Below are 56,117 nucleotides of genomic sequence, written 5' to 3' on the forward strand. Positions count from 1 at the left end.
CTGCCGCGCGAGGCCATCGCCGTGCTCAAGCGTTTCCTGTCGATATCGGGTAATCCCGATGACGCCGTCGCGGAGCTGCGCGCGCTCACCAATGATGCAAAGCTCGATCTCAGTGCTGCGATCGACCAGTTCGAAAGCCGGGTCGGCTTCATGGCCGCGCGCGGCATCGATGTGAAGGGGACGCGCTTTTCGACCGCGTTCGGACGCGGGCTCGACTACTACACCGGCTTCGAATTCGAGCTGCATCACCGCGGCAACGGCGCCGAGCCGCTGGTTGCCGGCGGCCGCTATGACGGGCTGATGACTCAACTTGGATCGGCCGAGCCGATTCCGGCGGTCGGTTTCTCGGTCTGGGTGGATGCGCTGACCCGGATCGGCCGCAAGGTGGGAGCTTAAGTCATGAGCGCGCCATTCGTTCTGGCCGTTCCTTCCAAGGGCCGCCTTCAGGAAAACACCGAGGCCTTCTTCGCCCGCGCCGGGCTGAAGCTGTCGAAGGCGGGCGGCGCACGCGACTATCGCGGCACGCTCGCGGGCCTCGACAATGTCGAGGTGGCCTATCTCTCGGCGAGCGAGATCGCCTCGCAACTGTCCCGCGGCTCGGCGCATCTCGGCGTCACGGGCGAGGATCTGGTGCGCGAGACCATCGCGGACGCCGACAAGCGCGTCTCCCTGATCGAAGGCCTCGGCTTCGGCTATGCCGACGTCGTCGTCGCGGTGCCGCAGGCGTGGATCGACGTCCGCACCATGGCCGACCTCGACGACGTCACCACCGGCTTCCGCGAGCAGCATCACATGCGGATGCGGGTCGCGACCAAGTTCATCAACCTCACCCGCGCCTTCTTCCAGAATCAAGGCATCACCGATTACCGCATCGTCGAAAGCACGGGCGCAACCGAAGGCGCGCCGGCCGCCGGCAGCGCCGAGTTGATCGTCGACATCACCACGACCGGGGCGACCCTCGCCGCCAACGGATTGCGGGTGCTCGACGACGGCGTGATCCTGCGCAGCCAGGCCAATCTGGTCGCCTCAAGGGACGCCGATTGGTCGCCGCAGGCCCGGGAGACCGCGCGAATCATCCTCGATCACATCGCGGCGCGGGCGCGGGCCAACAAATACCGCGAAGTCCGCACCCGCTTCCGCCAGTGCGACGCGGCCATGCTCACCGAGGCTCACGAGCGCTTCGGCGTCGAAGCCCCGTTCGGCGGGCCGACCTCCTCGGGCATGCTCACGCTGCACTGCCCGCCGGGCCAGCTCTATGCACTCGCGAGCTTCCTGCGCGCGCATGGCGCCGAGACCGTCTCGGTGGTTTCGCTGGATTACGTGTTCGACCGGGACAACCCGCTGTTCGCCATGCTCGAGGCGTTCCTGCGGCAGTGAGCCCAAAGTTTGTTGAGCAATTCCGTTCAGCGTAGCGACAGCAAACGGCAGCTACCATATGCTGTCGAGATGACCTTGAACGCCTCTGGAACCTTGATCGATGACGTTGGGCTCTGACGTTTCCGGCATGACGACCACCGCGGCAAGCGCCGCCGTGAAGGGACTGTCGATTGTCGTCCCCGTCTACAACGAAGCGGCGGGCCTCGCCGCCTTGCACCAGCGCATTTGCGATCTCGCAAAGACCTTGCGGCAGCGCTATCGCTTGTCTTGCGAGGTCGTCTATGTCGACGACGGCAGCGCGGACGCGACGCTGTCGATCGCCCGCTCGCTGCCGGCCGACGCGGTCGACGTCCAGGTGGTGTCGTTGTCGCGGAATTTCGGCAAGGAGGCCGCGCTGATGGCCGGCCTCGACCATGCCCGGCTCGGCGCGGTGCTGTTCATGGATGGCGACGGCCAGCATCCGCCGTCGCTGGTCGAGCGACTGGTGCGGCACTGGATCGAGGACGGCTACGACGTCGTCTATACCGCCAAGGCGCATCGCGACAACGAGCCGTTCCTGCGTCGGCTCGCCGGGCGCGGCTTCTATGCGCTGATCAATTGGGGCGCGCGCCAGAAGATTCCCGAAGACGCCGGCGATTTCCGCCTGCTGTCGCCCCGCGCGGTCGCAGCACTGAGGCAGCTGCCGGAGCGCAACCGCTTCTTCAAGGGCCTCGCGAGCTGGATCGGCTTCCGCCAGATCCGCGTCGACTACGAGCCCGCGCCGCGCACCCATGGCGTGACAACCTTCAGCGCCGCGCGTCTGCTCGGTCTTTCGATCGAAGGCGTGACCTCGTTCTCGGTGGCGCCGCTGCGCTTCGCCAGCCTGCTTGGCGTGATCCTCGCCGGCGGAGCGTTCCTGTTCGGTCTGTCCATCCTCTGGGAGGTCTTGACCACCGGCAAGCAGGTGCCCGGCTATCCCTCACTCGTGATCGGCCTGATGACGATCGGCGGCGTGCAGCTCATCATGATCGGCATCGTCGGCGAATATATCGGCAAGATCCTGTCCGAGCTGAAGGCGCGCCCGATCTACTTCGTCGCCGAGCACAGTGAAAAGCATTTCGAGTCCGACAAGGCCCAGGACGCTTCAAGCCTGGACACCTCGAACAGGACGGCGGCCGAATGAGCGCGGCCGCGCCGCCGCGGCGGATCTGGCTCTGCGCCGACGATTACGGCATCAGCCCGGGCGTCAATCGCGCCATCCGCGACCTGATCGGACGCTGCCGTCTCAACGCCACCTCGGTGATGATGGTGGGACCTGTGGTCGAGCGCAGCGAGATCGAGGCGCTCCAGGCGGCGGCGCAAGCGAGCCCGCGCTGCGCGATCGGATTGCACGTGACATTGTCGGCACCGTTCCGGCCGCTCACCATGCATTTCCGCCCGCTCGACGGCGACATGTTTCTCCCGTTTCCGAAGCTGCTGCGCGCGGGTCTTGCGCGAAGGCTCGACCGCGAGTTCTTTCGCAACGAGGTCAAGGCGCAGCTGGCAGCCTTCGCGAAAGCGTTCGGGCGCGCGCCTGACTTCGTCGACGGCCATCAGCATGTGCAGCTCTACCCGCAGGTGCGCGACGGCTTTGTCGATGCAGTTGCCGAAGCCGCGCCAAAAGCCTGGGTGCGCCAGGGCGGCCGCGACCTGCCGCTGATGCAGCGGCTGGCCTCACCGAAAGCCATGGTGCTCGATATCCTCAGCGCGCAATTCCGCCGCCGTGCCGGCCGCGCGGGCCTAAGCTACAATCCCGGCTTCGCCGGCGCCTATGATTTCACGCAGGCGGCCGATTTCGGTGCGCTGATGCGGCAATTCCTCGAAGGCCTGCCGGACGGGGGCCTCGTGATGTGCCATCCCGGCTTCGTCGACGACATCCTCACCGGGCTCGACCCGATGACGGATGTCCGCGAGCGCGAGCACGCCTATCTCGCCGGCGATGCCTTCGCGCGCCTGCTGACGGACAGCAGCGTCACGCTGGGGTGAAACCGGCCAAAGTCTGCGAGAAAGCCGCCCGCGAGGCAGCTTGTCGCATACCGAAATTTAATCCAGCCGGCACTGTTGGGGCCACATTGGAACCCTACATCTGCCTCGCGCTTGTTTTGCGCGAGGGAGACTGACCATGACGCCGCAGGAACGCCAGCTCGTCGACGAGCTTTTCGACCGGCTTTCGAAACTGGAAAATGCACCGCGCGATCCCGACGCGATCGCCGCGATCTCCGACGGCCTGCGCAAGGCGCCCGGCGCGATCTATGCGCTGGTGCAGACCGTGCTGTTGCAGGACGAGGCGCTGAAGCGTGCTCACAATCGCATCCAGGAGCTGGAGGCGGGGCAAGCGCCCGAGCAGGCGCAGTCCGGCGGCTTCCTGGACACCATGCGCGACACGCTGTTCGGCGGGGGTCCGTCGCGCGGCTCGGTTCCGAACGTACCGCCACGTGACTCGCGGCCGGTCTGGAACAGCGGCCAGGCGATGCAGCAGACCCAGCCCGGTTACGGCCAGCCGCCTTATGGGCAGGCTTACGGTCAAGGACCAAATCAGGGTCCAGGGCAAGGCTATGGCGCGCCGCCGGTCGGCGGTGGCGGCGGCTCGTTCCTCGGCACGGCGGCGGCAGCCGCGGCCGGCGTCGTCGGCGGCTCGCTGCTGCTGTCCAGCATCCGCGGCATGATGGGCGGATCGCATCAGCAGGCCTTCGGCGACACCAATGCCCTGGGCGACCGCAGCGCTGGTGGAAGTCCCTGGAGCGGCAGCGATCAGTCCGGCGGCTCACTCGCGCGCGATGCCGGCCTCGACGACATCGGCTCGAACCGCGACCGCGGTGATGCGTCCCGCCAGGGCTTCGCCGACCACGCTTCGAACGACGACCAGAATTACAACGATCAGAACGACAATGACGACAATGTCGACCTCGCCGACGACAGCGATTTCGGCGGCGGCGACGATGGCGGCAGCGATTACGCCTGACGCTATTTATCCTTGCTCCAAACGAGAACGGCCGCCGATGAGGCGGCCGTTTTTGGTTCCGAGCAATATGCGCCTACATCACCACGACCTTGGTGCCGACGTTGACGCGGCCATAGAGGTCGATGACGTCTTCGTTGCGCATGCGGATGCAGCCCGAGGAGACGTTGGTGCCGATGGTCCAGGGCTCGTTGGAGCCGTGGATACGGTAGAGCGTCGAACCGAGATACATCGCGCGCGCGCCGAGCGGATTTTCCGGGCCGCCTTCCATGTGCCTGGGCAGGTCGGGGCGGCGCGCGATCATTTCCGCCGGCGGGGTCCAGGCCGGCCATTCGCGCTTGGCCGTGATCGACTTCACGCCGGACCAGGTGAAGCCGGGACGCCCGACGCCGATGCCGTAGCGCATCGCCCGGCCGTTGCCCTCGACGAGGTAGAGGAATTTGTTCGGCGTATCGACCACGATCGTGCCTGCGCTTTCGTTGCCGCTATAGTCAACGAGTTGTTTCTCGAATCTCGGGTCGAACTGACGCTGCCGCGGATCGACCGCCTCCTGCTGGAGACCTGCGCCCTGCATCTGCGGCTCGCCCATCGGCGGCAGGCGGCGCTGGTCATAATAACCTGGCTGCTGCTGATACATCGGCTGCTGCGGAGCGTAGGCCGGACCGCGACCGGGCCCGTCGCCGAATATGAACTCGATGAAGCCGCCGCCCATGTTTGAATTGGAGGCGACCCGAACCGGCGCAGGCGGCATCTGCGGCTGGTAGAGCACCGCGGGCGGATCGTTCGGCACGCTATTGTCGAAAGCGCTGGCGCTGTTGGCGCCCGCAATGAAGGTGCAAGCGCTGCCAAGCAGCGCGACAGACATTTTCTTGAACATCGACGTACTCTGTACTGTTTCGTCTAGATCACATGCGCCGTGGCGAGGTGATGGCTGATCCGCTCCCGCGACGTGGTCAATAAAGAGCAAAAGCCGTTTTGTTTGGTAAACGGAAACGCCATTTCGATTCACCACGTCGTCGGCAGCGGTGCTATTTGGCGATCAGCGTTTATTTTCGATGAACGCCGCGCACGCATGGTTAATCGCCCGTTTGCAAGCCGTCGCGCACAACCGCACGACAGTTCCGGCTGTGAACTTCGTGTTAAATCGCTTCTGCCTACAAAGACGCGTGAGTGAGGTGGGGGGAGTTCTTGATGGCTATTCACCGCAAACGTTTTCGTGTCGAAGAGGCTATTGTCGGCGAGATGCCAAGCCCCGAAATGATTGAGGAGGCTGCGCCGATGCATAGCGAGATCATGGCCGAGTTGCGTGCGATCCGTGCACAGATGGCGAAGGGCACCGCGCCCTTGTCCGGCAGCGCCGCCATGGCCGCGATCGACGCCTCCACCGCCCACGAGCTCTCCGAAGCCCGTACCATGCTCGATACTTACCGGGCGCAGATCGAGCAGTGCGAGAAGCTGAAGGTCGAGCTCGACCTCATCCACGACGCCATCGACCGTACCAAGCGCGAGATCGCGACACTGCATGGCAAGAGCTTCGACGGCGGCGAAATGGCCAAGGTCAATGGCGAGCTCGGCGCAGTCGTCGGCGGCACCGAACAGGCGACCCAGCAGATCCTCGAAGCCGCCGAGTCGATCGACCAGGCGGCCAGCGCGATGGCCAAGGTGCAATCGGCCGATCAGCAGAAGCGGCTCGCCGACGATATCCAGGAACGCGTCATCTCGATCTTCGAAGCCTGCAACTTCCAGGACCTGACCGGCCAGCGCATCAGCAAGGTCATGACCACGATGAAGTTCATCGAGCAGCACATCAACTCCATGATGGAAATCTGGGGCGGCGTCGACGCGATCAAGTCCCACGTCGTGCCGCAGGTCGACACCCGCAGCGACGACGACAAGCTTCTCAACGGCCCGAAGCTCGCCGGCGACGTCGGCCACGCCTCGCAGGACGACATCGACGCGCTGTTCGACTGAGCGGACGCGACACTCTGAAAAACAAAACGCCGGCGCAAGCCGGCGTTTTTTTCGTCATTGCGAGCGAAGCGAAGCAATCCAGCCTGTGTCCGCGGAGGCAGCCTGGATTGCTTCGTCGCTTCGCTCCTCGCAATGACGAGTTGGCTAGGCCGGCGCTCTGATCACGCCCTCGGCGCGCAGCGGACGTAGACCATGTTGCCGTAGCGGGTGGCGGCGTCCTTGTCGATGAAGCGGGTGATGAGAACGCGACCGTCGAAGGAGACGATCTCGCGGTCCTGGTCGCCGGGCGTCGGACCCGCCGGCCCGATATAGTTCTTGCCGCTGGGCGAACCCTTCAGCCGCAGCTCCTGCGGTGTTGCCTGGTCCGCCAGATGCATGATCACGCCGCCGGAGGAGCCGGCGGTGATCACGTAAGGATTTTTGCATTGGGCCCGGGCGGCAGCCTCGGTGCGGGCTCGGTCGGCCGGGTTCTGGAACGAGGCGAGGCCCCAGCGCCCGACGATCTCGTCGGCGCGGATCGACGCGGGCATTTCCGGGCCGGTGCCGGGCTCGGCCTCGGGCGGCGGTGAGGACGAAGAAAAGGACGGCAGGCTCATGCCGCCGCCGCAGGCACCAAGCAGCAGCGCCAGGCAAGAAGCCGCCGCCAGATTGGCGACCGTGCGCGCGTGAGCTGAACTGATCATGGCATTCCCCCGGACAAAACCATGGCCGCACCCCTTACGCAGCCAAGCGCAAAACCGCTGCCGGAGCAATGACGTCCTTTAATACGCCGGCGCCCCGAACAAGTTTCCAATGTCACCATCCTATATCCGTCTCACCAATCGCTTAACCACCTTTGCTTGACAGGATCGCGGCCAAGCCATATTCCCGGACGCACCATTAGCACTCTGAAAGATGGATTGCTAACGCGCGCCGATCGATCCTCGGGGAGGGTGGACGGAAGCGCCGCCCGCCCACTGCCTCTCCTTCCGAAGCGAGCCTCCAAAGGGAAACGTCATGACTAAATCCAAATTTCGTCCGCTGCATGACCGTGTCGTGGTCAAACGTATCGACGCCGAGTCAAAGACCAAGGGCGGCATCATCATTCCGGACACGGCCAAGGAAAAGCCGTCCCAGGGCGAAGTCGTCGCCGTCGGCCCCGGTGGCCGCGACGAGGCCGGCAAGCTGATCCCGATCGACCTCAAGGTCGGCGACCGTGTGCTGTTTGGCAAGTGGTCGGGCACCGAGGTCAAGATCGACAACGATGAGCTCCTGATCATGAAGGAGTCGGACATCATGGGCGTGATGGCCTAAGGCCAGACGCCTGAACGGCCGCTGAATGCATGCCCGGGTCACTCGATCCGGGCATGCATCATTCTGCCGGGTTCGATCGCGGACCCCGGGATGAGGCGACCCAATAAGCAAGACACATCACGAAAGAAGAGGAATTGCAGACCATGGCTGCCAAAGACGTCAAGTTTTCCGGAGACGCGCGCGATCGCATGCTGCGCGGCGTCGATATTCTCGCCAACGCCGTCAAGGTGACGCTCGGCCCGAAGGGCCGCAACGTGCTCATCGAGAAGTCGTTCGGCGCGCCCCGCATCACCAAGGACGGCGTCACCGTCGCCAAGGAGATCGAGCTCGAGGACAAGTTCGAGAACATGGGCGCCCAGATGGTGCGTGAGGTCGCCTCCAAGACCAACGACCTCGCCGGCGACGGCACCACCACCGCGACCGTGCTGGCCCAGTCCATCGTGCGCGAAGGCGCCAAGTCGGTTGCCGCCGGCATGAACCCGATGGACCTCAAGCGCGGCATCGACATCGCGGTCGCGGCCGTCGTCAAGGACATCGAGAAGCGCGCCAAGCCGGTCGCCGCCTCCTCCGAGGTCGCTCAGGTCGGCACCATCTCGGCCAACGGCGATGCCGCCATCGGCAAGATGATCGCGCAGGCGATGCAGAAGGTCGGCAACGAGGGCGTCATCACCGTCGAGGAGAACAAGTCGCTCGACACCGAGGTGGACATCGTCGAGGGCATGAAGTTCGACCGCGGCTATCTCAGCCCCTACTTCGTCACCAACCCCGAGAAGATGACGGCCGAGCTCGAGGACGCCTACATCCTCCTGCACGAGAAGAAGCTGTCCGGCCTGCAGGCCATGCTGCCGGTGCTTGAAGCCGTGGTGCAGTCGGGCAAGCCGCTCGTCATCATCGCTGAAGACGTCGAGGGCGAGGCGCTGGCCACCCTGGTCGTCAACCGCCTCCGTGGCGGCCTGAAGGTCGCCGCCGTCAAGGCGCCGGGCTTCGGCGACCGCCGCAAGGCCATGCTCGAGGACCTCGCGATCCTCACCGGCGGCCAGCTGATCTCCGAAGACCTCGGCATGAAGCTCGAGAACGTCACGGTGAAGATGCTTGGGCGCGCGGGCAAGGTGGTGATCGACAAGGAGAACACCACGATTGTCAAGGGCGCCGGCAAGAAGCCGGAGATCGAGGCCCGCGTCGGCCAGATCAAGGCCCAGATCGAGGAGACCACCTCGGACTACGATCGTGAGAAGCTCCAGGAGCGGCTCGCCAAGCTCGCAGGCGGCGTCGCGGTAATCCGCGTCGGCGGCGCCACCGAGATCGAGGTCAAGGAGAAGAAGGACCGCGTCGAGGACGCGCTCAACGCCACCCGCGCCGCGGTGCAGGAAGGCATCGTCCCCGGCGGCGGCGTCGCGCTGCTCCGCGCCAAGAAGGCGGTTGGCCGTCTGACCAACGCCAATGCCGACGTCCAGGCCGGCATCAACATCGTGCTGAAGGCGCTGGAAGCCCCGATCCGCCAGATCTCCGAGAACGCGGGCGTGGAAGGCTCGATCGTCGTCGGCAAGATCCTGGAGAACAAATCGGAGACCTTCGGCTTCGACGCCCAGACCGAGGAGTATGTCGACATGGTCGAGAAGGGCATCATCGACCCCGCCAAGGTGGTGCGCACCGCGCTCCAGGACGCCGCGTCGATCGCCGGCCTGCTGGTGACCACCGAGGCCATGGTCGCGGAGTCACCGAAGAAGGAAGCCGCCCCCGGCATGCCGGCCGGTGGCGGCATGGGCGGCTTCTAAGCCCATCCGCGCCTGACAGTAGTTGCGAAGGCCGCCTCCGGGCGGCCTTCTTTTTTGCCGATCATGGCCCGAGCTTTCCAATTCAACCGGCGGCCAAAACCCACTACGGTGACGCCCGATTCGAATTGTTTGGGCATGATCTCATCGGAAAACCGCTGCACACTTTTCCGGATCATGCCCCATTGCCCCGGGGATTTCGTCGATGCGCCCGCTTCTGTTTTGCTCCACGGCCGTTCTGGCGGCTCTGCTTGCAGTTTCGCCTGAGGTCGCATCGGCCCAGATGAAGCTGGCGCCCAAGGCCACGGCGTCGGGCGGCGCCGAGACGCGCTATTTCACCTCGATCGACGGGCTGATGGACGGCAATGCCGACGTGATCCTGAAGGAGACACGCCAGGGCAAGACCGTCACCGCGGCCGTGCTCGACGTCTGTTATCCCGTCGCGAAGAATTCCGACCGCAAGGACCGCTTCATCGTCAATCTCCAGGTCGCGGGCCAGAACCTGACGGGTACGACTCAGAGCCTCGGCGCGAAGGCGCCGGTCACCGTCAAGCTGCTGCGCAAACAGGCCGGAGACACGTTCGAATTCCGCGGCCAGATCAGCATTGGCCAGGCCGTCACCGAGGTCACCTCGCCCGACAATTCCGATCTCAGCGAGAAGGAATTCCTCGACAACCAGACCTCCGACGACGGCATCACGCCGCAGCCGAAGGATTTCACCGACGTCTCACCGGAAGCGATCGCGGTCAAGGTCAAGGTGGATGCCGCGACCGAGTTCCTGAAGAGCCTGAAGGGCCAGGACGTCGAGGTGACGCTGGCGAGCCTCACCGTCGGCTGCGACGCGCTGCGCGCGGGCGAGCAGACCATCAACATGTCGGTCGATCCGGAGCGCGCCGGCACGCTGCTGGCAAAATTCAAGGCGATGCCCGGTGTCACTGCCGCGGGCTGGACCGCGGGCATGATCGAGATGGACCGCACCATCCGCATTCCCGCCGCCGACTGGCGCGACGGCGACAAGATCAACCGCGACAAGCTCGCGGCCGCGGTGGCTGGCGTGCTGAGCAGGACGCTCGCGGCAAAGCCGGTCTCGCAGAGCTTCAACCCGGCGACCGGCAAGCTCAAGCTGGTGTTCAAGCGGCCGAACCTGGATTTTCCCGCGCTCGAGCTCACCGACACGATCGAGGTTGCGGGTCTCGTCTCGCCCGACAAGCCCGGCACGACCGACAAGCTCATGCTCTGGGTCGGGAGTCCCGCGACCACGACCACTGACGAGAGCAGCGGCGCCAAGCTCAATCTCTCGGACGAAGCGACCGCCGACGAGGAAGGCGATCAGCCCGATGACAACGGTTCGGTCGAGGCGCTCGCCAAGGAACTGAAAGGCCAGCGCTGGGACGCCGACAAGTCGGTGTGGAAGTGACGTAACCCGCACATCAACTCTCGGTCGTCGCCCCGCTTGACCGGGCGACCCAGTACTCCGAGACGATTTTGATGCATCGAGAAGCTGCGGCGTACTGGATTCCCCGCTTGCCGCCTACGCTAAAGCTTCGGCGCCCCTGGACCTCAACCCCGGCGAAGCCTTGGCGTAGCCGGGTCGCGGGGAATGACAGCGGTGGCTAATTGCCGTTGACGCGGAAGCGCAGCGGCTTGGGGCCGACGAGCGTGAGCACGTCGCCCTGGCGCTTCCAGGTCTCGACGCTGCCGAGGGCCGCAACGAGATCGTCGTCGGCCTGCGCTCGCGCCGGCGGGCAGGAGCGGTCCTGGATCTGGCCGGGGACGAAGATCACGGTGTTGCCGGCAACCGAGAATTGGCCCTTGCCGCCCTTGCACCAGAGCTCCAGCACGACCTCGCCATTGTCGCCGATCTCGATGTTCGGAATCCGCTTCGAGCCCGGCTGCGGCAGCGCCTCCAGCGTCATCTCGGTGCCGAACGGAAAACCGTCCTCCGCACGCGCAAGCGTGGACATCGCGAGCATTGCAACCGCCGCACACACCGTCTGCCTGAACGAAACCATGAGACCTCTCGACCGACTTGATTTGCGGCACCTTCTATAAGACAGCGGCGCCGTTGAGAAGGTTCGCCCGTGCGCCACGCGAAAATCCCCGCGAGGACCAACCTCGCGGGGATTTGGGTTGAAGCGGGGCGTGGCCTGCTACTTCAGCACCATCGCCGTGAACGGCCAGACATAGGCCTGCAACGTCACGAACACGCCGACCAACGAGGCCAGCACGATCGAGTGCCAGAACACGAAGCGCAGGATCGTGCCTTCGTGCCCGTACCAATTCGTCGCGGTGGACGCGACCACGATCGACTGGGCGTCGATCATCTTGCCCATCACGCCGCCGGACGAGTTCGCCGCAGCCATCAGGATCGGCGACAGACCAAGCTGCTCGGAGGTGATCTTCTGAAGATTTCCGAACAGAACGTTGGAAGCGGTATCCGATCCCGTTAGCGCCACGCCCAACCAGCCGAGCAGTGTGCCGAAGAAGGGATAGAGCACGCCTGTTGCAGCAAAGGCGAGGCCGAGCGTCGCGTCCACGCCGGAGAGCCGCGTTAGCGTGCCGATCGCAAGCATCGCCGAGATCGTGATCAGCGAGATCGCGCAAAGCCGGATGGTGCGCCCGTATTCCGTCAAGAGCCGGCCAGGACCGACGCCCATCAGGAAGCCTGAGATGATCGCCGCAATCAGCATGCCCGTGCCGGTGAACGAGAGATAGGTGAAGCCGAACACCGCGCTCTCTTTCGTCGGCCCCGGCGCGACCGGCGGCATCTTGTTGATCATCTGATGCAGCTCGGGAACGGGGTAGTTCCAGGTAAAGATCGAGTTCGCCCAAGTCTTGAATCCACCATTGCCCCAGATCAGCATCACGATACAGACGATGATCCACGGCAGCAGCGCGCTGAACAGCTCGCTCTGCGTCAGCGGCGTCTTGTCCATCGGTTTTGCGGCGGCCATGGTGGCGGCCGATTCATCGCGGCCGCGCAGCGCAGGGGACAGCCAGAGCTGCCTCGGCTGCCAGACCTTCAGGAACAGGATCAGCGCGCCCATCGAGATCAGCGATGCGCCGATGTCGACGATCCAGGGATTGATGAAGTTCGAGATCACGAATTGCGGGACCGCGAATGACACGCCGGTGACCAGGATCGCCGGCCAGACATCCTTCATGCCCTTCCAGCCCGCGAACGCCCACACCACCCAGAACGGCACGATCAGCGAGAAGAACGGCAATTGCCGGCCGACCATCGCGCCGAGGATGTAGGGATCAAGCCCGGTGACCGAGGCAAGGCCCTGGATCGGCGTGCCCAGCGCCCCATAGGCGACCGGCGCGGTGTTGGCGATCAGCGACAGGCCGCTTGCTGCAAGCGGCGAGAAGCCGAGGCCGATCAGGACGGCGCCCGTGATCGCGACCGGCGTGCCGAAGCCCGAGGCACCTTCGAAGAAGGCGCCGAACGAGAATGCTATCAGCAGCAATTGCAGCCGCCGGTCCTCGGTGACGCCGCCGACCGCGCGCTTGAGCAATTCGAAGCGTCCGGTGCTCACCGTCACTTGGTAGAGGAAGATGACGTTGAGAACGATCCAGCCGATCGGGAAGAACCCGGTGACGATGCCCAGCACCGAGGCGCGGATCGACATGTTCGCGGGCATGGTGAAGACGAAGATCGTGATCAAATTGGCCACGATCACGGCGATGACCGCCGCGATATGAGCCTGGACGCGGCCGCTCGCGATCAGGACCAGCAATGTGACGACAGGGACTGCCGCCGCGATCGTCGACAGCACGGGGCTGTGCAACGGGTCATAAACTTGATTCCACATGGTCTTCCTCCCCCACGCATGTGTGCTGCAGGCGGCCCGCGTGGACAGCCGATCCTGCTTGGCGTTGAAGCGATAACCCCCGAGCCAGACGCGAATTCCTCGCGAATGCAGCGGTTCCCGTCCGCTCACAAGCTCGCGAAATCCCGAAGGCCCCCGCCCCGCGCCGTTGAGCCCATGCTAGGGTTGCAAGCTGCGACAAGCCAACGCAAATTGCAGGCCTTGCGACTTTAGTCTAAGCGCGCCGATTTCCGCCGTCGTCCCAAGTCTTTGGCCCCTGGCAGTTGTGCACATCCCCTCAGGAGACTCAGCTCTGTGAAGAACATCAGCGCCACGCTCGCGATCGTCTGGCGAATCGCCGCCCCATATTTCCGGTCGGAGGACAAATGGGCCGGCCGCGGTCTGCTGGCCGCTGTCATCGCGATGGAGCTGGCGCTGGTCGCGATCGACGTCCTGGTCAATCAATGGCAGAACCGGTTCTACAGCTCACTGCAGGCAAGTGACTGGGATAGTTTCGTCAGGGAGATCTGGATCTTCATTGGCCTCGCCTCCGCCTTCATCGCGCTGGCGGTCTACAAGCTGTACCTGAATCAGTGGCTCCAGATCCGCTGGCGGCAATGGCTGACCCGGCACTATCTGGGCGAATGGCTGCAAGGCGCCACCCACTACCGCATGCAGCTCAAGGGCGATGCGGCCGACAACCCGGACCAGCGCATCACCGAGGACGTCAAGAACTTCGTCGAGCAGACCCTGACTATCGGGCTCGGCCTGCTCTCGTCGATCGTGACGCTGTTCTCGTTCGTGATCATCCTCTGGGGGCTTTCCAACGCTGCGCCGTTGCACCTGTTCGGCGCCGATCTCATGATCCCCGGCTATCTGTGCTGGGGCGCGCTGGTCTACGCGATCTTCGGCACTGCGTTGACGCACTGGATCGGCGCTCCGCTGGTCAATCTCAATTTCGAGCAGCAGCGCTTCGAGGCCGACTTCCGCTTCAACCTCGTCCGCGTTCGCGAGAATTCCGAGCAGATCGCGCTACTCAAGGGCGAAGGCGCCGAGCGCGGCCGGCTGCTGGAGCGCTTCGGCTTCGTGATTGGTAATTGGTACGCCATCATGAGCCGCACCAAGCGCCTCACCGCGTTCACCGCGAGCTATCAGCAGGCCGCCGTGATCTTTCCCTACGTGCTGGTGGCGCCGGCCTTCTTCGCCAAGAAGATCCAGCTTGGCGACATGATGCAGACCGCCTCCGCCTTCTCGAGCGTACAAGGCGCACTGTCCTTCTTCGTCACGGCGTACCGGTCGCTGGCGGAATGGCGCTCGATCGTCGCGCGCCTCGACGGCTTCGAGATGTCGGTCGATGCGGCCGCGAATTTGCCGCCGCACGAGCCTGCGATTGCCCTCAAGGTCGCCGGCGGCAATCGCAATATCGCCCTCGAACAGCTCTGCGTGAACCTGCCGAGCGGCACGCCGCTGGTCGCCGCCGACGCCTTCTCCGTCCAGACGCCGGAGCGCGTGCTGGTGACCGGACCGTCGGGCTCCGGCAAGTCGACGCTATTCCGGGCCATCGCCGGCATCTGGCCGTTCGGCACCGGCAGCATCTTCGTCCCGGAAAAGGCGAAGCTGATGATGCTGCCCCAGCGTCCCTATTTCCCGGTCGGTGTGCTGCGCGACGCGGTGGTTTATCCGGCCGCGCCGGGCGCATTCGAAACCTCCCGTGTCAGGGACGCGCTGATCGCCGTGGGGCTGCCCGACCTCGCCGAACGGCTCGAGGAGGACGGTCATTGGAACCGGATGCTGTCGCTGGGCGAGCAGCAGCGCCTCGGGCTCGCCCGCGCGCTGCTGCACGCCCCGGACTACCTGTTCCTGGATGAGGCCACGGCCTCGCTGGACGAACCGTCCGAGGCCCGCCTGTACCGGCTGCTGGCGGAGAAGCTGCCGCAGGCCACCCTCGTCTCCATCGGCCACCGCTCGACGCTGGAAGCCTTCCATACCCGCAAGGTGACGATGGTGAAGCACGGCGCGATCCACGTCCTCGGTGACGGTGGTGTGCCGGTCGAGAAGGAGCCCAGCGCGGCACGCTGAGACGGCTCGACCGAGCCCTGAGGCTATTATGGCCCTTCGTTGCGGCCCTCCTTCGAGACGCCCGCCTTTGGCGGGCCCTCAGGATGAGGTCTGTCCTCGCGGTGAAATCTTTGACCCCTCATGGTGAGGAGCCCGCCGGAGGCGGGCGTCTCGAACCATGCAGGGCCCCGGCCCGGCGCCCCAAAGTCCCAAAGCAAAAGGGCGGCAGGTTTGCCCTGCCGCCCTTCATAAAGTCGCTTCGGGAAGAAGCTTACTTCAGGTTGCTCATCGCCGTCAGGTCGAACGACAGCTTGGCAATGCCGGCCGCGCCGCACCAGTTGGAGCCAGCGCCGCCCGGATTGATCGCGGTGACGTTGGTGGTACCGGTGGCATTGAAGGCGCTGGTGAAGGCGTTGCAATCACCCTTGTTCAGGTCGGTGTCGGAGTAACGCAGGTCCAGCGTGAACACCTTGTAGGTGAAGCCGATGCCGATGTTCCAGGTGTTGTAGTCCTTGTACGGGATACCGTTGGCGAAAACGGTGCCCACGCCGGTGCCGTAGAAGGCGTCCGAAGTACCGAACCACTGCCGGCCGAACTCACCCGACACGTACATGCCCATGCCGGAGGGACCGAAGGCCGTGCTGGGCGCCGTGTACTTGGCGGTCAACGAAGCGTAGTTGCCCCAGGCACCCGAGTTCAGGAAGTTCGGCGAGTAGTACTCGGTCGCGCCGACCGTGAAGCTGTCGTTGATGGTGTAGTTCACCTTGCCGTAGACTTCGACGAAGCTGACGTCCTTCTTCATGACGTTGCCGTCGGCGAGGAAGATCGTGGTCGTGCTGACGCCGCAGACGTTGCCGCCGGGAATGCCGCCGGTGAGCACGTTGTCGGCGCAGCTGCCGCCCGGATACAGGTAGCCCCAGACACCGATGTCGAAGGCGAAGGCGCCGAAGGTCGGGCGGATACCGCCGTAGATATCGACTTCAGCAGCGGCGCGATTGGCGAAGGAGATGCTCTCCGCGGACACGCCGACGTAGAGCTGGAGGTCCTTGTTGACGTTGTAGCGCGGCTCGAAATAGGCCGCGACCGACGGCTTGTGGTTCGACTGCGTGACGCCGCGGAAGATGTAGTCGCTCATGATGGCGCCGCCGAAGGCGATATCCCAGGGGTCAAACGCGACGACCGGCGGGGCCTTCAGCGCCTTCACTCGCATGTCTGCCGCGAAAGCCGAGCCCGTCACCATTGCCAGCGCCGTTGCCAACAAAGCCACTTTTTTCATTTCGATCCCCATCACCAGTTCTAAGACCCCAGCCGATCCCGGAAGCCCCCGGAACGCTCGACCTGATTGAAAATTTCGTAACTGCGGCAATTTGGATGGAGTGACGTAAACCGTGAAGCAAAAAACACGGGCATCTGCCGACTTTTTGGGCGTTCTGACGATTCTACGGAAGGTTGTCAGCCTGTGTGTCTTCTTGATCACATTATTTGCATGCCAAAGTGCACTGGGGGGCCCGGGTTAGTACGGGCCCCGCGGTACCGTGCTGCCCGCGCCACGAATCAGGCTGCTTCCGGACAAGACCATCCCGCGCGCGCCGTCGCGCCGATGCAAAAAGGCCGCAGCATCGCTGCGGCCTTCCTGTTGTCGATCATGGTCGTCGGATTGGATCCAGCGCTTTGCCTAACCTTGGGCCTAACCTTGTCCTTCGGCCGGCGTCGTGTCCGCAGAAGACGAAGGCATCGCCCAGCTTGTCTCGGCGGCGGGCTCGGGAGCCGGAGCTGCCGGTGTTGACGGCTTCGGCGCGGGAGCTGCCTTCGCCTTCTTCGGCGCCGCTTTCTTCGCAGCCTTCTTGGCGGCCTTCTTAGGGGCAGCCTGCTTAGCGGCCTTCTTGGCCGACTTCCTGGCGGCCTTCTTTGGCGCGGCCTTCGCAGATTTCTTTGTGGCCTTCTTGGCAGACTTCTTCGCGGATTTTTTGGCTGCCTTCTTTGAGGTCTTCTTCGCCGCTACTGCCTTCTTGGCCTTTTTGGCCTTCTTGCTTTTCTTCTTCTTCGCTTTCGCCATCGTGGTCCTCCTGTTGCCGCCGAACAATGGTCGATCGGGCGTCTTCAGCCGTCACCTCCGGACGAAAGCTCAGCCTTCGAAAGCTCGGCCTTCGAAAGCTCGGCCTTCGAAAGCTCAGTCTTGCGCGTTCAATGCCGGCCGCGACCCGCCCGTAGCCCAATCGAGAAGCTCAATCGTGTGTACGACCGGAACTGACGTGCCACTGGCAATCTGCACCATGCAGCCGATATTGCCTGCGGCAATCATGTCCGGCTTGACGCTCGCGATGTTGGCGACCTTGCGATCGCGCAACCGGCCCGCAAGCTCGGGCTGGAGAATGTTGTAGGTGCCCGCCGAACCGCAACACAAATGGCTCTCCGGCACATCTTTCACCACGAATCCATTATTGGAAAGCAATTCTTTCGGAAGGCCCGTGATTTTCTGCCCGTGCTGCAACGAACACGCAGAGTGATAGGCGACGACGATGTTGTCCTTTCGCGCTGTGGCCGCGAGTCCAAGGCCGGCGACGTATTCAGTGATGTCCTTGGCGAGCGCGGAGACCTTCGCCGCATCGGCGGCAAACGCAGCATCCTCTCGCAGAAGATAGCCGTAGTCCTTGATCACGGTGCCGCAGCCGGACGCGGTCACCAGGATGGCGTCGAGCCCCTCGCCGGCCGCTTCCGCGCGCCACGCCGCGACATTGGCGCGAGCCCGCGCCAATGCGTCCTGGTCGTTGCCGAGGTGATGGGTCAGCGCGCCGCAACACTGCTCGTCCCTGACGAGGACGACCTCGATGCCGTGGCGCGTGAGGAGACTGATGGCGGCCTGGTTGATGCGCGGCGCCAGCACCTGCTGGGCGCAGCCCTGGAGCAGCGCGACCCGGCCGCGCTTCTTGCCGAGAGCCGCGAACACACTTCCAGCGGCGGGCCCCCGCGGCGGCAGCCGGCTCGGCGCCAGCGCCAGCATCGCCTTGAGGCGCAGGATCATGCCGGGCGTCGCCGATGGCCGGGGCGTCGGCAGGAATGCGGCCAGCGGGCGGGCCAGCCGTGCCAGCACCATGCTGGCGCGGAAACGCTGCGGGTCCGGCAAGACGAAGGCCAACACCCGGCGCAGCAGCCGCTCGGCCAGCGGCCGCTCGTAACGCTGCTCGATCCTGACCCGGGCCTGATCGACCAGATGCATGTAATTCACCCCCGAGGGGCAGGTCGTCATGCAGGCCAGGCACGACAGGCAGCGGTCGACGTGTTTGACCACTTCGGCCGTCGGCGTCTGGTCCTTCTCCAGCATCTCCTTGATCAGATAGATGCGGCCGCGCGGGCTATCGAGTTCGTCGCCAAGCAGCACATAGGTCGGACAGGTTGCGGTGCAGAAGCCGCAATGGACGCAGGCGCGCAGGATCTTGTCCGCTTCCGCGATGTCGGGATCGGCGAGCTGCGCGAGTGAAAATTCGGTCTTCATGCGGCAGCGCCCCGCGTCAGCCGGCCCCGGTTGAGGATGGTCTTCGGATCGAAACTGGCGCGGACCCGCTCGCTCAGCGCGGCAAGGCCAGGGGCTTGCGGGTGGAATACATCGATCGCGCGCCTAATGTCCTCGGCCGCCCGGATCAGCGTGGCGTGCCCGCCGGCTGCATTCGCACGTTCGCGCACGGCCGGGCCATGCGCGTCCGGCTTCGGTGGCAACGCCGCCCAGATCAGTCCACCGCCCCAATCGTAGATCAATTCGCCACCGGTCTCGCGCGCCAGCAGCGTCCCGAGCGCCGCGCCCGACGCCGGCGGACAGACGATCCGCCAGACCGGCCAGGCCCCCAGCGCGCCGCCAGCCGCGAACGGCAGGACATCGCGGATCGTGGTCCACAGCGCCGCTGACGCCGTGTCCTCGACGAGAGTCGCGGTTCCGAACGGCGCCAGCAATTCGCGCAGCGAGCCGGCACGGTGGGCGGCCGAGGCGGTAATGCCTTCGAGCCGCAGCACGGTCAGCGCCTCGCCTTGGTCTGCGATATCGCCGAGACCTTCGATCCTGGTCCGGAACGCCGATTTCGGCAGGTGCGCGGCCCCGGAAACGTCGAAGGGCGAGCCAAGCGCCGCCGTCATTGCCTTGTTCGCGGCGGCATCGTCGAGCCCGCGCAGCAACAGCGTCCGCTCGGCCTCCGGCTTCGGCATCACCTTCAGGGTGACCTCGGTCATGACCGACAGCGTGCCCCAGGAACCGGCGAGAAGCTTGCAGAGGTCGTAGCCGGTGACGTTCTTCACCACCTTGCCGCCGGTCTTGAAGCTGTCGCCGAAACCGGAGACGGCATGCGCCCCGAGCAGATGGTCGCGCGCCCCGCCGGCCTTGATCCGGCGCGGACCGGCCAGGCCAGCCGCGATCATGCCGCCGATGGTGCCGAGCGCGGGCGTGCCGAGCAGTGACGCCGTGTTCATCGGCTCGAAGGCGAATTGCTGGTTCTTGGCATCGATCAGCGACAGCACGTCGGCCAGCGGCGCCCCGGCCTGGAGCGTGACAATGAGTTCGTTGGGCTCGTAGGCGGTGATGGCATTCAGCGCGGAGACGTCGAGCACGGCGTTGGTCGCCATCGCATGGCCGATGCTACGCTTGGAGCCATGACCGATGATCTCGAGCGGCTGCTCATTGGCAATCGCCGCGCGCACCACCTCTTCGACGTCTTTGGCGTCTCGTACCTTGAGCGTATCCACGCCTGTAGCGGGTAACGAAGTTTGCAGCGAAAATCAAATTTGGCGCGTTGCAGCGAGGCGACGCTAGAATCGCGGGATGTCAGGAAACGCCAGCTTGCCGGCGTGGACGTGCATGCGGCCGAGCTCGGCGCAACGGTGCAGGGTCGGAAACACCTTTCCGGGATTGAGCAGGCCCTGCGCGTCGAAGGCGCATTTCAGGCGCTGCTGCTGGTTGAGGTCGATCTCGCTGAACATCTCCGGCATCAGATCGCGCTTCTCGATGCCGACGCCGTGCTCGCCGGTGAGCACGCCGCCGAACTCGACGCAGGCGCGCAGGATGTCGGCGCCGAAGGCCTCGGCGCGCTCGATCTCGCCGGGCTTGTTGGCATCATAGAGGATCAGCGGATGCAGATTGCCGTCGCCGGCATGGAACACGTTGGCGCAACCGAGCTGGTATTTCTCCGATAGCTCGCGGATGCGCGCCAGCGCCTTCGGCAGCGCACCGCGTGGGATGGTGCCATCCATGCAGAGATAGTCCGGGGAGATGCGGCCCACGGCGGGGAACGCAGCTTTCCGGCCGGCCCAGAACAGATTGCGCTCGGCCTCCGAGGTCGAGATCTGGCAGGTGGTCGAGCCGCAAGCGTTCGCAATCGTCTCGACCCGCGTGATCAGCTCGTCGACCTCGATCTTGGGACCGTCGAGCTCGATGATGAGGAGCGCCTCGACGTCGAGCGGATAGCCGGCATGGACGAAGGCTTCCGCGGCGTGGATCGCAGGCTTGTCCATCATCTCCATGCCACCGGGAATGATGCCGGCGCCGATGATGCGCGCCACGCATTCGCCGGCCGCCTCGACTTGCGCGAAGCCGACCATCAGCGCGCGCGCCGTCTCCGGCTTTTGCAGGATACGCACCGTGATCTCGGTGATGACGCCGAGCAGGCCTTCGGAGCCGGTGATGACGCCCATCAGGTCGTAGCCAGAGTTCTCCGCCGACTTGCCGCCGATGCGCAGGATCTCGCCGCTCATCAGCACGATCTCGCAGCCGAGCACGTTGTTGGTGGTCATGCCGTATTTCAGGCAGTGCACGCCGCCGGAATTCTCCGCGACATTACCGCCGATCGAACAGGCGATCTGCGAGGACGGATCCGGCGCGTAGTAGAATCCGGCATGGGCGACGGCCTGACTGATCGCGAGGTTGGTGACGCCGGGCTCGGTGACGACGGCGCGGTTGTCGAAGTCGATCTCGCGGATGCGCTTGAACTTGCCGAGGCCCAGGAGCACGCCGTCTTCCAGCGGCAGCGCGCCGCCGGACAGCGAGGTGCCGGAGCCGCGCGGCACCACTTTGATGCCCTGCCCTGCACAATATTTCAGGACGAGCGAAACCTGCTCGGTCGTGTCGGGCAACACCACGACCATCGGCGGCTGCCGATAGGCCGTCAATCCGTCGGATTCATAGGCCCGCATCTCGGCGGTGCTGTCGATCACGCCTTCGCCCGGCACGATTGCGCGCAATGCAGCCACGATCTCGGCGCGGCGCGCGAGCACGGCCTGGTCGCTCGCCGGCATCATGATGGCCATAACATTTCCTTCATGGCATTTCCTTCCGGCCGAGGCCGCACGATCGATTTGTCGCGGTAAATCAACCACGTCCGCGGTGGTTTGGGTAGGCCATCCGAAAGTCGGATCGACGATCCTGCGCGAGTTCGCTCTGGGACAAGTAGGAAATCGTGAAACCTGTCATAGCTTGGCGGCTTGTCCAATCCGGGCAGGCCTGCCAAAACCGGCAGGTCCGACCATTGCCGATCAGGCAAGCAACAGACCAGCCCCCAGGGAAGAGACGAAGAGCACCCGATGACAAAACTGATTTTTGGCGCATTGACCATCCTCACCGCGATTGCCACCGCACCCAGCGCGATGGCGCAGGACGTCGCGGCCGGCAAGTCGTCGTTCAACAAATGCCTGGCCTGTCACGCGATCGGCGAAGGCGCCAAGAACAAGGTCGGCCCCGAGCTCAATGGCCTCGACGGCCGCAAGTCCGGCACCGCGCCGGACTACAATTATTCCGACGCCAACAAGAATTCCGGCATCACCTGGAACGAGGCCGTGTTCAAGGAATACATCAAGGACCCCAAGGCCAAGATCCCCGGCACCAAGATGGCGTTCGCCGGCATCAAGAACGAGACCGAGATCAACAATCTCTGGGCCTATGTGTCGCAGTTCGACAAGGACGGGAAGATCAAGCAGTAAGCGGCTGAACGGCGGCCGCTAATCGGCGGCCGCCTGCGCCGGAACGATGTTTCCGATCATCGTCTCGATCTCGGTCTTCACGAGATCGGGCACCGCGTTCTGCACCATGTGGCCGAGATCCGGCAGCACGATCAGCTTCGCATTCTGCACGGTGGCGGCGAACGGGCGCGCGTGAATGTCGGTCTTCACCGTCTTGTCGGGTTCGCCGGCGATGATCGTGACCGGCGCCGATATCTCGCCGTAGCGCGCGACCTGCGCGGCGACCGCTTCCTTCAGGGTCACCAGATCATAGGCATTGGCGATGAACTCGCGCGGGCGCAGCAGCAGCGGCGTCGCGGAGTCCTGCACGAAGCCATCCGGCATCATTTGCGGCAGGAAGACGTTGCGCGCGCCGGGCTCGCTCAGGAAATAGCCCAGCGGCAGGGTTATGGTGTAGGCGAGCAGCGGGCCGATCACCGGCGTTGCGATGATCTCGTTGTAGCGGCCGACGCCGCCGCGCCAGGGATGGGTGACGGGCGCGAGCATGACAAGGCCCGCGACGCGGCCGCGATGATCGAGCGCCAGCCGCGCGCCGAGCGCACCGCTCCAGGAATGCACCACGAAGACCGCGCGATCGATCCCAAGCTTGCCGAGCGCCTCATCGATCATCCGCGCCTGCACCTCCGGCGTCGAATCCTGCCGCCGCGCCCGCGTGCTCCAGCCATGGCCGGGACGATCGATCAGTATGACGCGATGATCTCTGGCAAGGAGATCGCCGAGCGGCCGCCGCATCGCTTCGAGGTTGGAGCTCGCGCCGTGCAGCATCACGACCGGCAGGTCGGAATCGCGCGGGCCGATATCGACGAGGTGAAGCACCGCACCCTCGACCTCGATCATCCGGCCCTGCGGTGGAAAGGCGCGTTGCACGGCGAGGACGCCGGCCTGCGTGACCAGCGCCAGCACAACCAGCGCGGTCACGACTGACATCACGATCATGGATGGAATCCGGGCGATCCAGGGCACAGGGCAGTTACGTGGCTTGCAGGCGGCAGTTTCGCCCGGGGAGCCTCCGCGCTCCACTGGAAAGGCCGGGGCTGTGGATATGTGCATAATTCAAGCAGGAAAAAATGCAACGAAATCAATGGCACTTCTCGCGGTAAGTCAGCCCCGAACGGCTTCATGCAGTCGTCATCGCGGCTTCCTTATAATCGCCACGGTCGGTTCCGCCATTTAGACGCGGGTGGGCGCCGATCGTGCTCGCAACCCTCTGGGATGCGGGAAAGACCGGCAGGATTTATCCTGATTTGAACCGGAGAATTTCGATGAGCCTGAGATCCAAAGACACTGCGATCGACGAGATCGTGGCAAGCTGCAACGGCGACCTTCGCGGTGCCGTGCGCGCGCTGCTGCTGATCAACGAGCACCTCGAGACGGAGCTGGCGAAGGCCTACGCCGCAGCGGTCGATCGCGGCCTCGCCGAGCGCAGCGGCAACGTCTTGCACTAGGTCGCTGTCGACCTAATTGGTGCTGTCCTCGTCCTTTTCCTCGTCAGGCGTGGGTGGGGGACAGGCGCGGATGGTCGAACGGGCAAGCTTGGCGTCGGCCTTCGATTTGTAGGGACCGTCACCGAACCAGACGTCGCCGATGATCACGGGATTGCTGGTCACGATGTTGCATTTTCCGGTGGCGCGGTTGCCGACCACCCAGAACAGTCCGTCGGCAAGGCTCGCCGTGCCCGACGCCAGCAGCAATATACCTGCAAAGATCAAACGCTTCATGGCTGTGCTCCCGCCATGAAGGTAGGCCTGCGGCGGGGCCACCCATACCCCTCGTAAGGCGGCGCGTGTCATCGTGGTTAATCCGCCTGCGCCGCATTCGCTCGAGCAATGATCGACTTGTCCGCTAAATATCGCGGCCTTCGACCTTCTCGGTCAGCGACTTGACCTGGTCGGGGATCTTCTCGAGGTGCGGATTGACGGCGAGCGCCTTGCGGTAGGCCTCGAGCGCGCGCTTTTCGTCGCCGACCTCCTGCATGATCATGCCGAGGCCTGCGAGCGCGCCGAAATGGCGGGGCTCGCGGATCAGCACCTCGCGAATGTCGGCAAGCGAGCGGCCATAATCGTTCTGCATGTAGTAGAGCGTCGCGCGACGATTCCAGGCCTCGATATAGTCGGGCCTCAGCTTGACGACCGAATCCAGCAGCTTGATAGCAACCTCGATCTTCTTTGCGTCGACCGCGGTCTTGGCCCGCGCCATCAAAAGCGCCGCGGTGTCGCTCGGGGTCTGGATCCAGATCGCCCAGATCCGCGCCTCGACGTGCTTGGCGCTGGCTTCGTCGGGCGCAGCTTTCAGTGCGCCGAACAGGAAATCGAGATTCTTGGTGCGATCGACCTTGGGCAGCTTGGCCGGCGCTTCCGGAAGTTTCTTCTGCTTGCCGGGCGGGGCCGGCGGATTAATCTGCTGTGCCAGCGCAGGAGCGAGGCCGGCGGCTCCCAGTACGAGAGCCAGACAAAGGGTGCGCGCGACGAAGAATCTCACTGCCATGGTCGAAGTCTAAACGCGCAAAGCCGCCCTTGCAAAGCAGGGCGGCGTCAAACTCGTGTGAGACCGTGGTCTTGCGGGGCGCGCGCTGGCGTCCGGCAGGGCAATATCAGCCCTGACGCGCCTTGAAGCGGCGCTGCACCTTGTTGATCACATAGACCCGGCCCTTGCGGCGGACCAGGCGGTTGGCGCGATGGCGACCGCGCAGCGATTTCAGCGAGTTACGGACCTTCATGGCAGAATCCTGAACGTTCGAAAGGCCGTGTTCGGCACTACCGTTTCGGCACGCGCGAATGAGGCAAAATGAGATTTTCCCGCTGGCGGACCGACCGCCCGGGACGGGGCGGTTCTTAAGGCATGGGAGGACCGGATGTCAATGTTAACTGCCCCAATCCCACCCAGCAAATTCTTAAAAACAACCCCATGCAAAGTAGAAGCGGCCGGATCGGCCCAATCTGGCTCGGACGACGCCTGTCCTACAACGCCTTATCCCACAACGCCTTGCCAAGTTCGTTATATCATATAATCAATTCGGCAACCCGTCGGGAGGAAACCCATGCCAAAGCTGAAGCTGCCGAACATCGACGACGTCGTCGCCATCGACATCCATACCCATGCCGAAGAGCCCTGCGGCACCCATCCCGACGACGGCTATGACGATTTTCAGGCGCAGATGGCGGACTATTTCAAGTCGCCGCACAAGCATCCGCCGACCGTGCCGGAGACCGCCGCCTACTATCGATCCAAGAACATCGCCGCGGTGATCTTCCCGGTCGACGCCGAGCGCGAGACCGGCTTCCGCCGCTACAAGAATGAGGAGATGCTGGAGATCGCCTCCGACCATCTCGACGTTCTCATCCCCTTCGTCTCGATCGACCCGCACAAGGGCAAGCTCGGGGTGCGCGAGGCGCGCAAGCTGATCGAGGAATACGGGGTGCGCGGCTTCAAATTCCACCCGACCATGCAGGGCTTCTACGCCAACGACCGCATGGCCTATCCGCTCTATGAAGAGATCAACAATGGCGGCGCGATCGCGCTATTCCACACCGGCCAGACCGGGGTTGGCTCCGGCATGCCCGGCGGCATGGGGATGCGGCTGAAATATTCCAACCCGATGTACATGGACGACGTCGCGGCTGATTTTCCCGACCTCAAGATCATCCTCGCCCATCCCTCCTTTCCCTGGCAGGAAGAAGCACTGTCGGTCGCGACCCACAAACCGAACGTCTATATCGACCTCTCGGGCTGGTCGCCGAAATATTTCCCGCCGATCCTGGTGCGCTACATCAACTCGATCCTGCAGGACAAGATGCTGTTCGGCTCGGACTGGCCGGTGATCACGCCGGACCGCTGGCTGTCGGACTTCGCCAAGATCGAGATTCGCGACGAGATCCGGCCGAAGGTGTTGAAGGCCAACGCAAGGAAGCTGTTGGGGATCTAGAAAGCGCGTCGAGGGCTTCGATCCATTGACCGAAGCCCTCACACTTAGGTGCTCAATTCTCAGACTTGTGCGAGGCCTCCATCCACGAAGACCTCGCCGCCGGTCATGAAGCTGCTGTCTGAGGAGGCCAGGAACGCGGCCACCGCCCCCGTTTCGCTCGGGTCGCCCACACGCCCGAGCGGCGTCATGCTTCCAAGCGCGTCGAACGCTTCCTCGCCGACGATCTCCAGCGCCAGCTCCGTCTTGGTCGGCCCCGGGGACAGCACATTGACGCGAATGCCTGTGCCGCGCAGGTCCAGCGCCCAGCTGCGCGCCAGATTGCGGATCGCGGCTTTGGTCGCGCTGTAGACGCTGAATTGCGGCGTCCCCATCACGCCCGTGCTCGAACCGGTCAGGATGATCGATGATCCCTGCTTCATTAGCGGCAGGGCCTTCTGCACCGTGAACACCAACCCTTTCACGTTGATGTCGAAGATCTGATCGTAATGTTCGGGCGTGATCTCGCCGAGCGGCGCAAACAATCCGGTCCCAGCATTGGCGAACAGAATATCGAGCCCGCCGCGTTCGGCCTTCACCGCCGCGTATAACCTGTCGAGGTCGGACATATCCGTCACCGAGCCCCTGACGGCGCGCGCCGAGGAACCCAGCTGCGCCACGGCGGCGTCGAGCGGCTCCTGCCGCCGCCCGAAGAGATAGACGAACGCACCTTCGTCGATGAATCGCTTGGCGGCGCCAAGCCCGATCCCGGTTCCACCGCCCGTCACCACCGCCGTCTTGCCTTGTAGTCTGCTCATGATGTGCTCCTTCATTAGGGTTGCACTGAGCTGGCGGCGTACCCACCTATCGGCAAGTATGTACCTTTTGGTAAGTACCCTAAAATGTCGTCAGATCTTTCGGCCCCGATTCCGCCGGCGCAGGCTTCACCGCCCGCCCAGAATTGCACCCCGACCTTGCCCGGCTTCACGTGTGGCCTCGACGCGACCCTGCGGGTCGTCGCCGGCAAGTGGAAGCCGCTGATCCTGTACTTCCTCGCCCAGGGCGGGCCGACCCGCTATGGCGAGTTGCGGCGAGCCGTGCGCGACGTCAGCGACAAGATGCTGATCCAGCAACTCAAGGAGCTGGAGGCCGATGGTCTCGTGAAGCGGACCGACTACAAGGAAGTGCCTCCGCGGGTCGACTACAGCCTTACCGCTTTGGGCCACAGCCTGGCTCAGGCGCTCGTGCCGCTGTGCTCGTGGGGCACGGAGCACATGGCCGAGGTCAGCCGCGTCTTCGCCGAGCGCGACGCCTGGAATACCAAGAGGCGGTGATTCTGATGACCACGTTGTGCGATCAATTCACGCTTGCCAGATAGCCCGCCAAAATTCTCCGGCTTTCGCTGAGCGTCTCGATACGTTCATCGATCAGCCCGACCTGCTGCGTGAGTATTTTTCGTAGCTCGTTGCACGGCGTGAAAGTTGGATCGTTGTTCCTTACGCAGGGGAGCAGCCGCTCGATGGTTTCGAGCGTCATTCCCGCGCCGCCGAGCATCTTGATCCGCCGAACGGTTTCCTCTTCGGCCAGGCCATAGTCGCGGTAACCGGAATCGGTCCGCAGCGGCGCAAGCAGTCCTTCGCCTTCATAGTAGCGCAGCATTCGGACGCTGACCCCCGTCCGCCGGGAGAGTTCGCCGATTCTCATCTGAAGCCTCTTGACCCTGACAGTTCTGTCAGACCTTACAGACTTTGCTCGTCCAAGTGAATGCCACTTGTGAAGGGAGCAACGATGAAAGCCTACCATTTGAATGGCCATGCTGGTGCCGGCCGACTTGTGCAGGTCGACGTCAGCAAACCCGAACCCGCCAATGGCGAGGTCCGCATTCGGGTCGAAGCGGTAAGCCTGAATTACCGCGACCTCCTGATCCTGGACCGTGCAGGCCAAGGCGAGCTCAACGGCCGCGTACCGCTCTGCGACGGCGCTGGCGTCGTTGACGCCGTCGGCTCCGACGTCGTGCAATGGCAGGTGGGCGATCGTGTCGCCGCATCGTACTTTCGCGATTGGATCTCGGGGCCGTTCAAGGCGAGCTACATTGCCTCAGCGCTCGGCAGCAACGCCCTTGACGGAATGCTGGCTGAATATGTCGTGCTGCCGGCGACCGCGCTGGTCTCAGTGCCGGCGCATTTGTCCGCGGTGGAGGCTGCGACCCTGCCCTGCGCTGGCGTCACGGCTTTTCATGGCCTCGTCGCACGCGGCGGGATGGGCAAAGGCGATACGTTGCTGGTCCAGGGAACGGGCGGCGTCGCGCTGTTCGGCCTTCAATTCGCAGCGGCGCTGGGCGCGCGTGCGATCGTGATATCCTCCTCGAACGAAAAACTCGCCCGCGCCAAGGCGCTGGGCGGCTCGATCCTCATCAACTACCGCGACACGCCTGACTGGGATGTCGCCCTCATGAAGGCGACGAATGGCGCCGGCGCCAGTCACATCCTCGAACTCGGCGGTCCCGGCACCTATGACCGATCGCTGCGATCGGTCGCTTCGGGTGGCAAGATCGTTCAGATTGGAGTTTTGACAGGGTTCGGCCCCAAGCCCGACCTCGCGCGCCTTCAGTGGGAGAACGCCGACATCATCGGCGTCACCGTTGGATCGCTCGAACACTTTGCCGCGATGAATCGCTTCCTGACCGAACATGCTATCCACCCGATTGTCGATCGGATCTATGGTTTCGACGAGGTCGCCGAAGCATATGCGCACCTGCGGACCGGCTCACATTTCGGCAAGATCGTGATCAGATTCTAGAAACCAGGCGTCCAAGTCGCGTTTCCGTCTTGGATCGATACCGCGGCGCCTTGTATAGTTCGTGGACCGCAACGATCCCGGAGGACAGGTCAATTGAGCCTCAAAGCCGTTGTCTTCGATGCCTACGGAACGCTCTACGACATCCAGTCGGTCGCGGAGACCACCGAGGATGCGTTTCCGGGCTACGGTGAGATCATCACGCAGATCTGGCGGATCAAGCAGCTCGAATACACCTGGTTGCGCTCGCTGATGCGACGCTACCAGGACTTTGCAGCCATCACGCGCGACTCGCTTGCCTATACGCTGCGCGTGCTCGGGCTCGCTTACGAGAACGAGGCATTCGAGCGCGTGATCGAGAAATATCTGCATCTCGATCTCTATCCGGATGCGACGGCAGCGCTCACGGCTCTGAAACCGCGAAAACTCGCCATCCTCTCGAACGGCAGTCCGGACATGCTGAATGCGCTGGTGCGCAACTCCGGCCTCGACGCCCTGCTCGACGCCACGATCAGCGTCGACGCGAAGAAGATCTTCAAGCCTAGCCCGGAAGCTTACATGCTGATCGGCGAGGTGCTCGGCACCGCGCCGGACGAGGTGCTGTTCGTCTCCTCCAATCCCTGGGATGTCGCGGGCGCGAAAGCGTTCGGACTGAACGTTGCCTGGATCGAACGGGTGACGCCGGAAGCGATGGCGCTGGCTTGCGTCGAGAACGAACTCGTGGCACCGCTGACGATGTTCAAGGCGATCCGCACCCAGATGGACGAGCTCGGCTTTGCGCCGGATCATCGTGTCCGGACGCTCTCGGAGCTGCCAAGGATTGCTTAGGCATCGCCGCCCGCCCGTAGGTCTGGAATGAGCTGACTGGAATGAGCCTGGAATCCGTTCGCAATTTCTTCGCCGAAAAAGCCCCCGACATCACCGTTATCGAATCCCAGATCAGCTCCGCGACAGTGCCGCTGGCCGCGGAAGCCTATGGTGTCGAGCCCGGGATGATCGCCAAGACGCTGTCGTTGCGGATCGGCGAGCGCGTGATCCTGATCGTTGCAGCCGGCACTTCGCGCATGGACAACAAGAAGGTGAAGGCGGCGTTTGGCGGCAAGCCGAAGATGCTGGGACTTGAAGAGGTCGCGGAGGTCACCGGCCACGAGGTCGGCGGCGTCTGCCCGTTCGGACTGAAGTCGCCGCTGCCGGTCTATTGCGACGTCTCGCTGAAGGCGTTCGACGTGGTGGTGCCGGCCGCCGGCTCGACGCATAGCGCGGTGCGCATCACGCCCTCCCGGATGGCCGAGCTGACCGGGGCGGAGTGGGTCGATGTCTGCGAGGTCAGGTCCGAAGCGCGCTAATCATCCTCGTCGTAAGGCCGGGGCTGGGTCGCCGGAGGCGGCGGCGCATTGTTATAACGTGGCGCCGGCGCGGCGCGATTGCCCGGAACCTGCTGCTGCGGCGGCATCTGGTTGTTGGACTGGAACACGGCGCGACAACCGCTGGAGAGCTGTGACGTGTTCTGCCGCAAGCAGGCCGTAATGCGGCTCACATCAGGGATCTGGTCGCTGCACAGCCGCCACACATCCGGCGTGCAGGCCATCTGCTGCTCCATAGTTCCACGATACTCTTCAGCGGATGCAGCGCCCTGCGCGACGATGCCGCCGATCGCAAGCGCCACACCCAGCGCAATCCGCTCTGTTCGCATGTCCGATTCCTTCACGAGTCTCTCGAATTCTGTTCAATCAATGAGACGCGGAGAGGTTCTGGACCAACAAAAAAATGTGAAAACGAGCTAGGAACCTATTCGACCTTGCCGATCTTCTTCACCGCCGTAATCAGCCGCGCGCTGTCGACCGCCACGAACTCGGCGAACGCCGGTGCGTCCTGATAGGCGACGAGACTGCCCGACGTTTCGAAGGCCTTGAGCACGTCCGGGCTCGTCATCACCTGCGCCATCGCCTCGCGCAGCCGAGTCACGATCGGCGCAGGAAGAGCATTCTGTGCAAAGAGCCCGGCCCAGATGTACATCTCGACGTCCTTATAGCCGAGCTCCTGGAACGTCGGCACATCGGGGAAGCTCGCGATGCGCCGCGCACCGCTATTGCCGAGCACCCGCAGCTTGCCGTCGTCAACCTGCGGCTTCAGCGTGCCGGGAGCTGCTGCAATCGCCTGCACAGTGCCGCCGAGCAGCGCGGTCAGTGCGGGACCTGCGCCGCGAAACGGCACATGCAGCAGCTTGATGCCGGCGCTGTTTGCAAACATCTCCATCGCCACATGCAGCGTGCCGTAAGGCCCCGACGAACCATAGGTGATCTGGCCCGGCCGCTTCCTGGCGTCCTCGACGAAATCTTGCGCCGTCTTCCACGGCGCTGAGGCCGGCACCGCGAGCAGCGTGGGATCGGCCAGCACCCGTGCGATGGGCATGAACTGCGAGACCTCGTAGGCGACCGGACGATCGAACAGCCGGTCGGCCTCGGGCAGCACCGCGAGCGAGGACAGCGTCATCAGCAACGTGTAGCCGTCGGGCTCGGCGCGCGCCGCCGCGGCATTGCCGACGGATCCACCGCCACCGCCGGCGCGGTTGTCGACGATGACCGCCTTGCCGAGGATGCGCTCCAGCGCCTGTGCGACGGGGCGGGCCGCAAGATCCGCCTGGCCGCCGGCCGGAAACGGCACGATCATGGTGATGTTGCGAGCGGGATAGGCTTGCGCGAAAGCCGCGCTCGACAACGCAGGCAACAACGGCAATGCGGCAGCGGCGCGCAGGACATCGCGTCGATCCATGGCAGATTCCCCCTGTTTTCTTGTTTCGCTGCCAGCCTAGCGTGACCGTCCGCAAGAACAAGCCGCGCGCGCGGGATTAACGAAGCATTATCCATATTCCGCCCGGTCAGGAACGCCCCGAGGACTCTACCGTTGCCTCCCAGGGAGTGGAGCGATGAATAAACTTCAGACCATTGACGTGGCGTTGGACGAGATGCTGGTGAATCTCGCCGCGATCGTCTTGCGGCTTTCAAAGCCAGACGTGACGCGAACGCCGGAAGCGCGACGCGCCTTGGCGCAATCCGTGCATCAATACGCGGTCTGCGCGAAGCGCTCGAGCGACCCGCGTGTTCATGATTTGAAATCGCAACTGGAAGAGACGTTGAAGCCGAGCCTGCGCCTGGTCGTGCGTAATGGTGAGAAGGTGTCGTAATCGTACTACTGGGCGATATGCCGTAGGGTGGGCAAAGGCGCAAAGCGCCGTGCCCACCAATCATTCGCCGAAGTGCCCCACGATGTCACGCACATCCCCTCCCCAGTCCATGGGAAGGGTGCCTTGATCAACATGGCGGTGGAAGCTGCTGAAAGGCCAATCGCGCACACGCGTGACGAGGCCATGCTTCACCGGATTGAAGTGGATGTAGTCAACGTGCCGCTCCAAGTCGGCATCGTCACGAATTGCGTGCTCCCAAAAGCGGCGCTGCCAGATGCCCTTCTCTCGCTTCATCAATTTACTGATTGAACGCTCGCCGGCCTCCCGCCGCCGCGAAAATCCGCCCTTGATCAGATTCCATCGCGACGAAAAGTCGGCGTCATCCTCACGCAACGCCCAGATCGCATGGAGGTGGTCAGGCAAGATACAGATTGCGACGGTCTCGAACGGCCGGCGTTGCACGACCGTTCGGTAAATCTGACGTAGGCGATCAACTTGGTCGACGAGTAGCGTACTTGACCTATCGGCTAGCGCGACGGTGAAGAAGAACATGTTGCCTTGCGCTCGGCGATACTGAGGCACTTGCGATCCTTCGCATGAATTGGTGGGCACGCTTCGCTTTGCCCACCCTACCGCACCTACGCTGTTCGCTCGCTCTTCTTTGCGCGCCGCGTGCACGTACCCGGCAGCTTCGCCGCGAGAAAATCGCCGAGCGCCTCGACGCGTGCGGGGCGCGGGCCGCCGGGTGGCGTCACCAGATGCACGGCGCCTTCGGCCTGCTTCCAGTCCTTCAGGATCACCTCGACGTCGCCGGAGGAGATGGCGTCACCGACGATGAATTCCGGAAGGTCTGCGATGCCGAGACCGGCGATCAGAGCCGGCATCACCGCTTCGCCGTTGTTGACGCGGAGCTGTCCGCCTGGGCGTACACTCGCCTGCTCGCCGGCCGCGTTGGTGTAGTGCCAGACGTTCGGCGTCGAGAGATAGGTATAGCTGAAGCATTTGTGCGCGGCCAGATGCATCGGATGCGTCGGTCGTCCCTCGCGCTTCAGATAGGACGGCGCAGCTACCGTAAAGCGGGGCATCGTGAAGAGCCGCCTCGCAATCAACGAGGAGTCCGGCAGCCGCGCGATCCGCACCGCCATGTCAAAGCCCTCGCCGATCAAATCGATGGTCGCATCGCTCAAGTGCAGATCGACCGAGACCTCTGGATAAGCCTCAAAGAACTCCGGGAGCAACGGCGCCACCGCCTTGATCCCGAACGACATGGGCACGGCGAGCCGCACCAGACCCCGCGGCGCGACCGATTGCGCCAGCGCCTCGTTCTCCGCCGCCTCGCCGTCGGACAGCAGGCGCGTCGCACGCTCGGCGAGCTTATGCCCGGCATCGGTCAGCGCGAGCCGGCGTGAGGTGCGGTTGAACAGCCGGGCGCCGAGCCGCTCTTCGAGGCGCGTGACCGCCTTGGACACCGTCGCCTTGGACATCGCGAGCTCGCCCGCAGCCCCCGCAAACGACCGTAATTCCACGACTTTTGCGAAAATCGCGAGCGCCTCGAAATCGGGAAGTTTGGCCATGAAAGCAGATCCAATTGGGCTGTTTAAGGAAACAATATGTTTCAACAGTTTCTATTTCTATACCACAGGCCGAGGCTTATCCAAGGGTCATCAGAAATTCAGGACCGGAGAAATCCAATGACCAAGAAGCTCTCAGGCAAGGTTGCCCTCGTCACCGGCGGCTCGCGCGGTATCGGCGCGGCCTCTGCCCGCGCACTCGCCGATCAAGGTGCGGATGTTGCCATCAGCTACGTCGCCTCTCCCGAAAAGGCGGAAGCGGTCGTCACCGAGTTGAAGGCCCGGGGCGTCAAGGCCCGCGCCTTCAAGGCCGACCAGGCCTCGGCCAAGGACGTGACGCAGCTCGTCAACGACGTCGCGAAGGAGTTTGGCCATCTCGACATCTTGGTCAACAATGCCGGCGTCGCGAGCGGCGGCGCGATCGACGACGCCAATGCCGACACCGAGGCGCTCGCTCGACAGGACGCCGTCAACGTGCATGGCGTGATCGCGGCGATCCGCGCCGCTTCCCAATTGATGGGCGAAGGCGGCCGCATCGTCACCGTCGGCTCGATGCTCGCCGACCGCGCCTCGTTCCCGGGCCTTGCGGACTACGTCGCCACCAAGGCCGCCGTGGTCGGTTACACCAAGGGCGCCGCACGCGATCTCGGCCCGCGCGGCATCACCGTGAACGTGGTGCAACCCGGCTCGATCGACACCGACATGAATCCGAAGGACGGCGGCGAGTTCGCCGAGACCCAGCGCAAGCAACACGCGCTGCAGCGCTTCGGCCGCCCCGAGGAAGTCGCGGCCGGAATCGTCTTCCTCGCAAGCCCGGAAGCCTCCTTCGTCACCGGCACGGTGCTCAACGTCGACGGCGGTTTTGGCGCCTAGGCGCCACCGTCCCAACATAAGGAATCACGCAGATGATCGAACTCAGACCCTTCGCAAAGCTCGGCGGCGCCGATCACGGCTGGCTCAACGCCAAGCATCATTTCTCCTTCGCAAGCCATTATGACCCTGACAACATGGGTCACGGCGCCTTGCGGGTATGGAACGACGACGAGATCGCGCCGAACACCGGCTTCCCTGCCCATCCCCACGCCAACATGGAAATCATCACCTATGTGCGCGAGGGCGCGATCACCCATCAGGACAGCCTCGGCAACGAAGGCCGCACCGAGGCGGGCGACGTGCAGGTGATGAGCGCCGGCAGCGGCATCCGCCACTCCGAATATAATCTCGAGCCGACCAGGACACGTATCTTCCAGATCTGGATCGAGCCGACCGCGCGCGGCGGGCAGCCGACCTGGGGCTCGAAGCCGTTTCCGAAAGGAGACCGCTCGGGCAAGCTCGTCACCATCGCGAGCGGCTTCGAGAACGACACGGACGCGCTGCCGATCCGCGCCGATGCGCGGGTGCTCGCCACCACGTTGAAGGCGGGCGAGAGCGCGGAGTACGCGCCGCACAAGTCGCGGCACCTTTATCTCGTGCCCGCGGCGGGGTCGGTCGAGATCAACGGCGTGCGCGTCAACGCCCGCGACGGCGCCGCGATCCGTGACGAGGACAGGCTGAAGATCACGGCACTGGAAGATTCCGAGATCGTGCTCGTCGACGCGGCCTAACGGCTCTCACCGTCATGGCGGGGCTTGTCCCGGCCATGACGCCCCGACACCGCTCCATCAAATCTGCATCCAACGGAGACCATCATGACCAAAGTTCTCGTCCTTTACTATTCCGCCTATGGCCACATCGAAGCGATGGCCAATGCCGTTGCCGAAGGCGCGCGCGAAGCGGGTGCCACCGTCGACATCAAGCGCGTGCCCGAGCTGGTGCCGGCCGAGGTCGCCAAGGCGTCCTATTACAAGCTCGACCAGGCTGCCCCCGTCGCCAAGATCGACGACCTCGCTAACTACGACGCGATCATTGTCGGCACCGGCACCCGCTTCGGCCGGATGGCCTCGCAGATGGCGAACTTTCTGGACCAGGCTGGTGGGCTTTGGGCCAAGGGCGCGCTGCACGGCAAGGTCGGCGGTGCCTTCACGTCGACTGCGACCCAGCATGGCGGGCAGGAGACGACGCTGTTCTCGATCATCACCAACCTCTTGCATTTCGGTATGACCGTGGTCGGCCTAAACTACGGCTTCGCTGGCCAGATGAAGCTCGATGAAGTCACCGGCGGTTCGCCGTATGGCGCCACCACGATCACCGGTGGCGACGGCAGCCGCCAGCCCAGCGCCAACGAGCTCGCCGGCGCACGTTATCAGGGCCGCCAGGTTGCGGAGACGGCCAAGAAGCTGCACGGCTGAGCTACACGGCTGGTGCGAGGGGAGCGCCCGTCAGCGCATCCCCTTGCCAATCGCCTGCGCCGCAAAGGCGGCGAGCCTGGGGTGACGGCGCAGGCCCTGCGCGGCGTGGTCACGCCATGCGAAGGGCATGCCGCGCCAGGACAGCGGGACGCTGACATCGGTTAGCGGTACCGGCTTGGCGCCGAAGCGGCGCTTGTAGCCCTGGTTGCCGATGCTGAGGTCGAAACGGCGCGCGCCCTGCGCATGCAACGCCGCCATGGTGCGCTCGGTCACGAGCAGCCCCGGCGAGCAGCTCGACCAGGAATCGCCGGCGTGGCTGATGCGCAGGAGAAAATAGGTCGCACCAAACCTGACGCCGAGCGTGGTGGCGACAACGGCCTCGTCGCACACCAGCGCCGAAATGACGGCGTAACCGTCCGCGACGCCCTGGCGGGCGACCTCGCGATAGAACTGCGCATGGGTTTCGTCGTTGAGGACGAAGCGCGAGCCGAGCTTTCGCATGCGCGCCTGCTGCTGGGCATCCATCACGTCCAGCAGCTCGCGCGCACGCGCGACATCAGTGGCGATCTCGAATCGCGCCCCGGCGTGACGGCTGAAGACGCGCCAGCAGCGCGGCATCTGCATGCGCTTGATCGAGGCCTGGTAATCTTCATAGTCGTCGCCAGTCAGCACGAGGTTGCCGTTGAGCGAGCAGGAACCGATCCGGCCGAGCGACACCAGCGGGTTCGGGTTGCCCCCGATATGGGCCGGCATCTTCCTCAGGCGCAGCAGGTCGAAGCGGTCCGGCAATGCGCGCAATGCGTCGATCAGCGCCTCGCCGATCGCATCCGTCGCCGCCGCGTCCAACGCGGCATCGAGCGCCAGGATCGGCGCGTTGTTATCGGAGACGCCGAGATCGGCGAATTCGACGATGCGGATGCCGCGCCTGAGGTGGCTGATCATCGGCACCATTGCGATGTCCCTGCCGGTCGTGGCATCGGAGATCAATGCAATCAGCGGCGAGAAATCGTGGAACGCCTCATACCAGGCACCGAGCCAGTATCCATGCTGAAATGCAGTGCGATGGCCTGCATTCAGGCGCGATGCGGCCTGCCGCCAGTCACGCACAAAATCGACCGCGATTCCCGACGTGCTGGACACAAGACCATCTGGTTGCTCGACGCTGAGGATCGTCATCCGCGGGACATACGGTTACTGGGTGTTTCCAGATAGATTGTGTTTTGTTGCAGCCACAAGTTACCTCACTGCTTATCGTTAAGCCGAAGCCACTGCGGCCGCACCCGGCTGCGACAAACCGTCAGGGGCCGGTTCCGTTTCCGCGACGCATTGGAACCTGGCCAGGAAGTGCAGGCCGGCCACGGCGACGGCGAACATGAACCAGATCGGATTCTGCCGTTCGAGCAGGAAGGTCTCGGTGGCCCCGTAGTACAGGCCGAACAGCCACACGGTCAGGAACAGCTTTGCTAACGCACCGCTGCGGTTGTGAGTTCGGGCCGACTGGAAATTGCCGAGCGGCGCGAGCACAAAGATGAGGATCACCAGCAACAGCCCCGGCAGGCCGATGGTGACCGCGAGGTCGAGATAGCTGTTGTGGCTGTGCGCCGCGCTCGTCGCCCATTCGGCGCCCTGGGCGGTCTGCCGCGCGGTCACATCGTCCCAGAACGCGGCATAGCCGTGACCGATGATCGGCTTCTCGGCGACGGCTGCGAGCGCGAACTCCCAGATGGCGGAACGGCCGGTGAAGGTGGGATCGAGCGGAAGCAGCCGCGTCATTGCCCCGAGCGCCGGACTCACGACGCTGCCGACCGTCAACAGGTTCATCACGATCAGCGGCACGAAGCAGATGATCCGCTTCAGCCACAGGCTTGGTGTGACGCAGACCAGCGAGGCGAGCGCGTAGATCGCAAGGCATAGCACTGAAGAGGTCTTGCCGCCGGTGAAGATCAGGAAGATTCCGGCCAGCGCGGCGATGGCCGGACCCATCACGAACGAGCCGACGGCGGACAGATAGATGCCGACATAGACCAGGATGGTCATCACCGGCGAGGCGATGTTCTTGTGGCCGAAGCTGCCGCGCCAGTCGCCGGCCAACTGCGGCTCGGTGACATCGAGTGCGGTGTGCATCGAGTGTTGCGGCGCAAGGAAGACGCCGAGATAGCAGAGCATAAGCAGGACGAGCGCGGCGCCTCCGAGACACAGATTGAAGCTGCGCTGCGTCGGCGGCAGCAACGGCAACAACACCGCGAGCGACATCACGCTGGCTGCGAGCACGAAGCGCTGCATCGAAACTCCGCGATTCTCGGAGAAGACGATGTTGATCAAGAGCCAGCCGACCAGGCAGAGATGCAGCGGCGTCACCAGCGTCTTCAGCGCGGGCGCATCCGCCGCGGCGACGAACAGCACCGCGACCGCGGCCAGCAGGCCCCAGGAGACATAGGTGAGCGCCATCCGTCCGCCGACGACGGTGGTGACATCCTCGTTACGCAGGTCCGGAAACGGATCGAGCGTCACCAGCACGAGGAGCAGGGCTGCGACTGCGACGAGGCAGCGCGCCGCCCGCACGGCGTTGACCCCCGCAAGCCCATCGCGCAGGACGCCGCCGAACGATCGGGCCTCGACGTCGGTCATGTCAGTGGCGCTGCGATCCATGGCTCGAGGCTGGTGGTGAAGCCGGAGGGAAGCTCACAGTCTTAGCCGATCCCTGTTAAGCATCCGTCAACCAGTTCAGCGGGGCTCTGCGGCACCGCCTGCTGCCGCACGATGCTTCGCGCGATCTCGTAATATTGCAGCGCGCGCTGTTCCAGCGTGAGATTGTCGAGCACGAAGCCGCGCGGATCGAACGCATCAGCGGCACACCCGGCCCAGAACTGCTCCCAACCCGCCTCGAACCCGGCGATGTCGACGAACTTGGCGCCGCAACGATCGTCCCAGTACGGCACCGACGACACCGGTGCGAACTGGACGCGATGCGGATAATAATCGGGGTCCCGCCAAGGGCCGCCGGGATCCCAGGCAAGCACCGGCACGCCGCAAGACAAGGCCTGCTGATAGGCGATGCCTTGGCTCTCGTTCTGGCACAGGAAGATCATCGCACGCGATTGCGCGAGCGCAGCCCGATAGTCTTCCTCCTTGTAGCTGCCGTAACGCAGCTCGATGAACGAGCGGCCTTCCTTCGTGAGCCGGGCGCGGACGGGTTCGATCAACTCCGGCGCATAACGCTCGCGGTTCCAGTGCACCTTGTCGTAGATCAGGACGTCGACACTCTTTTGCGACGTCGGCGACGGTGCCCAGAGATCCGTGTCGATGCCGATCGGCCAAGCCTCCGTCTCGGGCCAATGCGGCCGATACATGTCGGCGTACCAGGGGCCCGGCACCACGACCTTCTTGACAGGCAAGCGCTTGAACAGGTCGGGATCGTCGAGCGGATGATTGTGGGCGGCGACGCCGAGCAGGATCGGATTTTTCCAGGCGAACTTGTCGAGCAGGAAGGTGCGGCCGATGATGCAGGCGAGTTCGCCCGGATGCCGCGCGATGTAGCTGTAGTCGTTGACGCGATAGCGGATGCCGAGCCGATCGAGCCCCGCACAGAGATTGAGGAACACGCGGAGCTGCCCGCTCATGCGCGGTTCGCCGAGCAGCATGCGACGCGCCATGCGCCGCAGATGCCGGTCGCCGGGAAACCAGCGATCGTCCTTATCCTCGTAGAACAGGTTGAGGACCATGTCGTCGGGATCGTAGTCGAATGTCTTTGCGGGCACTGGGTCCATCCGCGGCAGCCAGGTTGCGCATTCTCGCATGGGACCGGCTGTCGCACTCTTCCAAATTTGCCACAGGCTTAATGCCGGCGGCTTAACGCTAATTGACGAAACCAACGCTGCGGTAGCCGTCGCGGCGACGTTTTTTTCCCAATGTGAGTATCATTCGCGACGGTCAGGGTTGCGATCGATCGCATTGCGAACGCGCAGATGCGCCCTGGTTAACAGACGGTTAAAGGCGAGTCGTATCTTGATCACCGCGGAAGAAATTCTCGAATTGCCCGCCGCATCGCGCGTCGTTCCGGCGGCGCGTCTCCCGCTGCAAGTCGGCTCAGCCACATCGGTGTCTGTCGTCATCCCGGCCAAGAATGTTGCGGCCTATGTCGGTGAAACCCTCGCCAGCGCACTGGCGCAAGCCGAGGTCACCGAAGTGATCGTCGTGGACGACGGCTCGACCGACGGCACCACCGCCATCGTCCGTGCCATTCGTGACCCGCGACTGCGCCTGATGACCAACGGCGCGACGGGCGTATCGGCCGCGCGCAATCTCGGCGCGCAGCATGCGAACGGCCAATGGCTACTCTTCCTCGATGCCGACGATCGCCTGCGGCCCGGCGCGGTCGCGGCGCTGCTGGCGGCCGCGCGTGTCGCGCCGCGCGCGGTTCTCGTCTACGGCGACTACAACACGATCGACAGCGAGGGGCGGCAGATCGGCCGTCGGGATCTGCTGAAAGGGCGCCGCAAGCCGTCCGGCGACGTGCTGGCGCGGCTGGCGGCCGGCAACTTCATCGTCAATGGCGGCATTGCGCTCGCACGTGCAGAGGCCTTCCGCGCTATCGGCGGCTTCGACGTCTCGCTCAGATATTGCGAGGACTGGCACTGCTGGTGCCGCCTTGCCGCGATCGGCGAGTTCGAATTTGCGCCGAACCTTCTGCTCGACTACCGCCTGCACACGGCCAATACCATGAACGCGGCGGTGCGGACGCCACAGGATTTCTTTCCGGCGATCGCGCGGGTGTTCGACGACGGGCTGATCATGGCGCGACTGCCCGCGGGCATGGCAGCCGGGCTGCGCCAGGCCGCCGAAGTTCATCTCGTCACATATTCGGCGATGCAAGCGGTCCGCTTCGGCAGATATCGCCAAGCCTTCGCCTATCTCGGGATGGTCGGGCGCCGCTCGCTCAAATCGTTGCCGCGCTCCGCGGTCAGGGTTGCCCTCGCCTGCTTTGGTATTTAGCCCGCCGCCTCGGCGTCAGGACACGATCTTCGAGGCCTCATAGGGTTTCGGCTCCACGCCGAACGCGGCGAACAACGAGCCGAGCGCGACCATCACGGGATGCATCGCGACGACGGCCTTCGATGAGTTCAGCAGAGTGGCCGCGCGCACCAACGACAGCGGCAACCTCCCGAGCACCTGCGCAAACACCCACACTCGCGCCGCCGTGCCCTGCGCGGCCTTGGACTGCACACGATAATTGATCGCGCCGATGCGCAGGCCTCGCTTCACGATCCAGCCGAAACCGGTCCGGCTTTGCGGCACCGTCTCGGTGATGACAGCCTCCGCCGTCCAGTGGAACGTCATGCCGGCATCGCGGCAGCGCACGAAGAAATCGCAGTCGCCGCCCCCGAGGAAGTTGAAGCGCGGATCGAAAGCGGGCCGGGCGAACCTCTCGAACGCCGCACGCGTGATCAGGCAATTGCCGCAGCCATAGATCAGGGGCACCGCGCCGCTGTAATCATAGGCGGGACAGAAAACGGGGTGACGCGAAAGCCACGGCATGCTGTCGTCCTCGAAGACCGGCAGCACCGGCCCGCCGACCACATCGGCGCCGGTGGCCTCCGCGGTGCGAACCATCAGCTCGAGCCAATCGGGCGAAGCGATCTCGTCGTCGTCGATCATCAGAAAACGGGTCGCGGCGGGGAACAGCGCCAGCGCCGTCTCGAACGCGGCGTTGATCGCCTGGACGTTGCCTTGCCGTTTCTCGACCAGGCAGACGCCCTGAAGCCTGCCATCGGCGAGATATTCCGCGGCCACCGGCGCGCTTTCGCGCCGTACCGTATCGTTCTCGACCATGACGACGGCGAAGGAGCGCGGGGTGCGCTGGCTGGCGAGCGAGTCCAGTGTCAACCGCAGATGCTGCGGGCGGCGGAAGCAGGGGATGCAGACGACGATACCAACCGACAGGTCGATAATCCGGGAGCTGGCCGCGATCTCCCGGTTGGGATCGCGCACGGCATCCGAGATACGCGTGGCGGACAGGTCTGTCGGGATCAATGTCATGACGTTCTAGATGTGCGAGATAGATTGAAAAAGCCCTGCTTCGATCCCGGGGATCAGCGCCGTCCCGCGACGGCACATCGCCGCGGGACAGGCACGTCCCAAAATGAACGGCCGGTTGGAGCCTCGCGACGGCGGCACGCCGCCGATTTTCTGCCATCCATGCACTTAACTGCTTTCGGCTGTTTCTGCTGCGAAACCTTGCGCGCGTGATACTGCAATTCGCGGTCCACCGCGCCGATGGCGGCTGGCGCGGACGATGCCGTAGTTAACGCACATGCCCATTAACCCGATCGTAAGCACCGTGACGGGTGAAGCGTCGCGGCATCGGATTTGCTCTACGGCTACACGAGATTTTTCCTGTAAATTTAAGTCGAACAAGCGCGGTCAGAAAAAAAATATGAACAAGCCAGCCACGATCGATTTCGCGACAGCCACGGCGGTCCAGATTCCCGCGGCCATCGCCCACACTCAGGCGCTGCACGATCTCGTCCCCGGTGAAGCCCGCGACAGTCTGCTCGCCGTCCACGACGTACTGCGCCGCGAACTGCCGCAGGGCCAGCTCGCCACCTATGAAGCCGGAGGCGGCTCGTGCAGCGTACTGCCACCGGAATTGCTGAGTCGAAGCAAGGTCACCGTCGTCGACATCGACGAGGACCAGGTTCGCAACAACAGCTACGCGGACGAAGCGATCCTCGGCGACGTCCAGACCTACCGCTTCGGGCGCGAGACCTTCGATCTGGTGATCTGCTACAACGTGATCGAACATCTTCCCAACGTCGACGCCGCACTCCTGAATTTCCGCGATGCGCTCAAGCGCGGCGGGATGATCCTGATCGGCGCGCCAAATCCGCGCTCGTTGTCCGGGGTCGTCACCAAATACTCGCCGCACTGGTTCCACGTCTGGTTCTACCGGCACATTCGAGGCATCAAGAACGCCGGCTTGCCGGGCGAGCCGCCGTTCCCGACCTTCTTCCATCCCCTGGTGTCGCTGCCGAGGCTCGAAGTGTTCGCCGCCGCCAATGGCCTCGAGATGATCTACCGCCGTGAGGTCGAGAGCCCGCGCTATCCCGAGATGCGCCGGCGCAAGCCGCTGTTCGCAGCCCTGGTCGACGCCGGCGCCGCCGTGCTCAACGCCGTGCTCCCGCGCGGGACCGACGTCCGCCGCGGCGATTATCACGTCATCATGCGGAAAAGCTGACAGCCATGGTGCGCGTACGGCCGATCGCAAGACCAGCGAAGCCTCGCGGCCACGACGCACGCGGTAACGAACCGTTAAGCTCTGAAGGACCTCACCGCACGCGCCACGGCGATGCGTCGAAGAGTGGCATGCGCTTAAACGCTTTGTTTGCCATTTCGGTGAATAGTCCCTCAATGAGTATGGTTAATTTTCCCTGTTGCGTTGAGTGGGCACCTATATCCGAGGTGCGTGGCCTAGAGCGAAGAGTACCCCTCAGCACGCGGCACTTGGAATGAAAGCTGGGGATCATGCTTGACTATAACCAGCCGATAGACCGGGTCAGACCGGAGGCCCCGCAGCAGCGGCCTCAGGCCGGCTTCAACGTGCTGGAGCTCGTCAATCTGCTCTGGCGGCGGAAGATCGCGATTGCCGTTGCCGCGCTGCTCGGTGCGACGCTTGCCGTCACCGTGGGCAAGAGCCTGACGCCCCGCTACACCGCCACCGCCCAGCTCTATGTCGACCCGCGCGAGCTTCAGCTCGTCGATCGCGAGCTAACGCCCCGCGCGCAGGACGTATCCGGCATGTCGATGGTGGTCGAGAGCCAGGCGCGCCTGATCACCTCCAACAGCGTGCTGCTGCAGGTGATCCAGCAGGCTGATCTGGACAAGGATCCCGAATTCGGCGGCGGGGCCGACGGCAAAGGCGTGATGTCGTCGCTGCTCGGCCTGATCGGCCTTCAGCCCCACGCGCCCTCCGCCGCTGAGAAGAGGGAAGTGCAGCTCGCCGCCCTCGAGGCGCTGAACCGGCACATCACGATCCGCAAGACCGAGAAGAGCTTCATCGTCGACATCGAGGTCTGGTCGACCGATCCCGCGAAAGCGGCGATGCTCGCCAACACGCTGACCAGCGCCTACCTCGCGGAATCCCGCAACTCGCAGGCTTCGGCCGCGCGGCGCGCCACCAACGATCTCTCCGGCCGCCTGAAGGAGCTGCGCGAGCGGCTGCGCAGCGCCGAGACCGTGCTCGCGACCTACAAGGCTCAAAACAACTTCGTCGGTACCCAGGATGCGCTGATCAGCGACCAGCAGCTTTCCGCCAGCAACCAGCGGCTTTCCGCCGCCCGCGCCGCGACGATGGACGCGCAGGCGCGCCTCGACCAGATCGAGGCGAGCCGACGCACGACGGCAGATGCAGGCGCGAACTCCGAGGCGCTGCAATCTCCGACCATCGCGAACCTGCGCGCGCAATATGCCGACGCGCGCAAGAAATATGCGGAGCAGGCCGGCGAACTCGGCCCGCGTCATCCGGCGCTGCGCCAGACCGAGAAGCAGGTCGAGGATCTCAAGCGCACCATCAACGAAGAAATCGACCGCTTCGCCCAGTCCGCCAAGAACGATTTGACGCGCGCCCGCGACTTCGAAGCCTCGCTCAGCCGGGCACTGGAGGCGCAGAAGCGGCAGAGCGTCCAGCTCAGCCAGGCCGCCGTGCGCTTGCGCGAGCTCGAACGCGAAGCCGATGCCAGCCGTGACGTCTATCAATCCTTCCTCAAGCGCTCGCGCGAGACCGAGGAACAGGAGACGCTGAACACCTCGGCGGCCCGAATCATCGGCGAAGCGACGGTGCCGCAGCGGCGCTCGTTCCCGCCGGCGATGAGCCTGTTCGCCATGATCGGTTTCATCTTCGGCGCAATCGCTGCATCGAGCTGGTTCGTCGCGGCCGAACTGCTGTTCGCCAGTGCCTTCGCGCCGGCACCGGCGCCGGCCCGTCCCAATCGCACTCCGTTGCCGCAAGCTCCGCGAACTCCAGCGCCTTCGCGGGCGCCGGAGACTGTCCGGCCCCAGCCGGTCCCGCGCGCTCCGGAAGTCGCGGAGGCGCTACCGGAACTCGCCGCCCCGCCGCTGCAACCTTCGATGATCGAGAAGCCCCTGATCGAAAAGCCGCTGATCGCGCGCCTCCAGGAGGCCGACGTCATCCACACGCTCGGCGCCATTCTCGCCACCGGCGGGGGCATCGACCTCACCCGGCTGGGCTGGCCGACGCTGCGCCCCGGCTTTCCACTGACGACGCTGCTCAACGCCTGGCGCGACATGCGCGCTACGGCGGCCCGGCGCGCCGGCGGCAAGACAATGCCTGTTATCGCGCTCGTCGGTGCCAGCGAGACCACCGGGCGCAGCGTGACCGCGCTGAATTTCGCGCTCGCGGCCGCGCGCGACGGCGCCCGGGTGCTGATGATCGATGCCGACCATCAGGCGCATTCGCTCTCGAACAAGGTCAACCGTCCCGGCAAGAGCGAGCCGAGCAAGGTCGGATGGCTTTCGATCGGCAGCAAGGCCGCGCGCGAGATCAAGACCCTCAACGGCATCTCGGTGTTGCCGGCCGCCGAACGCGACGCAGGCAAAGCCGCCGACGCCATCCGCAAGGCCATCGAGCAGGCGCGCTCCGCCGGCGGCTATGACCTCGTCGTCCTCGACGGCCCCGCGGCGCCACTCACGGCCGGCAGCCGTAAGCTGCTCGATGATGCCGACGCGCTGGTGGCGGTGCTGCCGACCAGCCTCGACATCAACGACGGCCTGGAAGAGATATTGAGCACGCTCGGCCGTGCCGAGCGCAAGCTCATCGGCGTCGTGCTCGACGAACTCACCCCTATGGCCCAAGCTCGCCAACGAGGCAAACAGTATGCTTGAGCGCCGCATCAATCTCGATGGCCGGGCCGCAACCGCCGACGTACCGCGGATCACCATCGGCGGCCTTCGCATGGCCGCACTCGACCTGGAAGCGACCGCAGATTTCATGATCGAGGCGACCGATCCGCGCCATCGCATCGGCCGTCCGCTGCACCTGACCTCGGCCAATGGCGAGGTGCTGGCGCGGTGCTCGACTGAACCGGAGACCGAGCGCCTGTTCCGAGGCGCGGACCTCATCAACGCCGATGGCCAGCCGCTGGTCGCAGCGTCCAGGCTGCAATCCTGGTTTCCGCTGCCCGAGCGCGTCGCCACGACGGACCTGTTTCACGTCGTCGCGCGCAAGGCTGAAGCGGTCGGCCGCACGTTCTATATGTTCGGCGCCAGCGAGGACGAGAACGCCGCCGCGGTCGAGAACGTCCGGAAGATGTATCCAAACCTCAAGATCGTCGGCCACAGCCACGGTTATCTCCGTGGCGATGCGCTGCGTGCTAAGGTCGACGAGATCAACGCGCTAGCGCCGGATTATCTCTGGGTTGCGCTGGGCGTGCCAAACGAGCAGGCGTTCGTCGAGGAATTCACCCCGCATCTCACCAATGTCGGCGTCATCAAGACATCCGGCGGCTTGTTCAACTTCTTGTCGGGTAGCCGCTCGCGCGCGCCGCGATGGATGCAGAAGATCGGGCTGGAATGGGCCTGGCGCACCTTGCTCGAGCCCCGCCGCCTGTTCTGGCGCTATTTGACCACCAACCCTCGCGCCATCTATCTGCTGTTCAGCCGCAATCGGCCCTTCAATCGCTGAGTAGACAACGACATAGCCGCCGACGGTTACCAGCCCCGCCTGCGCTATTTCAATGCCAGCGCCGCCGGTATTGCGCCTTGCGGGCCGGGCTCATAAGCGGCTAAAGAGACTGTCACAGTCGGCGTCGGCAACTTTCCCGGCCGCCGCATGTTTTTTTATGGCCGCCGACACAAGCGGCGCAATGGGCTCAGCCGATAGCGCGAGCCAGCTTTTCTCAGCGAAGGCCACGATCGAGTCCGCGCATCGGCCTGCTTTCAGGCGCGACCCAAGGGAGCACGGAACGAATGCATCAGGCCGCAAGCCTGCAATTCGAGCGCATGATGGACGAGCTCGTCCTCTGGCATGCCGTGCCGGAGGACGAACGATCGCCGGCGCCGGCCTGGTGGTGGGGTCCGGCAATGGCGGTGTTCGACACGCATGAGCCGATGCGCCAGGCCTGGTGTCGTGAGCTCGGCCTTGGCGAGGGCTCGAGCTTCGCCGAAGGAGCGCATGTCCTTATCACGCTCTTCGCCGAACAAACCTCGCTTCCCTGGCCGGATCATTTTCCACGCAAGGCAGAGATCAGGGGCGAGGACATCCGCGAGCTGCACCCGCAGCCCTCAGACGACAGCGCTTTTCAAGCGTAGCGCCGCGGCCTCGGTGGCGACATGGTCCGGCTCCGGCTGGAGCGGCGGCGCGACCGGCACCTCCATCGGCCGCAGCAGCTCGGCCATCTCCCGCGCCGGCACGGGCTTGGAGATCAGGAAGCCCTGCATCTCGTCGCAGCCATGGGCGCGCAGGAACGCCTCCTGTTCGGCGTTCTCGACGCCTTCCGCCACCACGGTCATGCCGAGCGCCTTGCCCATGCTGATGATCGCCTGCGCGATCGCCTGATCCTCCGCGTCCTGTGGCAAGTCGCGCACGAAGGAGCGGTCGATCTTGATGGTGTCGATCGGGAAATGCTTCATCAGCGACATCGACGAATAGCCCGTCCCGAAATCGTCAATCGCCAAGCGAATGCCGCGGCTCTGGATGGCGTCGAGCACCTTGAGCGCGCGCCCGACGTTGCGCATCATCATGCTCTCAGTGACCTCCAACTGGAGCAGCACGGGTGACATGCCGCTGGCGGCCAGCGCCTCATCGACGTCCTGCAACAGATGCTCGTCGACAAACTGTCGCGGTGACAGGTTGACCGCCATCGACACCGGCAACAGGCCGCGGCGCTGCCAGGCCATGGCCTGCGCGCAGGCCTCCTTCACCACCCAGCGGCCGATCGGCACGATCAATCCGGTCTCTTCCGCAAGCGGAATGAACTGCGCCGGCGAGATGCTGCCGAGATCGGGGTGCGTCCAGCGCAGCAGGGCTTCCACGCCCGTGATCTGGCCGGTCTCCATGTCCACCTTGGGCTGGTAGTTCAAAGTGAATTGATCGCGCTCCAGCGCCCGGCGCAGCGCGCTCTCCAGCGACAGCCGCTCGATCGACTGCGTCTTCACTTCTTTGGAGAAGAAGCGGTAGCCGTTCTTGCCGTCCTCCTTGGCGAGATACATCGCCATATCGGCGTTCTTGGTCAGCGTCTGTGCGTCGGAGCCGTTGGTTGGATACATCGCGATGCCGATCGAGGCCGTGGTGTGGCACTCATGCCCCGCTAGCTCCATGGGTTCGGCAAGCGCCGTCAACAGCTCGTTCGCGATGCGCTGCACGTTATCGATCTCGCCACATTGATCGAGGATCACAACGAACTCGTCTCCGCCGAGCCGCGCCACCACGTCGCTTGCCCGCAGCGCACCACGCAGCCGGTTGGCCACTTCGAGCAGGAGCAGATCGCCAGCCTCGTGGCCCAGCGAATCGTTGATGACCTTGAAACGGTCGAGGTCGATGAACAGCACCGCAAAGCGGTGATCGTGGCGCTGCGCTTCGTCGATCGCCTCATGCAGCAGCGCGTTGAAGGTCTCGCGGTTCGGCAGGTCGGTCAGGCTGTCGTGCGAAGCGAGGTATTCGATCCGCTCGTCGGCCTCGTTTTTCTCGTCGGCCCGGTCGAAATTCTCCATCGCGAAGGAGACGTTGTCGGCGAGGCGCTGCAACAGCTCAACGAACTCGGCCGTGAAGGTGCCCGGCTCAGTGGACATATAGATCATGACGCCGACGGCCTGATCGTGCGCGACGAGCGGAAAAGCCGCGCCCGACCGCGCGCCGTCGTTGCGGACAATGGCATGGAAGGCGCGAACGCGATCGTCGTTGAGATAGTCGTTGCTGATGCAGGGCTGGCGGGTGCGGAACGCCGTGCCGCTCATTCCGCGCCCCTCGGGACGGTCGGGGTCGATTGACAGGCGGACATTGCGCGTGGTGTCAGACGATGGTCCGGCGCTCGACACGATCTCCAGCTGGTCGCTGTCGGCCCTCGACAGTGCAATAGTGGTCGATGTGAATTTTGCGCCATTCGAGGCGGCAAGGCAGACGAGGTCGAACAGTTCGGCGCGCGACTTCGCCCGCATGATCGCTTCGTTGGTGGCGCTCAGAGACGCAAACATGCGCGTCAGGCGTTCCTTCTGCGCCTCGGTACGGGCCTTCTCCTCGGCACGATCGAAATTGTCGAGGGCGAAAGAGACGTTTTCAGCCAGGCGTCCGAGCAGTTCGACCAGATCGGGTGTGAACGTATTCTCTTCAGGTGCGAGGAAAAGCAGGATGCCAATCGGCTCCTGGCCGGCCCGCAGCAGTGGGAAGCTGGCAGCAGCACGGGTTCCATCCTCGATCGCCTTGGAATGCCAGTGCATCGATCGCGGATCGTTCTGATAGTCGTTAATGACACTGGCCCGGTGGGTCCGCAGCGACATCCCTATGATTCCCTGGCCCTCAGGATGGTCGGCGGAAACACCGCAGGTGCGTCCCACCATTCGTTCCTGAAGGCGTCCCTTCACGGCGACCACCCGGACGAGTTCACGTTTGTCGTCCATAATGGCGATTGTCGCAGAGGCGAACACGCCGCCGAGCACCGCGGCTTGGCACGCGACCTCGAACAGCTCCTCGCGCGTCTTGGCGCGCATGATGGCTTCGTTGGTCGCGCTCAGCGCCTCGAACATGCCACTCAGGCGGTCACGCTGCTTGTCGGCCCGCGCTTTTTCGTCGGCCCGATCGAAGTTCTCCAGCGCAAAGGCGACGTTGGCTTGGAGCTTGCGCAGCAGCTCGACGAACTCGTCCGTGAAAGTGCCGAGCTCGCGCGAGTTGAACAGGAATACCCCTTCGACCCTGTCGCCGTTGAACAGCGGCAGCGCGGTTGACGACGCAATGCCATTGCGACGCGCGCTCGCGTGCCAAGGCTCGAGGCGCGCGTCTGCCAGGATGTCGTTGCTGATGCAGGCCTGCCGCGTCCGGAACGCAGTGCCGGTCAGCCCACGTCCCTCCGGCACCTTGTCGCTGACCGGCAATCTGAAGGTTCGTACCTCAGCGGCGTTCGGACCAAAAGATGCGACAACGCGAAGCAGTCCCGCGTCGCCGTCGAGCAACGCGATCGAGGTCGAGGCGAACTTCGCGCCCTGCACCGTGGCTTCGCAAACCAGATCAAACAGTTCGCTGCGGGACCTTGCCCGCAGAATGGCCTCGTTCGTCGCGCTTAGCGCCGCGTACATGCGCGCCAGCCGTTCCTCCTCCAGGGCGATCTGAGCCTTCTCCTTGTCGCGGTCAAAGTTCTCGAGCGCAAAGCATACGGCTTCGGTCATGCGCAGCAACAGTGCGACGATGCCTTCGTCTTTCGCCCAGGCTTTGCTCACGAAGAAAAACAGCACGCCGATGCTGGTGCCACGCTTGATCAAGGGAGCAGCCACGCAGGCGACAGCGCCGGCATTGACGTTGGCCTGCTCCCAGGTCGTCCCCTTGGTACGATTGAGGAGGTCGTCCTCGACGATCGTTTTCTGGGTCCGGAACACCTCACCGGAGATGCCCTTGCCGTAGGGACTCTCCGGATCGATCGAGTAGCGCGACTGTCTGATCAGATCCAGATTATGTCCGGTCGCTGCCACCGGCGTCAGCCATTCGGAATCCGGCTCGTGCAGCAGAACGAAAGTGCCAAGCGATTTGCCGCTATACACAGCGGCGTCGCAGACCCGCTGATATAAGTCTTGCTCAGTGCTGGCGTGCAGGATTGCTTCATTCGTCGCAGTGAGGGCGCCGAACATGCGGTTGAGCCGCCGCACTGCCCGCTCACCATCCAGGCGCGCTGTCTCGCGCGCGAAATTCTCCAGCGCATGTGAGATATTGCTCGACATCCGCTCGAACAGCGAGACCATCGCCTCGTCGAGCGTGCCTGCCCCCGAGCGCGTCACATACAACACCCCGATACTGCGACCGCCGCAGATCAGGGGAAGCGCCGCGGCTGCGCCGACGCCCGCCCCGGCCGCGCCCTCGCGCCACGCGAGCGAGCGAGGATCGTTCAGGTAATCGTTGCTGATGCAGATCCCCTGGCTACGAAAGGCTTCGCCGCCGACGCCCGATCCCTCCGGCGTGCCGGCCACCGTGGTGATCTTGATCGCACGCAGCCGCGAAACGTCGTCACCGCAGCCGGCCGCAAACCGCAGCCGCGGGCCATCCGGCTCCGCCAGGAAGACGGCGACGGCCATGAAGTCCCCACTCGAAAAGCCGGCGTCGCAGACCTTCTGGTACAGCTCGTCCGGCGATTTCGCGTAAAGGATGGCTTCGTTGATGTCGCTCAACGCTGCAAGTGTGCGCGCGAGGGTCCCCTGCACGATCTCAACTCCCCGGCATTTCTGCCATTTTATCCCGGGTAGCTTATGAGCCGATCGCCTAAGTGGGGGTTATTGGTTCCCGCAAACCGTCGATCAAAGTGAACGAGCTGCAAACAACCGGCGCGAAATCCCGCTGTACGGGATGGCGGTTTTGACCACAGACGCGTTCTGTTTACGAATTTGCAGCCCTGTATTGGTTTACGGGAGATTGATATCGCAGCCGCGCTTTGAGACCATGGCTCCAACAAGCAGCCTGTTAAGGGCACCAGCCGGGGAAACGCCATGCCGATCGTCCAGGCCGACCGCCTCACGCGCATCAGCGCCGCGCTGCTTCGTGCTGCCGGAGCTTCCGAGGAAGAGGCCGACGCGGTGCGCAAGCGGCTGCGTCAACGCCAATCTCGCCGGCCACGACTCCCACGGCGTGATCGCCGTTCCCACCTATATCGACCGCATCAGGGCCGGCCACATCGTACCCGGCGCCAAATGGAGCATCGTCCGGGAATCGCCGACGACCACCGTGATCGACGGTCAGTGGGGTTTTGGCTTCCACGTCAACGCCAAGGCGATGGCACTGACGATCGAGAAAGCGAAGACGGCGAATGTCGCCGCCTGCACCGTGTTCCGGCAAAGCCATGTCGGCCGCCTCGCCGCCTATCCGCTGATGGCGATGCGCGAAGGCATGATCGGGATCGCAACGGCGGATTCTGGCCGCTCGCCGAAGCACGTGGCGCCGTTCGGCGGCAAGGAGGCACGGCTCGGCACCAATCCGATCTCGATAGCGGTGCCGTCCGATCTCGATGCGCCCTTCTACCTGGACATGGCGACCTCTGCGGTCGCGGCCGGCAAGATCCAGCTCGCGGTCGCCCGCGACGAGGAGATTCCGAGGGGATGGATCATCGATGCCGAAGGACGACACACCACCGATCCGACCCAATACCGCAAGGGCGGCGCGCTGCTGCCGCTAGGCGGAACCGAGGGTTACAAGGGCAGCGGTCTCGCCGCTATGGTCGAGGTCCTGTGCGGCCTGCTCACCGGCCTCGGTTTCGGCGTCGAGCCCACGGGCCGGCACAATGACGGCTGTTTCATGGCCGTGTTCAACGTCGCCGCGTTTCGCCCGCTGCAGGACTTCAAGCGCGAGGTCGCCGAGTTCGCACGCTATCTCAAATCGACCCCGCCCTCCGAGGGCAGCAATGGCGTGTTCTATCCCGGCGAGATCGAGGGCGTGCGCGAGCAGCAGCGCCTGCGCGACGGCATCGAGATCGAGGATGCGACCTGGGAAAGGCTGCGCGCGCTGGCGCGCGAGTACAGGCTCGATACGGTCCTCGACCTCGCCTGACGCAATTCGGAGAACAGCAGCATGACGCGGCAGATGATACTGGTCGGCTTCCTTCAGGCCCAGAACTGCACGAATTTACCGAGCTCGTGGCGACATCCGGACTCGCGCGACGATTCGATGTCGGCGGATTATTATCAGGAGATCGCCAAAATCCTCGAAGCCGGCAAGTTCCATATGGCCTTCTTCGACGACCGGCTCGCGATGCCGGACCGCTACGGCAACGATCACGCCCATACCGTCGAATACGGCATCCGTTGCGTGAAGATGGACCCGCTGATCGTGCTGACCACGATGGGCATGGTTACAGAGAAGCTCGGGTTGGGGGCGACCGGCTCGACGACTTATTTCGAACCTTTCGACATCGCCCGCCGCTTCGCAACGCTCGACCTAATGTCCGGCGGACGCGCCGGGTGGAACGTCGTCACCTCGCTCAACGACGGCGAGGCACACAACATGGGGCGCGACTCTCATCCCGAACATGATTCCCGCTACGACAAGGCCGACGAATTCATGGAGATCGTGCTCGGCCATTGGGACACCTGGGAAGACGGCGCGCTCATCATGGACAAGACCAGCGGCCGCTTCGCCGATCCGGCCAAAGTAAAGCGGCTCGATCACAAGGGCTCATTCTACAAGTCGCGCGGTCCCTTCACGGTGCCGCGCTCCGACCAGGGCCATCCCGTGATCATCCAGGCCGGCGCGTCCGGCCGCGGCCAGCGCTTTGCAGGACGATGGGGCGAGGTGATCTTCACCGCTGCACGCCATCTCGCCGCCGCCAAGGAAGGCTATGCGTCGGTGCGTAACGAGGCCGCGAAAGCCGGCCGCGATCCGGAGGCGATGTTCCTCTGCAACCTGACGACACCCGTGTGCGCAGCGACCAAAGCCGAGGCCGAAGACAAGATGGCGCTGATCAACAAGCTGCCGCTGCAGATCGATGCGCTGTCGCTGCTGGCCGAAGCGCTCAACTACGACTTCGCTTCCAAGGATCTCGACGAGCCGCTGACGACGGAAGAGTTGAAGAGCATGCAGGGCATTCTGGGCATCCGGGACGGCGTGCTCAAGAACTCCGGCAAGAGCAATCCGAGCACGCGCGACTTCGTCACCTTTTCCGGCCGCGGTCAGGTCCAGGATGCGATGGTCGGGGGCCCCAAGGAGATCGCGGACAAGCTCGAAGAAATGTTCGTCGAGCGCGGCTGCGACGGCTTTGTCATCGCCGCGACCTATGTGCCCGGCTCCTATGCCGATTTCGTGCAACATATCGTCCCGGAATTGCAGCGCCGCGGATTGTTTCAGAAGGAATATCGCGGCAAGACGCTGCGGGAAAATCTCGGGCTCAAGCGGCCGGCTGCCGGCGACTGGAAAGTGCACCCGTACGATACCGCGGAATAACAACGGAGACACGGCATGCGCTGGCTGAAATTCACCGCCGCGGACAAGACGTCCTGGGGAATCGTCGAGGGCGACCAGGTTATTGCGGTCGACGGCGATCCCTTCGGCGAATGGCAACGCACCTCGCGCACGCATCCGCTGTCGCAGGTTAGAATCGAGCTGCCGCTGATTCCGCGCACCTTCTACTGCGTCGGTCTGAACTATCTGAAGCACCTGAAGGAGGCCGCCGACAAGCGGGGCGAGGTGCCGGCAGTGCCGGACAGACCCGAGATCGGTTATCGCGCCCAGAATGCGCTGATCGCACATGACGAGGAGGTCATGATCCCGTCCTTTGCGACGGACAAGATCCACTACGAAGGTGAACTCGTCGTCGTCATCGGCAAGAAGGTCAAGCATCTCACCAAACAGAAAGCCATGGATTGCGTCTTCGGCTACACCATCGGCAACGACGTCAGCGAGCGGAGCTGGCAGAAGGCCGACCGCAGCCTGTGGCGCTCGAAGAACGCCGACACGTTCAAGCCGATGGGCCCATGGATCGAGACCGAGGCCGATCTCGCCAAAATGCAGACGATCGTCCGGGTCAACGGCAAGGAGACCAACCGCTTTCACACCAACGACATGATCTTCGGCGTGGTGCCGTTCCTGGTCGAGCTGACCAAATACTTTACGTTATGGCCCGGCGACGTGATCTGGATGGGAACGGATGGTGCCTCGCCTGACATCAAGCACGGCGATGTCGTGGAGATCGACATCACCGGCATCGGGACGCTGCGGAACAGGTTCGTGCGCGAGGAGCGGTAACAGAGATGTCGTAGGGTGGGCAAAGGCGCGCTTGCGCCGTGCCCACCAGCTTTCCGCGACCGCAAACGAAGTGGTGGGCACGCTTCGCTTGCCCACCCTACGGAAGCCAGCGCCTCTCAAAACGGCAGCGCCACGCCGGTCTTGATCTCCTTCAGCACGACATTGCTTCTCACATAGCGAATGCCGGGAATGCGGAACATGAAGTGGTCGAGGAATCTGTTGTAGGCCGCCAGGTCCTGCACGACGACGCGCAAATGGTAATCGGCATCTCCTGTCGTCGCAAAGCACTCCAGCACCTCACGTCGCGTAGTCACCCGCGCGACGAACTCGTCGACGAATTTTGCGTCGTGCCGTTCCAGCGAGACGTGGAGGATCGCGGACATCGCAAAGCCGGCCTGCTCGCGCGCGACCAGGGCTGCGTAGCCCTGGATGGCACCGCTCTCCTCCAGCGCTCGCACCCGGCGCCAGCACGCCGAGGTCGACATGCCGACCGCGTCGGCGAGCTGCTGGTTGGTGGCGCGGCCGTCCTTTTGAAGGTAGGCGAGGATCCGCGCGTCCTGATCTTCGATCATGAAAATCACCGAAATGGATTAATTTACCTCGCTGTAGATCATATTGGATATCTCTACCATAATAAGCGCACCATCCGGAAAGAAAGGTAAGACCTACCACTTGCCCAGGCTTACCCTTCTCCCATCCGGCAAGGATGCCGTGGGGAGGTCCGCATGGACACCATTCCGTCTCTCGATCCTTACGAGCTTTCCGACCGCTACGATCGCGAAGAAGGTCGCGTCTTCCTCACCGGCACGCAGGCCATCGTCCGCATCGCGCTCGACCAGGTGCGGCGCGACCGTGCCGCGGGGCTGAACACGGCGGGCTTCATCTCAGGCTATCGCGGCTCGCCGCTCGGCGGGATCGACCTCGAACTGTGGCGCATCCAGGAGCGACTGAAGCGGGACCGCATCGAATTCCTCCCCGCAGTGAACGAAGATCTTGCCGCGACTGCGGTGCTCGGCTCACAACAGGTCGAGACGCAAGCCGACCGCGAGGTCGATGGCGTGTTCGGTCTCTGGTATGGCAAGGGTCCCGGCGTCGATCGCTCCGGCGATGCGCTGAAACACGGCAATGCCTACGGCTCGTCACCGCATGGCGGCGTTCTGGTGGTCGCTGGCGACGACCATGGCTGCGTC

Annotated in this window: 55 protein-coding genes (2 of these 55 cut by a window edge); 30 read left to right on the plus strand and 25 right to left on the minus strand. The window is 64.2% G+C overall.

Going from position 1 to position 56,117, the window contains the following annotated elements:
- From ABIB66_RS19095 to ABIB66_RS19115, 5 genes are all read left to right on the plus strand, one after another.
- Positions 1-396 carry the 3' portion of an ATP phosphoribosyltransferase regulatory subunit gene (locus ABIB66_RS19095; RefSeq protein WP_354208253.1) on the plus strand. The gene continues 756 nt to the left of window position 1, outside the view, so only the last 396 of its 1,152 coding nucleotides appear in the window; its start codon lies beyond the left edge, outside the window; its stop codon occupies positions 394-396.
- 3 nt (positions 397-399) lie between these two features.
- Complete coding sequence (gene hisG / locus ABIB66_RS19100) at positions 400-1,377, plus strand: ATP phosphoribosyltransferase (RefSeq protein WP_354208254.1); 978 nt, start codon at positions 400-402, stop codon at positions 1,375-1,377.
- A 100-nt stretch (positions 1,378-1,477) separates the two neighbouring features.
- Complete coding sequence (locus ABIB66_RS19105) at positions 1,478-2,539, plus strand: glycosyltransferase family 2 protein (RefSeq protein ID WP_354208256.1); 1,062 nt, start codon at positions 1,478-1,480, stop codon at positions 2,537-2,539.
- On the plus strand, positions 2,536-3,381 hold the full coding sequence (locus ABIB66_RS19110; RefSeq protein WP_354208258.1) for a ChbG/HpnK family deacetylase: 846 nt from the start codon (positions 2,536-2,538) through the stop codon (positions 3,379-3,381). Before ABIB66_RS19105 ends, ABIB66_RS19110 begins: the two co-directional genes overlap by 4 nt.
- Before the next feature lie 136 nt (positions 3,382-3,517).
- Positions 3,518-4,357 (plus strand): DUF2076 domain-containing protein, encoded by an 840-nt coding sequence (locus ABIB66_RS19115; RefSeq protein ID WP_354208260.1) that lies wholly within the window; start codon positions 3,518-3,520, stop codon positions 4,355-4,357.
- A gap of 73 nt (positions 4,358-4,430) precedes the next feature.
- Here the strand turns inward: ABIB66_RS19115 and ABIB66_RS19120 are convergent, their stop codons facing one another.
- A complete protein-coding gene (locus tag ABIB66_RS19120) occupies positions 4,431-5,231 on the minus strand; it encodes a L,D-transpeptidase (protein WP_354208262.1) in 801 nt (266 codons plus the stop codon).
- A gap of 314 nt (positions 5,232-5,545) precedes the next feature.
- On the opposite strand from ABIB66_RS19120, the gene ABIB66_RS19125 reads away from it, so the two are divergent.
- Entirely contained in the window at positions 5,546-6,325 is a 780-nt protein-coding gene (locus tag ABIB66_RS19125; protein ID WP_275172386.1) for a protein phosphatase CheZ, read from the plus strand.
- Between the two features lie 161 nt (positions 6,326-6,486).
- On the opposite strand, the gene ABIB66_RS19130 is transcribed toward ABIB66_RS19125, so the two are convergent.
- Positions 6,487-7,008 carry a hypothetical protein gene (locus tag ABIB66_RS19130; RefSeq protein WP_018453434.1) on the minus strand — a complete coding sequence of 174 codons (522 nt, stop codon included), beginning with the start codon at positions 7,006-7,008 and terminating at the stop codon, positions 6,487-6,489.
- Positions 7,009-7,321: 313 nt separating this feature from the next.
- On the opposite strand from ABIB66_RS19130, the gene ABIB66_RS19135 reads away from it, so the two are divergent.
- The 3 genes from ABIB66_RS19135 (at position 7,322) to ABIB66_RS19145 (ending at position 10,807) form a co-directional block, all read left to right on the plus strand.
- Entirely contained in the window at positions 7,322-7,618 is a 297-nt protein-coding gene (locus ABIB66_RS19135; protein WP_007596954.1) for a co-chaperone GroES, read from the plus strand.
- Between the two features lie 143 nt (positions 7,619-7,761).
- A complete protein-coding gene (gene groL / locus ABIB66_RS19140) occupies positions 7,762-9,393 on the plus strand; it encodes a chaperonin GroEL (protein ID WP_354061446.1) in 1,632 nt (543 codons plus the stop codon).
- 202 nt (positions 9,394-9,595) lie between these two features.
- Positions 9,596-10,807 carry a hypothetical protein gene (locus ABIB66_RS19145; RefSeq protein ID WP_354208264.1) on the plus strand — a complete coding sequence of 404 codons (1,212 nt, stop codon included), beginning with the start codon at positions 9,596-9,598 and terminating at the stop codon, positions 10,805-10,807.
- Between the two features lie 196 nt (positions 10,808-11,003).
- On the opposite strand, the gene ABIB66_RS19150 is transcribed toward ABIB66_RS19145, so the two are convergent.
- Positions 11,004-11,402: an META domain-containing protein gene (locus ABIB66_RS19150; protein ID WP_007614988.1), complete on the minus strand. Its 399-nt coding sequence runs from the start codon at positions 11,400-11,402 to the stop codon at positions 11,004-11,006.
- Positions 11,403-11,540: 138 nt separating this feature from the next.
- Positions 11,541-13,205, minus strand: coding sequence for an L-lactate permease (locus ABIB66_RS19155; RefSeq protein WP_275172381.1), 1,665 nt, complete (start codon positions 13,203-13,205; stop codon positions 11,541-11,543).
- 312 nt (positions 13,206-13,517) lie between these two features.
- Here ABIB66_RS19155 and ABIB66_RS19160 point away from each other — a divergent pair, with 312 nt between their 5' ends.
- Positions 13,518-15,281, plus strand: coding sequence for an ABC transporter ATP-binding protein/permease (locus tag ABIB66_RS19160; RefSeq protein ID WP_275172380.1), 1,764 nt, complete (start codon positions 13,518-13,520; stop codon positions 15,279-15,281).
- Between the two features lie 250 nt (positions 15,282-15,531).
- Here ABIB66_RS19160 and ABIB66_RS19165 read toward each other — a convergent pair whose 3' ends face one another.
- From ABIB66_RS19165 to ABIB66_RS19185, 5 genes are all read right to left on the minus strand, one after another.
- A complete protein-coding gene (locus ABIB66_RS19165; RefSeq protein ID WP_027520439.1) occupies positions 15,532-16,536 on the minus strand; it encodes a TorF family putative porin in 1,005 nt (334 codons plus the stop codon).
- Positions 16,537-16,947: 411 nt separating this feature from the next.
- A complete protein-coding gene (locus ABIB66_RS19170; RefSeq protein ID WP_354208364.1) occupies positions 16,948-17,316 on the minus strand; it encodes a histone in 369 nt (122 codons plus the stop codon).
- Positions 17,317-17,430: 114 nt separating this feature from the next.
- Positions 17,431-18,753 (minus strand): glycolate oxidase subunit GlcF, encoded by a 1,323-nt coding sequence (gene glcF / locus ABIB66_RS19175; protein ID WP_354208265.1) that lies wholly within the window; start codon positions 18,751-18,753, stop codon positions 17,431-17,433.
- On the minus strand, positions 18,750-19,988 hold the full coding sequence (locus ABIB66_RS19180) for an FAD-binding protein (RefSeq protein WP_354208266.1): 1,239 nt from the start codon (positions 19,986-19,988) through the stop codon (positions 18,750-18,752). Before ABIB66_RS19180 ends, glcF begins: the two co-directional genes overlap by 4 nt.
- A gap of 63 nt (positions 19,989-20,051) precedes the next feature.
- Complete coding sequence (locus tag ABIB66_RS19185) at positions 20,052-21,545, minus strand: FAD-linked oxidase C-terminal domain-containing protein (protein WP_354208267.1); 1,494 nt, start codon at positions 21,543-21,545, stop codon at positions 20,052-20,054.
- 273 nt (positions 21,546-21,818) lie between these two features.
- Here ABIB66_RS19185 and cycA point away from each other — a divergent pair, with 273 nt between their 5' ends.
- Complete coding sequence (gene cycA / locus ABIB66_RS19190; protein WP_027520444.1) at positions 21,819-22,214, plus strand: cytochrome c-550 CycA; 396 nt, start codon at positions 21,819-21,821, stop codon at positions 22,212-22,214.
- A gap of 18 nt (positions 22,215-22,232) precedes the next feature.
- On the opposite strand, the gene ABIB66_RS19195 is transcribed toward cycA, so the two are convergent.
- Positions 22,233-23,189 (minus strand): alpha/beta fold hydrolase, encoded by a 957-nt coding sequence (locus tag ABIB66_RS19195; protein ID WP_354208268.1) that lies wholly within the window; start codon positions 23,187-23,189, stop codon positions 22,233-22,235.
- A 326-nt stretch (positions 23,190-23,515) separates the two neighbouring features.
- Between ABIB66_RS19195 and ABIB66_RS19200 the strand changes: the two genes are divergently transcribed.
- Positions 23,516-23,698: a hypothetical protein gene (locus tag ABIB66_RS19200; protein ID WP_275172373.1), complete on the plus strand. Its 183-nt coding sequence runs from the start codon at positions 23,516-23,518 to the stop codon at positions 23,696-23,698.
- Between the two features lie 12 nt (positions 23,699-23,710).
- Here ABIB66_RS19200 and ABIB66_RS19205 read toward each other — a convergent pair whose 3' ends face one another.
- The 3 genes from ABIB66_RS19205 to ykgO all read right to left on the minus strand — a co-directional run bounded on the left by ABIB66_RS19205 (position 23,711) and on the right by ykgO (position 24,969).
- On the minus strand, positions 23,711-23,971 hold the full coding sequence (locus ABIB66_RS19205) for a hypothetical protein (protein WP_354208269.1): 261 nt from the start codon (positions 23,969-23,971) through the stop codon (positions 23,711-23,713).
- Positions 23,972-24,095: 124 nt separating this feature from the next.
- The gene (locus ABIB66_RS19210) at positions 24,096-24,737 is read right to left on the minus strand and encodes a tetratricopeptide repeat protein (protein ID WP_275171081.1); all 642 of its coding nucleotides are present in this window, start codon (positions 24,735-24,737) and stop codon (positions 24,096-24,098) included.
- 106 nt (positions 24,738-24,843) lie between these two features.
- On the minus strand, positions 24,844-24,969 hold the full coding sequence (gene ykgO, locus ABIB66_RS19215; RefSeq protein WP_006611362.1) for a type B 50S ribosomal protein L36: 126 nt from the start codon (positions 24,967-24,969) through the stop codon (positions 24,844-24,846).
- A 321-nt stretch (positions 24,970-25,290) separates the two neighbouring features.
- Between ykgO and ABIB66_RS19220 the strand changes: the two genes are divergently transcribed.
- A complete protein-coding gene (locus tag ABIB66_RS19220) occupies positions 25,291-26,175 on the plus strand; it encodes an amidohydrolase family protein (protein ID WP_027565452.1) in 885 nt (294 codons plus the stop codon).
- A 59-nt stretch (positions 26,176-26,234) separates the two neighbouring features.
- On the opposite strand, the gene ABIB66_RS19225 is transcribed toward ABIB66_RS19220, so the two are convergent.
- Positions 26,235-26,969 carry an SDR family NAD(P)-dependent oxidoreductase gene (locus tag ABIB66_RS19225; protein ID WP_275171080.1) on the minus strand — a complete coding sequence of 245 codons (735 nt, stop codon included), beginning with the start codon at positions 26,967-26,969 and terminating at the stop codon, positions 26,235-26,237.
- 156 nt (positions 26,970-27,125) lie between these two features.
- Between ABIB66_RS19225 and ABIB66_RS19230 the strand changes: the two genes are divergently transcribed.
- Complete coding sequence (locus ABIB66_RS19230; RefSeq protein WP_354208365.1) at positions 27,126-27,485, plus strand: winged helix-turn-helix transcriptional regulator; 360 nt, start codon at positions 27,126-27,128, stop codon at positions 27,483-27,485.
- A gap of 22 nt (positions 27,486-27,507) precedes the next feature.
- Here ABIB66_RS19230 and ABIB66_RS19235 read toward each other — a convergent pair whose 3' ends face one another.
- Positions 27,508-27,855, minus strand: coding sequence for a MerR family transcriptional regulator (locus ABIB66_RS19235; RefSeq protein ID WP_354255221.1), 348 nt, complete (start codon positions 27,853-27,855; stop codon positions 27,508-27,510).
- Positions 27,856-27,939: 84 nt separating this feature from the next.
- Between ABIB66_RS19235 and ABIB66_RS19240 the strand changes: the two genes are divergently transcribed.
- The 3 genes from ABIB66_RS19240 to ABIB66_RS19250 all read left to right on the plus strand — a co-directional run bounded on the left by ABIB66_RS19240 (position 27,940) and on the right by ABIB66_RS19250 (position 30,293).
- Positions 27,940-28,950, plus strand: a complete 1,011-nt coding sequence (locus tag ABIB66_RS19240) for a zinc-dependent alcohol dehydrogenase family protein (RefSeq protein WP_275171077.1) — start codon at positions 27,940-27,942, stop codon at positions 28,948-28,950.
- 93 nt (positions 28,951-29,043) lie between these two features.
- The gene (locus ABIB66_RS19245; RefSeq protein ID WP_354061418.1) at positions 29,044-29,775 is read left to right on the plus strand and encodes a haloacid dehalogenase type II; all 732 of its coding nucleotides are present in this window, start codon (positions 29,044-29,046) and stop codon (positions 29,773-29,775) included.
- Positions 29,776-29,816: 41 nt separating this feature from the next.
- On the plus strand, positions 29,817-30,293 hold the full coding sequence (locus ABIB66_RS19250; protein WP_354208271.1) for a YbaK/EbsC family protein: 477 nt from the start codon (positions 29,817-29,819) through the stop codon (positions 30,291-30,293).
- On the opposite strand, the gene ABIB66_RS19255 is transcribed toward ABIB66_RS19250, so the two are convergent.
- Positions 30,290-30,640 (minus strand): hypothetical protein, encoded by a 351-nt coding sequence (locus ABIB66_RS19255; protein WP_354208272.1) that lies wholly within the window; start codon positions 30,638-30,640, stop codon positions 30,290-30,292. The two genes, ABIB66_RS19250 and ABIB66_RS19255, sit on opposite strands and share 4 nt — an antisense overlap.
- A gap of 95 nt (positions 30,641-30,735) precedes the next feature.
- Complete coding sequence (locus ABIB66_RS19260) at positions 30,736-31,719, minus strand: tripartite tricarboxylate transporter substrate binding protein (protein ID WP_275171074.1); 984 nt, start codon at positions 31,717-31,719, stop codon at positions 30,736-30,738.
- Positions 31,720-31,873: 154 nt separating this feature from the next.
- On the opposite strand from ABIB66_RS19260, the gene ABIB66_RS19265 reads away from it, so the two are divergent.
- Positions 31,874-32,131 carry a hypothetical protein gene (locus ABIB66_RS19265; RefSeq protein WP_275171073.1) on the plus strand — a complete coding sequence of 86 codons (258 nt, stop codon included), beginning with the start codon at positions 31,874-31,876 and terminating at the stop codon, positions 32,129-32,131.
- 60 nt (positions 32,132-32,191) lie between these two features.
- Here the strand turns inward: ABIB66_RS19265 and ABIB66_RS19270 are convergent, their stop codons facing one another.
- Together ABIB66_RS19270 and ABIB66_RS19275 are read right to left on the minus strand one after the other, a co-directional pair.
- On the minus strand, positions 32,192-32,713 hold the full coding sequence (locus tag ABIB66_RS19270; RefSeq protein ID WP_473307715.1) for an REP-associated tyrosine transposase: 522 nt from the start codon (positions 32,711-32,713) through the stop codon (positions 32,192-32,194).
- Between the two features lie 56 nt (positions 32,714-32,769).
- Positions 32,770-33,705, minus strand: coding sequence for a LysR family transcriptional regulator (locus ABIB66_RS19275; protein WP_275171071.1), 936 nt, complete (start codon positions 33,703-33,705; stop codon positions 32,770-32,772).
- 117 nt (positions 33,706-33,822) lie between these two features.
- On the opposite strand from ABIB66_RS19275, the gene ABIB66_RS19280 reads away from it, so the two are divergent.
- The 3 genes from ABIB66_RS19280 (at position 33,823) to wrbA (ending at position 35,990) form a co-directional block, all read left to right on the plus strand.
- On the plus strand, positions 33,823-34,575 hold the full coding sequence (locus tag ABIB66_RS19280; protein WP_354208273.1) for an SDR family NAD(P)-dependent oxidoreductase: 753 nt from the start codon (positions 33,823-33,825) through the stop codon (positions 34,573-34,575).
- Positions 34,576-34,607: 32 nt separating this feature from the next.
- A complete protein-coding gene (locus tag ABIB66_RS19285; RefSeq protein WP_354208274.1) occupies positions 34,608-35,306 on the plus strand; it encodes a pirin family protein in 699 nt (232 codons plus the stop codon).
- A gap of 84 nt (positions 35,307-35,390) precedes the next feature.
- Positions 35,391-35,990 (plus strand): NAD(P)H:quinone oxidoreductase, encoded by a 600-nt coding sequence (gene wrbA / locus ABIB66_RS19290; RefSeq protein WP_354208275.1) that lies wholly within the window; start codon positions 35,391-35,393, stop codon positions 35,988-35,990.
- A gap of 30 nt (positions 35,991-36,020) precedes the next feature.
- Here the strand turns inward: wrbA and ABIB66_RS19295 are convergent, their stop codons facing one another.
- The 3 genes from ABIB66_RS19295 to ABIB66_RS19305 all read right to left on the minus strand — a co-directional run bounded on the left by ABIB66_RS19295 (position 36,021) and on the right by ABIB66_RS19305 (position 39,748).
- Positions 36,021-37,166, minus strand: coding sequence for a GNAT family N-acetyltransferase (locus tag ABIB66_RS19295; protein ID WP_354255224.1), 1,146 nt, complete (start codon positions 37,164-37,166; stop codon positions 36,021-36,023).
- 78 nt (positions 37,167-37,244) lie between these two features.
- Positions 37,245-38,639, minus strand: coding sequence for an O-antigen ligase family protein (locus ABIB66_RS19300; RefSeq protein WP_354208277.1), 1,395 nt, complete (start codon positions 38,637-38,639; stop codon positions 37,245-37,247).
- Between the two features lie 41 nt (positions 38,640-38,680).
- On the minus strand, positions 38,681-39,748 hold the full coding sequence (locus ABIB66_RS19305; RefSeq protein ID WP_354208278.1) for a glycosyltransferase: 1,068 nt from the start codon (positions 39,746-39,748) through the stop codon (positions 38,681-38,683).
- Between the two features lie 247 nt (positions 39,749-39,995).
- Between ABIB66_RS19305 and ABIB66_RS19310 the strand changes: the two genes are divergently transcribed.
- A complete protein-coding gene (locus tag ABIB66_RS19310) occupies positions 39,996-40,982 on the plus strand; it encodes a glycosyltransferase (RefSeq protein WP_354255227.1) in 987 nt (328 codons plus the stop codon).
- Between the two features lie 15 nt (positions 40,983-40,997).
- Here ABIB66_RS19310 and ABIB66_RS19315 read toward each other — a convergent pair whose 3' ends face one another.
- Entirely contained in the window at positions 40,998-42,026 is a 1,029-nt protein-coding gene (locus ABIB66_RS19315; RefSeq protein ID WP_354208279.1) for a glycosyltransferase family 2 protein, read from the minus strand.
- 397 nt (positions 42,027-42,423) lie between these two features.
- Here ABIB66_RS19315 and ABIB66_RS19320 point away from each other — a divergent pair, with 397 nt between their 5' ends.
- The 4 genes from ABIB66_RS19320 to ABIB66_RS19335 all read left to right on the plus strand — a co-directional run bounded on the left by ABIB66_RS19320 (position 42,424) and on the right by ABIB66_RS19335 (position 47,312).
- Positions 42,424-43,224, plus strand: coding sequence for a class I SAM-dependent methyltransferase (locus ABIB66_RS19320; protein ID WP_354208280.1), 801 nt, complete (start codon positions 42,424-42,426; stop codon positions 43,222-43,224).
- A gap of 287 nt (positions 43,225-43,511) precedes the next feature.
- Complete coding sequence (locus ABIB66_RS19325; RefSeq protein ID WP_354208281.1) at positions 43,512-45,887, plus strand: exopolysaccharide transport family protein; 2,376 nt, start codon at positions 43,512-43,514, stop codon at positions 45,885-45,887.
- A complete protein-coding gene (locus tag ABIB66_RS19330) occupies positions 45,880-46,686 on the plus strand; it encodes a WecB/TagA/CpsF family glycosyltransferase (protein WP_354208282.1) in 807 nt (268 codons plus the stop codon). Before ABIB66_RS19325 ends, ABIB66_RS19330 begins: the two co-directional genes overlap by 8 nt.
- Before the next feature lie 284 nt (positions 46,687-46,970).
- A complete protein-coding gene (locus ABIB66_RS19335; protein WP_354208283.1) occupies positions 46,971-47,312 on the plus strand; it encodes a hypothetical protein in 342 nt (113 codons plus the stop codon).
- Here ABIB66_RS19335 and ABIB66_RS19340 read toward each other — a convergent pair.
- Positions 47,286-51,401 carry a bifunctional diguanylate cyclase/phosphodiesterase gene (locus tag ABIB66_RS19340; RefSeq protein WP_354208284.1) on the minus strand — a complete coding sequence of 1,372 codons (4,116 nt, stop codon included), beginning with the start codon at positions 51,399-51,401 and terminating at the stop codon, positions 47,286-47,288. The genes ABIB66_RS19335 and ABIB66_RS19340 overlap by 27 nt on opposite strands.
- A 235-nt stretch (positions 51,402-51,636) precedes the next feature.
- Here ABIB66_RS19340 and ABIB66_RS19345 point away from each other — a divergent pair, with 235 nt between their 5' ends.
- From ABIB66_RS19345 to ABIB66_RS19355, 3 genes are read left to right on the plus strand one after another with little or no spacing between them, the layout of a single operon-like run.
- Positions 51,637-52,737, plus strand: a complete 1,101-nt coding sequence (locus tag ABIB66_RS19345) for an Ldh family oxidoreductase (RefSeq protein ID WP_502918327.1) — start codon at positions 51,637-51,639, stop codon at positions 52,735-52,737.
- A gap of 21 nt (positions 52,738-52,758) precedes the next feature.
- Positions 52,759-54,126 (plus strand): LLM class flavin-dependent oxidoreductase, encoded by a 1,368-nt coding sequence (locus tag ABIB66_RS19350; protein ID WP_354208286.1) that lies wholly within the window; start codon positions 52,759-52,761, stop codon positions 54,124-54,126.
- 15 nt (positions 54,127-54,141) lie between these two features.
- The gene (locus ABIB66_RS19355; RefSeq protein ID WP_354208287.1) at positions 54,142-54,927 is read left to right on the plus strand and encodes a fumarylacetoacetate hydrolase family protein; all 786 of its coding nucleotides are present in this window, start codon (positions 54,142-54,144) and stop codon (positions 54,925-54,927) included.
- Positions 54,928-55,043: 116 nt separating this feature from the next.
- Here the strand turns inward: ABIB66_RS19355 and ABIB66_RS19360 are convergent, their stop codons facing one another.
- Positions 55,044-55,499: an Lrp/AsnC family transcriptional regulator gene (locus ABIB66_RS19360; protein ID WP_354208288.1), complete on the minus strand. Its 456-nt coding sequence runs from the start codon at positions 55,497-55,499 to the stop codon at positions 55,044-55,046.
- Positions 55,500-55,652: 153 nt separating this feature from the next.
- Here ABIB66_RS19360 and ABIB66_RS19365 point away from each other — a divergent pair, with 153 nt between their 5' ends.
- Positions 55,653-56,117, plus strand: the 5' end (the start) of a protein-coding gene (locus tag ABIB66_RS19365; protein ID WP_354255231.1) for an indolepyruvate ferredoxin oxidoreductase family protein. The gene runs 2,985 nt beyond the window's last position; only the first 465 of its 3,450 coding nucleotides appear in the window; its start codon is at positions 55,653-55,655; its stop codon lies beyond the right edge, outside the window.

The sequence above is a fragment of the Bradyrhizobium sp. F1.13.3 genome, from assembly GCF_040548265.1.
Classification (GTDB): Bacteria; Pseudomonadota; Alphaproteobacteria; order Rhizobiales; family Xanthobacteraceae; genus Bradyrhizobium.

Coding starts and splice junctions, on each gene's coding strand:
- hisG (WP_354208254.1), top strand. CDS start 400: ATGAGCGCGCCATTCGTTCTGGCCGTTCCTTCCAAGGGCCGCCTTCAG.
- ABIB66_RS19105 (WP_354208256.1), top strand. CDS start 1,478: ATGACGTTGGGCTCTGACGTTTCCGGCATGACGACCACCGCGGCAAGC.
- ABIB66_RS19110 (WP_354208258.1), top strand. CDS start 2,536: ATGAGCGCGGCCGCGCCGCCGCGGCGGATCTGGCTCTGCGCCGACGAT.
- ABIB66_RS19115 (WP_354208260.1), top strand. CDS start 3,518: ATGACGCCGCAGGAACGCCAGCTCGTCGACGAGCTTTTCGACCGGCTT.
- ABIB66_RS19120 (WP_354208262.1), bottom strand. CDS start 5,231: ATGTTCAAGAAAATGTCTGTCGCGCTGCTTGGCAGCGCTTGCACCTTC.
- ABIB66_RS19125 (WP_275172386.1), top strand. CDS start 5,546: ATGGCTATTCACCGCAAACGTTTTCGTGTCGAAGAGGCTATTGTCGGC.
- ABIB66_RS19130 (WP_018453434.1), bottom strand. CDS start 7,008: ATGATCAGTTCAGCTCACGCGCGCACGGTCGCCAATCTGGCGGCGGCT.
- ABIB66_RS19135 (WP_007596954.1), top strand. CDS start 7,322: ATGACTAAATCCAAATTTCGTCCGCTGCATGACCGTGTCGTGGTCAAA.
- groL (WP_354061446.1), top strand. CDS start 7,762: ATGGCTGCCAAAGACGTCAAGTTTTCCGGAGACGCGCGCGATCGCATG.
- ABIB66_RS19145 (WP_354208264.1), top strand. CDS start 9,596: ATGCGCCCGCTTCTGTTTTGCTCCACGGCCGTTCTGGCGGCTCTGCTT.
- ABIB66_RS19150 (WP_007614988.1), bottom strand. CDS start 11,402: ATGGTTTCGTTCAGGCAGACGGTGTGTGCGGCGGTTGCAATGCTCGCG.
- ABIB66_RS19155 (WP_275172381.1), bottom strand. CDS start 13,205: ATGTGGAATCAAGTTTATGACCCGTTGCACAGCCCCGTGCTGTCGACG.
- ABIB66_RS19165 (WP_027520439.1), bottom strand. CDS start 16,536: ATGAAAAAAGTGGCTTTGTTGGCAACGGCGCTGGCAATGGTGACGGGC.
- ABIB66_RS19170 (WP_354208364.1), bottom strand. CDS start 17,316: ATGGCGAAAGCGAAGAAGAAGAAAAGCAAGAAGGCCAAAAAGGCCAAG.
- glcF (WP_354208265.1), bottom strand. CDS start 18,753: ATGAAGACCGAATTTTCACTCGCGCAGCTCGCCGATCCCGACATCGCG.
- ABIB66_RS19185 (WP_354208267.1), bottom strand. CDS start 21,545: ATGGCCATCATGATGCCGGCGAGCGACCAGGCCGTGCTCGCGCGCCGC.
- cycA (WP_027520444.1), top strand. CDS start 21,819: ATGACAAAACTGATTTTTGGCGCATTGACCATCCTCACCGCGATTGCC.
- ABIB66_RS19195 (WP_354208268.1), bottom strand. CDS start 23,189: ATGATCGTGATGTCAGTCGTGACCGCGCTGGTTGTGCTGGCGCTGGTC.
- ABIB66_RS19200 (WP_275172373.1), top strand. CDS start 23,516: ATGAGCCTGAGATCCAAAGACACTGCGATCGACGAGATCGTGGCAAGC.
- ABIB66_RS19205 (WP_354208269.1), bottom strand. CDS start 23,971: ATGAAGCGTTTGATCTTTGCAGGTATATTGCTGCTGGCGTCGGGCACG.
- ABIB66_RS19210 (WP_275171081.1), bottom strand. CDS start 24,737: ATGGCAGTGAGATTCTTCGTCGCGCGCACCCTTTGTCTGGCTCTCGTA.
- ykgO (WP_006611362.1), bottom strand. CDS start 24,969: ATGAAGGTCCGTAACTCGCTGAAATCGCTGCGCGGTCGCCATCGCGCC.
- ABIB66_RS19220 (WP_027565452.1), top strand. CDS start 25,291: ATGCCAAAGCTGAAGCTGCCGAACATCGACGACGTCGTCGCCATCGAC.
- ABIB66_RS19225 (WP_275171080.1), bottom strand. CDS start 26,969: ATGAGCAGACTACAAGGCAAGACGGCGGTGGTGACGGGCGGTGGAACC.
- ABIB66_RS19235 (WP_354255221.1), bottom strand. CDS start 27,855: ATGAGAATCGGCGAACTCTCCCGGCGGACGGGGGTCAGCGTCCGAATG.
- ABIB66_RS19240 (WP_275171077.1), top strand. CDS start 27,940: ATGAAAGCCTACCATTTGAATGGCCATGCTGGTGCCGGCCGACTTGTG.
- ABIB66_RS19250 (WP_354208271.1), top strand. CDS start 29,817: ATGAGCCTGGAATCCGTTCGCAATTTCTTCGCCGAAAAAGCCCCCGAC.
- ABIB66_RS19255 (WP_354208272.1), bottom strand. CDS start 30,640: ATGCGAACAGAGCGGATTGCGCTGGGTGTGGCGCTTGCGATCGGCGGC.
- ABIB66_RS19260 (WP_275171074.1), bottom strand. CDS start 31,719: ATGGATCGACGCGATGTCCTGCGCGCCGCTGCCGCATTGCCGTTGTTG.
- ABIB66_RS19265 (WP_275171073.1), top strand. CDS start 31,874: ATGAATAAACTTCAGACCATTGACGTGGCGTTGGACGAGATGCTGGTG.
- ABIB66_RS19275 (WP_275171071.1), bottom strand. CDS start 33,705: ATGGCCAAACTTCCCGATTTCGAGGCGCTCGCGATTTTCGCAAAAGTC.
- ABIB66_RS19280 (WP_354208273.1), top strand. CDS start 33,823: ATGACCAAGAAGCTCTCAGGCAAGGTTGCCCTCGTCACCGGCGGCTCG.
- ABIB66_RS19285 (WP_354208274.1), top strand. CDS start 34,608: ATGATCGAACTCAGACCCTTCGCAAAGCTCGGCGGCGCCGATCACGGC.
- wrbA (WP_354208275.1), top strand. CDS start 35,391: ATGACCAAAGTTCTCGTCCTTTACTATTCCGCCTATGGCCACATCGAA.
- ABIB66_RS19295 (WP_354255224.1), bottom strand. CDS start 37,166: ATGACGATCCTCAGCGTCGAGCAACCAGATGGTCTTGTGTCCAGCACG.
- ABIB66_RS19300 (WP_354208277.1), bottom strand. CDS start 38,639: ATGGATCGCAGCGCCACTGACATGACCGACGTCGAGGCCCGATCGTTC.
- ABIB66_RS19315 (WP_354208279.1), bottom strand. CDS start 42,026: ATGACATTGATCCCGACAGACCTGTCCGCCACGCGTATCTCGGATGCC.
- ABIB66_RS19320 (WP_354208280.1), top strand. CDS start 42,424: ATGAACAAGCCAGCCACGATCGATTTCGCGACAGCCACGGCGGTCCAG.
- ABIB66_RS19325 (WP_354208281.1), top strand. CDS start 43,512: ATGCTTGACTATAACCAGCCGATAGACCGGGTCAGACCGGAGGCCCCG.
- ABIB66_RS19330 (WP_354208282.1), top strand. CDS start 45,880: ATGCTTGAGCGCCGCATCAATCTCGATGGCCGGGCCGCAACCGCCGAC.
- ABIB66_RS19335 (WP_354208283.1), top strand. CDS start 46,971: ATGCATCAGGCCGCAAGCCTGCAATTCGAGCGCATGATGGACGAGCTC.
- ABIB66_RS19345 (WP_502918327.1), top strand. CDS start 51,637: ATGGCTCCAACAAGCAGCCTGTTAAGGGCACCAGCCGGGGAAACGCCA.
- ABIB66_RS19350 (WP_354208286.1), top strand. CDS start 52,759: ATGACGCGGCAGATGATACTGGTCGGCTTCCTTCAGGCCCAGAACTGC.
- ABIB66_RS19355 (WP_354208287.1), top strand. CDS start 54,142: ATGCGCTGGCTGAAATTCACCGCCGCGGACAAGACGTCCTGGGGAATC.
- ABIB66_RS19360 (WP_354208288.1), bottom strand. CDS start 55,499: ATGATCGAAGATCAGGACGCGCGGATCCTCGCCTACCTTCAAAAGGAC.